The sequence below is a fragment of the Synechococcus sp. genome (assembly GCF_982614295.1).
Genome location: NZ_CEXBMR010000001.1, coordinates 1 through 57,671, shown reverse-complemented (window position 1 = coordinate 57,671; position 57,671 = coordinate 1). Strand labels below are relative to the sequence as shown.

The following is a 57,671-nucleotide window of genomic DNA, read 5'->3' as shown; positions in this document are numbered from 1 at the left end:
ATGGTCTGCGCCGCACTGCCTCTGTAAGTTGTCCGCCATCCTCAAATCCCACATAACCTGGAGGGGCACCAATCAGTCTAGATACGGAATGTTTCTCCATATATTCACTCATATCTATACGAACCATCGCATCTTCACTATCAAATAATTCAGATGCCAATGCTTTACCTAATTCTGTTTTACCCACCCCGGTTGGTCCAAGAAATAGGAAGCTAGCAATGGGCCGATTCGGATCCGATAGCCCAGCCCTTGAGCGTTGTATCGCATCAGCTACAGCGGTAACCGCTTGGCCTTGTCCAATTATGCGTTTATGTAATTCAGATTCTAATTCTAATAATTTTGTCATTTCTGATTTTGCTAATTTACTAACGGGAATACCAGTCCACTTTGCAATTACTTCAGCTATATCATCTTCTGTAACCTCCTCCCGCAGCAATTGTTGGCCAGGTTTTGCGCTGCTGCTATCCGCACTACCTAATTCGTTTTCCCTTAGCACTAGTTTTTTATTTAACTCCGCCAAAGTTCCATATTCCAGCGCTGCCGCTTTATTGAGGTCGTAGCTGCGTTTGGCTTGCTCTACTTGGAGTGTTATTTGCTCAATTTCTTCTTTCAATGCTTGGAGGTCGTCGATTGCGCTTTTTTCTTTTTGCCATTGGGCATTTAGGCTGCTTTGTTCCTCATTAAATTCAGCTAATTCTCTTTGAATGCGTTCTAATCTATCCTTGCTAGCAGTGTCTGATTCACGTCCAAGTGAGAGTTTCTCCATTTCTAATTGTAATATTTTTCGGTCTATCTCATCAATTGCCTCTGGCTTAGAGGTGATTTCCATCTTTAATCGAGCAGCTGATTCATCAACTAAATCGATTGCTTTATCCGGTAGGAAGCGATCAGCAATATAACGACTACTAAGTACTGCTGCTGCAACAAGGGCCGTATCAGCAATTCTTACGCCATGGTGCACTTCATAGCGTTCTTTTAAGCCACGTAGTATTGAGATTGTATCTTCAACAGTTGGTTGGTCAACAAAAACTTGTTGAAAACGTCTCTCTAGAGCTGGATCTTTTTCAATATGTTTGCGATGTTCATCAAGAGTAGTAGCTCCGATGCATCTAAGTTCTCCACGGGCTAACATTGGTTTTAATAAATTGCTTGCATCCATAGCGCCACCGGAAGCTCCAGCACCCACTACGGTATGAATTTCATCAATAAATAGTATTATTTGCCCCTCGCTAGTTGTTACTTCCTTTAGAACTGCTTTTAATCGTTCTTCAAATTCTCCTCGATATTTAGCACCAGCGATTAAGGCTCCCATATCTAGTGATATCAATTGTCTGTTTTGTAGTGCTGCTGGCACATCACCATTAACAATTCGCTGTGCTAGGCCCTCAACTATTGCTGTTTTACCAACTCCTGGCTCACCAATTAATACTGGATTATTTTTTGTACGCCTTGATAATATTTGAATAGTGCGTCTAATTTCTTCGTCTCTACCAATTACAGGATCTAATTTTCCTTGCCGAGCAGCAGCTGTTAAATCGCGTCCGTATTTCTCAAGCGATTCATAGGTTCCTTCTGGATTTTGGTGTGTTACCCGTTGGCTGCCTCTTATCGCTTTGATGGCATCGCGCAGTTTATTTTCATTTAGATTTGCTGCTTGAAGCAGCTGCTTACCACAACGTTCATCTATGCCAAGCGCAAGTAGCAGATGTTCAATTGATATAAAACTATCTTCCAATTCTTTCTTAACTCCTTCAGATCGATCTAGTAGTGTTTGCATTCCTTTGCCTATAAATACACTCTCTGGGGCTGCGCCTAAACTTGGTTGACGTTGAATAAATTGTTCCACCTCTATTGTTAGCTTTGATGTGTCCACACTTGCTTTTTCAAGGATCCTCACTGTTAGGCCTTGGTTTTGCTGTAGCAGGGCAAGAAATAGATGCTCAGTTTCAAGCTGTTGTTGCTTTTTTGCTTGTGCTATCGCCTGGGCAGACACAATGGCGGCCCAGGCCTGTTCTGTGAATTGTTCAGCGGTTGGTTGGATCACGATCAAGCTTTTAATTTCTAATCAAACTATGCGATGTTGCTTTTTTCTTTGTACGGTGTACCCACCTAGGGTGTGGTTATCCGATCAAATTGCTGGTTTGATCTCTTTGTAATTACAAAACTTTAATGGGCATCCGTTTTCCCCATAGTCCGCATCGTATTGAGATAGACACCCCCGCGCATTTTTTCCAGCCACCTCTTCGGGTTTCAAATACTTAGGTTGGGCGTATTCCATTCCCCACGGCACCAGCCATTTGCAGCCCCTTTCCGTTAGCCCCTTGCGCGGAGCACCCATTGTTTGCTGAGCTTGTATTGGTGCTGAAATTAATAGGGGTAATCCCAGCAGCAGCAAAACTATTTTGAGGCTTTCTGATTTAAAGCGCATTACTGATTCCAAAACACTTGTGTTCTAGCGCTAAAATTTCCACATGGAAACCTTTGAATCGTTGCTGCCAACTCTTGCTACTGAAGCTAAAAGCTATGGCAGTGATGACTTAGAGAGAAGCTGCTGGCTCGCTGTGCACCGTCATACACACGGAGTTCTTCCCAGTGAATATGATATCCGTGAGATTCCCGAGGATTTATACCTTAAGTTATTAGCTTATTGCAGAGAGATCAATATTCAATAAAAAACCAGCTACATAAGTAGCTGGTTTTTTGATGCAATTTAATTTGCCTTTTGTTTATGCCCAGCCTTTAGAAGACATGTCTTCTACATAGGAGGCAACATCAGCAATGTCTGTTTCTGATAATTTGCCACCAAAAGCTGGCATTGCATTTTTGCCATTTGTAACTTGATAAGCGATAGCTGTTTCATGGCCAGCGCTGTAGTCGGCGAGGTAGGCATCCAATGCCTCAGCCTTAAGTGTGCGTTCGCCGTTAACCACATTGCCGCCCCCCATGTGGCAAGCCACACAGTTAGCGGAAAAGACCTGGGCGCCATGGGCTACATCCGCTGCATAGGCGGGTGCTGTGCCAACGGCGAGGCTGCCGAAGAGGAATGCAAAACAGAGGGCCACTAGGCCAATCAGGCGACGCATAAGCGCAAAAAATTTTCTCAATCAACCTAGTAAGCAAACGCCCACCTTTAGCTGCTCTGAAATGGTTTGACATGTAAGTGGCCGAGCACTTCAGTGCACTGGGCCCCTTCGCGGTAGTTCGGCAGCTTCAAAAGCAGCCTCCAGGCTTGCGCTTTCGGATTGAAGCCCAAATCTTTCTGGTGGACTGATCGGTTGGTGTACAAAATGTCTTTGCTTGATGCTGAAGCGATCCCAGGCGGTTATTTCCAGCGGTAACACCTTGATCAGGGCTTCAATTAACCAGCCCCAAAGCGGAATGCCGGGAGGGCGCCACATACCTCGCCAGCGGCATAGTTGCGCCACAGCAGCATCAATTGTTGTAGCTGGTTGACCAAGTACCAAGCGACGCACAGCTCCCTGGCCTGGTTCTTGATTTTTTTGATGCGGTGTGAGGCTGAGGTGGCAACAAACTTTGGCGATATCTGCTGCATGGATGAAGTGAAAGCTTGAATCAGCCCTTAGCCAACGGGCTAGCCACAGCCAGTTGATTGCTTCTCCAAGGCCTGAGCTGAGATAACTGCTAGGGAAATTTCCCTTTCCATCCACTTGGCCGCCAAAGACAAGGGTTGGAAATACAGCAATTATTTTGTTTGCCAGCGGGTGGTTTTCGAGTTGAAGCAAGCATTGCGCTTTTGTTTGGATATATTCGGTGCCAAATTTCTCCGCTTCCGGCAGCAATTGCAATTCGCGATTCAAAATGCTGGCTGTGGAAAAGTAAATTATTTGCTCGAGTTGAGTTGGATCAAAACGCTGCAGTAGTTCTTTTACGGCAACCACATTCACCTGATGAGCTCTGAGGGGATCCCCCCAAGCAGTGGCGGTGTGAATTACGCGATTTACTGTTTTTAGGATCTGATCATGGCCTGATTGATCGCGTAAATCGCTTACCAGAAGCGTTATGCGTGGATGCTGCTGAGGAACAGCCTTTAATTTGCTCGGATCCCTTAACCACAGGATAAGTTCAGCATCAGAGTGATGAAATAGTTGGGCACTGATGTATTGCCCAACGCAGCCGCTGGCACCGGTGATAAGAATTCTTGCAGGGCTCACTTCAGCCCACCGTGCCCATAAGTTCATTCACCCGCTTGCCTGTTTCAAAGAAAACCCTCGCATTCTCCTCTGGGGTGCCGGGCAGAATTCCATGGCCAAGATTAAGGATGTGCCGGCGTCCCCTAGCTTTTCGCACCGTGTCGATAATCCGATGGCGTATTGCTTCAGGGGTGCCAAACAGGAGGCCAGGATCAACATTGCCCTGAATTCCCACATGGTGGGGTAAGCGTTTGCAGCCATCTGCCATATCAACACTCCAATCGAGGGAGATGAAATCAACTCCGGTTGCTGCCATACGCTCCAAAACTCCAGCCCCTCCAGAGATGTAGAGGATTAACGGAGTTTCTGGATGTTTCGCGCGTACCTGATCAATAACCCGTTTTTGGTAAGGAGCTGCGAAGGTGTCGTAATCCATGGGGCTTAACTGACCAGCCCAGGAATCAAATAACTGAACAACCTGAGCGCCAGAATCAATTTGATAATTCACATAGGTGGCAATGCTGTCTGCGAAATGGGCTAACAGCCGATGCATTAATTGCGGTTCGCGAAAGGCCATCGCCTTGATCACCGCATAATCTTTGCTGCTCTTACCCTCAACGGCGTAGGCAGCCAAGGTCCATGGAGCGCCAACAAAACCCAGCACTGCAGCGGCTGAGCCAACGTTTTCTCTCAATCGTGTTAGCACCTCCCCTACAAAACCAAGGCTGCTGGCGGGATCTAAAGCACGTAGTGCCTCCACTTGAGCAAGGCTGCGAATCGGTGGATCAATAATTGGCCCCTTGCTTTCGATGATGTCAAAGTTGATGCCCATCCCGGGCAGCGGGGTGAGAATATCTGAAAAAAGGATCACCCCATCAGGCTGAAAAGCCTGGAAAGGTTGCATCGAAATCTCATAAGAGAGATCTGGATTCTCTGAGCGTTCGCGGAAGGAAGGATGGCGATCACGTAAATCGCGGTACACCTTCATATATCGGCCTGCTTGACGCATCATCCATACAGGCGGACGTTCCACCTGCTCGCCTCGGGCAGCGCGGAGCAGCAGGGGAAGGGTGTCGCTCATAGAAAAGAAGAATGCTTAGCCGCCGACGCTACCCGACCAATCAGCTCTGCTTCATGTTTTCTTCATGGATTGCCGCAGGTGGCAGGCGGCTGGGGTCGAGTTTGAATACCAAGGAACTCAGTGGGGGTAAGCAAAGCTCCAAGGATTGTTCATAGCCATGCATGGCGTTGCCAGCGCTGAATTTACCGCCCAAATTGCCCTGATTTGAACCGCCGTAGCGAGAGCTATCGCTGTTGAAAGCTTCTTGATAGAAACCAGCAACTGGAACGCCGATGCGGTAATTGCCATGGCATTCAGGGGTGAAATTACACACCACCACAACCCAATTCCCTTCTTTTTCGTCACGACGCATATAGCTCACAACGCTGTGGTTGTTGTCGTCGCAATCGATCCACTGAAACCCATAGTTTGCGAAATCACTACGCCAAAGGGCCGGCTCTGATTTGTAATAACTATTCAGATCATCCACCAAATTTAGGAGGCCTTGATGGGCTGGGAATTGCAATTTGTCCCATTCCAAATCGCCCCATACATTCCATTCTCCTCGCTGGCCAAATTCCATCCCCATAAAGATAGTTTTCTTGCCTGGATGGGTCCACATAAATGTTAATAGAGCTCGCACATTTGCAAATTTTAAATCATCGCTTCCCGGCATTTTGTGAAGCAAGTGGCTCTTGCCATGCACCACTTCATCGTGACTCAAGGCCAACATGAAATTTTCAGTGTATTGGTAGCAGATTGAAAAAGTAATGTTGTTTTGATGAAATTGACGGAACCAATGATCAAGTTCGAAATAATCGAGCATGTCGTGCATCCAGCCCATATTCCATTTGAGGTTGAAACCCAATCCCCCTACGTGGGTTGGTTGGGTAACCATGGGCCATGTTGTGGATTCCTCGGCGATTGCTAAAGCACCAGGAAAGTAGTGAAATAATAATGAGTTTGCCTGTTGCATAAAACGCACTGCTTCAAGATTTTCTCTCCCACCGTGCTCATTGGGAAGCCATTCGCCATCGGGCCTCAGGTAATCTCGATATAACATAGATGCAACTGCATCTACTCGGATGCCATCGATATGAAATTCTTCAAACCAGAAGAGAAGATTTGAAACTAAGAAATTCCGTACTTCATTACGACTGTAATTAAATATTAATGTACCCCATTCTTTGTGCTCGCCAATTCTTGAATCACCATGTTCGTAAAGATGGCTTCCATCAAAGAAAGCAAGACCATGGGCATCTTTTGGAAAATGACCCGGCACCCAATCAAGAATTATGCCAATTCCTTCACTATGGCAGCGATCAACAAATTCTTTGAATTCATTTAGGGGGCCAAAACGACTAGTAGGTGCATAAAAGCCAGTTACTTGGTAACCCCATGAACCATCAAAGGGATGTTCTGCAATAGGCATTAATTCAATATGGGTAAAGCCTCTAGCCTTCACATAAGGGATTACACGATCAGCTAATTCGGGATAGGTGAGTAAGCGAGCGCCCGGTTTAAGGTCTGCCGCTGGCACGGGTGTTCGTGCTGCACCATCGGTATCGATGTAAGGCTGATCAAAACTGCCGTGCATCCAGCTGCCCAGATGCATTTCATAAACTGAAACCGGTTGATCCAATGGATTGCGGCTATCCCGTTGTTGCAACCAAGCGGTATCAGCCCATTCGTAACTGTTTAGATCAGCCACCAGCGAGGCTTGCAGTGGCCTCACCTCATGCTGAAAACCATAGGGGTCTGCTTTTTCGTAGCAGTGGCCGTCTTGGGTGCGTACTTCGTATTTGTAACGCTGGCCCACACCAATTCCTGGCACAAACAGTTCCCAACTGCCGCCTAAACGTTGCTGCATCGGCAGATTTCTGCCATCCCAGCCTGAGCAATCACCAATGAGCGCAACGCTACGGGCGCTTGGCGCCCATACGCAGAACTGCACCCCAGCCACCCCTTGCTGCACCACGGGATGAGCACCCATGCGGCGCCAAATGTGGTGGTGATTGCCTTCCGAAAACAGATGGCGATCCATTTCTCCCATCCATTCCTCACGGAAGGCGTAGGGATCGTGTTGTTCGTGCGTAATACCGGCGCGATCAATCTTGAGCCTGTAACTGCTGCCGGGGTTTTGCTCGAGGACTTGTTCAAAAAGCCAGGGATGATGGGGGCTCTCCATAGCCAATTCCTGGCCCTGATTCAACAGCCACACTCTGTTTGCATCGGGCAGCCACGCTCTTACCACCCAGCTCCCATTGGCTAAGGGTTGGGGGCCGAGTACCGCATAGGGGTGATCGTGGCAGCAGGTAGCTAAGCGTTCGCCATCGCCGTGCATCCAATCCAGGGTTTCCACAACCATCGCGGCCCAATACATCGCTGAGCGGGAGCCTAAACGCACCTGAGGCCATGGCTACCCCATGGCTAGCAGCTCCAAACCACTTCCAGCTAGTTGCAGCTGAATTCGAATGCTGGAGTGAGATGGTCCAACGGGCCCAGGAGCCCAGTGCCCATCACCACGATTCACACTGATGTGGGGCCAGGCGGCACCTGCAATGCTCAATCGCAACCTATCCCCGACTTGCAGGCTGGCCAGCAAGGGTTGAAATTGCAGCTTGCGAGGTAAAAGTTGCTTGCAGTGTTCCCCCAGTTGCCTCAAAACGCCAGTGCTGAGAACAAGAACTTCAGAACCCTGTTGGCGCACTACCGCTAAATTTGCACAAAGATCAAAGCCGGGCTGATCAGCAGCTACAAGGGCTATTAATTGTGGTTTACCCCAAATTTCAAGTGCTTCTAATAGGGGGGGGCTGGTAAAACAAACAACATCGGCCCTTGCATCCAGAGCACTTCTTTCCTGCATACCAGCATCTGCTCCGAGATGACCTCCACAGCCAGGTACTGGCCGCCAAGGATCATGAACCCAATAAACCTGCCCATAACCCTGTTCTTGCGCCAACAACAAGCCTTCATTGCTGCGGCTGGCAGCAAGGCCGCCACTGCTTAAACCCCATTGCAGCTTGCCTGGATTTTGAGGATCCCTTTGACGCCATTCCTTAGCCAAAAGATCAAAGGCAAGGCACGGTTCCGGTTCTGCCTCAGGAGCTCGATCGCGTAGATGTTGATCAAAAAATGAAAGTTGCCATTCGTCTACACCGCCACAGGCGCTGGCCCCTTGATTAGTACTGCCTACCTTGCGATCCCAGGCCAAATGACTCCATGGGCCGATGCGAATTAGCGGATTTGCCCCGGCTTGTTTGCTTTTTGTCCATAAGGAAAGACCGCCCTCCAAGTAAGGGTCATGCCACCCTTGGCACAGCAACAATGGCCGCTCCAAAACAGCAGCTGTGAGCTTTTGGTTGGGCCATTGCTCCTGAGCTTGCGGATTTAGCTCCAGCCAAGCCAGCACAGGATTGTTTGGGTTTGTATGGCGCAGTATTTCGAGTCCGTCAAATAAGAAAGTGCCGCTTTGTAGGCTTTTATAAATAAGTTGCCAGTCTTCATTCCTGCCACTGCGGCGGCAGTGTTCTGCCGCCAATTGCAGCCCCCAGCCCACATTGTTTGCCCATAGATGGGCGCCACCTTCAGTGGCCATATGAAGCCGTTCATCCCAGCCCGTCATGGCAGGAGCCATGGCATCAGCTGGATCACCGAGTAGTTGCGTTAGGCCTTGATAACTGAAGCCATAGCTACCTACCCGGCCATTGCACAGGCGGTGTGCCCTCAAGGCCGAGATGCTGTCGGCGCCATCATTTACTTCTTGACTAAAGCCTTGAAAAACGCCTTCGGATTCAGCGCATCCCCTCACATCCTGAATAAGCACCAAATATCCCTGCTGGGCATACCAACTGGGATGGGCATAAACAACTGTTGAAGCAAGGCGATGGCCATAGGGTTGCCGCATTATTAGGGCCGGCCAGGGACCACCCCCCCCCGGTTGCCAAAGTTCACCTTTCAGTAAGCATCCATCCCGCATTGGAATGGATAGAGGTGTCACGTCAACGGACATCTGGGCAATACATACCCACTACATAGGTGGTGAGAATTTCGGCGTCAAGGGTGCTCAACCCCTGGCTGCTCGCAGTAGTGCGCACGGCAGCGGGTCCATGGGCTTTTTGCCCACCGGCATTGAGTCTGCGGAAATCACCGCAAAGCTGTTGAGCTAATTGTTTATTTTGTTTTACAGATTCCAGCAGCGGGCTAGCACCGGCAAAAGCGGCATTTAAGCCATGGGCTAGAACCAACCCAGCCAAAGCTGTCAAAAGTCGATTTGGCAATAGATGTTTTGGCAATAGATGTTTTGGTAATAGGCGTTGCGAAAACATTGCAGCCTATGGGGAAGATTTTTTATTTCAGTTCCAGAAGCGTTCCCCATGGGCTCAGCAAGTGTCAGTTCCCTGTCTGGGTAACTAGACCGCTTTTTAAATCGCGGATTGCTTCTCCAAGGATCACGGGTTTACTGCTGCCATCTGCTTGTTCCTCCAATTGTCGCAATTTCACGCGTACAAAGCCATCAGGGCTGCTGCGACCACTGCCGCGGAGGTTGCCTGCCAGTTGCTCCAAGGTTGGCTGCACTGCTGAAATTGGGAAGTTTGCGCCTGCTGCGGCAACAATTAAATCCGTGCCGTTGTCAAATACAACTGGCACATACAGGGCACCTTCCACCTTCAAGCGCGGGTTGTAGCTGATGGCAAATGCTGCGCAGCCCGCCGCCAATAACAAAGTGAAACTGGTGAACCCCACCAATCGGAATCGAAATTCCCAGCCCTTCCAAAACCCGAGCACAGTTATCAAGGCGAGTAAGGCGGCGGAGATGCCTATCCACGCCCCTGCTTTAAGAAGCAGTGGATCAGCGGCCATCGATTGGTATGAAGCAAACCTTGTTAAACCCTATATTGCGCCAAACCTGGACGAAATCGCCGCCGCTATGGGGGGATTGATCCAGCAGCGATTTTTGTTACCCCTCAGCTTGTTGGGGTTACTCAGCATCAGTGGCTGCGGAACTTGGCATTTGCCAATCGACTCACAATCGACTGCTTGGCATCGTCAGTTAGAGAATTGGTTGGAACGGGGCCTCGCTCACCCCGTGGAGTTGGGCGGATTTCAAGGTTTCAGCCACCACGGCTTGGCATTTGCAGCCACAAAAGTAAATCCCACCCCATCGGATCCCTCATCGTTGAGGGCTAAACAGCTTTTCCTATTGCCGGATCTTGTTAGCAGCCTGCAGCAACGCCAGTTGGTTTTGCGCATTGGTTTAAAGGGATTTGAGGCTCGCATTATTAAAAACAGCACAGGACAGTTTTGGAAATTTCCTCGAGGAAAAGGCAAAGCACCTCGCTTGTTTCTGCAACTCAATCTGCTGGATTCAGCAACTTTGCGGGTTAATAATGGAGAGGTTTGGCGTTTCAACCAAGGCCAATTAGATCTCGATTTGCCTAATCGCAAACTTGATTTTCAAGCACTTTTAAAACCTGAATTAGCAGTAAGTTCGTCTCGATTGGTGCTCAGAAACCACTGGGGCGAGGGCGGTAATTTGCGAATTCAACTCGCTCTTCAAAAACTGCCACTTAGAAGCGTTGCTCGATTCCTTCCTCGGCCTATAAATGGAAAATTAGAAGGTGTTGCTTCCGGACTGCTGCAATTAAATCGTCGAGAGGGTAGGTGGCAATCTTGGGGCCCCCTACGAATTGAAAATTTTGCTTTTAATAGCCCTAAGCCTTTGCATTTTAAGGGCCTAAAAGTAATTTTTTCAGGCGAGCAACTTATGCTTGCTCCAAGCCGCTGGCGTTGGGCTGAACAAAGTGGCGACCTAGCTGCTTTTGCAAGCTGGAAGGGCTTTAAAAAATTTAAACTTTCTCTTGTAGGTAATCTTGTAGCCCGTGGCGCAGTCCCCAGGCTTAAGGCCACAGCTGAGCTGGAAGGGGCAGGAACTGATTGGCGCATGCGTAGCTTTTCTGTAAACGGCAAGAGCATTAAGGGGCAGGGGGCTATGAACTCAACGAATTGGTGGGTTTCTGCGCCCACAATTTCTTGGCGTAATTCTCAAACAAACCTCCGGGCCAATCTTTTAGCTAGTGGCAGTAATCGAGGCGAATGGCGTTTGGAGCGGCTGGCGGGAAATTTTATAATCGATTCAGTGCAATTAGCTAAACCTCTTGACGGCAACTACCGCTGGTTGAATAAAAGTTTAATTGTGCAAGCAGACGGACCACTGCAGCTAAATGCTTCCTGGCAGCCAAAACCAGGGCTCCCCCTCGGAGAGGGAGAAATAACTGGCTTAATAACTAGCAAGCGCTTGAATTTAAAACAATTGAAGCTCGACCAACCTCTGCGTGGTTGGTTAGTTGCAAATGCAGAGATCAGAGGAACTCTGCAAAAACCCTTGTTTCAAGGTGATATTTATCTGGAGGATCTTGGTTATGGCCCTTTGGGTATGCCCGGGATCTGGCAAGGCAAATGGCAGAGCAATAATTTCAGGCTTCAATCCAATTTTTGGCTTAAATCCAATGGGGGGATGATCTCAGCTCAATTGCAAGGCAATAAGTTGAGCAGTTTGAACTGGCGCCAAGCAGCTGGCAATTTAACGCTGGCAGCTAATGCAAACGGTTATCACTGGAACGCCCAAAAATTGAATTTAGCTCCCTTGCAATTACAACTAGAAGGCCGCAAGAAACTGCCATTAAATGGATACATATCCGGAAATGGCAGCGCTGCTCTTAAACCCTTTGGCATTTCAGGAACAGCTACCTTGCAGCAGCCAGGCCTCGGGCCCTGGCGCGGCAAAAGCATGGAAATAAGCGGTCAATTTCGCAGTCCTGGATACGCCTTGAAAGCGAAGTTGGCTCCTGGTGATGGGAGCGAGGTGAGGCTAAGTGCCAAGGGCGCAATTGCTGGCCAGTTGGATCTGCAGGCAAGTGGTTGGCGTTTACAGCCAAGAAATATCTGGCAGTTGCTGCAAAGCATGGGTGGGCCAATTCCCGAACCCAGCAGTGGCAAAGCCGCTGACCTATTTGGCTTAGTAATTAGCGATTTAGGCAAAGGCTTGGATGCCCAACTGCAACAACTGCGAACAGCTGAAATCGAACTTGAGGCAACGCGGCTAAGTTCATCAAATAAGAACAGAAGTAGCCCAGAAAACCTTCGAGGTCTTTTTGATGCGGAGCTCAATTTGCGCGGGCCAAGGCTTGATCAACTAACAATTGCGGCGGCTGCCCGGGGGCAGATTTGGCTAGAAGGCCAATTCGCAGATAAAGCGCTGAACCTGAGGCCCTTTGTGGCCACTCTGCAAGGTCCCCTCAGGCAAATCTCAGATGTTGAAGGTAAGGGCAAATTTAGCTTCAGCGGATTGCCACTTGGCTTGCTTGCGCTTCTTACTCCAGTGCCCCCAGGTTTGCGGGGGGCGTTGGGGGGCACTGGGAAATGGCGTTCAGGGAAAAAGGATCCCCAGATTCAAGTTGAGCTCGCTTTAGAGGAGGGGTTTATCCGAGATCAACCTCTAAAACTGGAGCGCGGGGCGATTCAATTAAACAAAGATGCGCTTGATTTGGATATTGCCCTAATAGGCGGTGCGGCTAGTAGCAGCATTGATCTGAGCGGGCGCCTGCCCCTAGATAAAGCAAAAGAAGGCCTGGAATTGCGTTTATCCAGCCGCAACGACGGCTTGATTTTCCTTGCGGCGCTAGTGCGTAGCAGCGTGGAATGGCGACAAGGATCCGCAGATCTTCAATTGTTGGTGCGTGGTAGCCGCGAAAAACCGATTGCCAACGGCTTTGTGCGCCTGCGGGAAGCGGAGGTTCGTTTTGCAGGTCAAACCCTAAGTAATTTACAGGCAGCCTTATTTTTTGATTTTAAACGCTTGGTTTTTGAGGAATTCAGCGCCTCAATTGGTAACGGCAGCATCGAGGCAAAGGGAAGCTTGCCTTTTGTTTCTCAACCTGATCCAAATAATAATCAAGAGGTGAGATTTAAGCTTAATAATGTGCCCATCCAGCAAGCAAACCTGCGGCTTCGCAGTGACGGTGAGCTTTTACTGAGCGGCAGCTTGCTGAAGCCTTTAGTGGGTGGTGAAATCAGCATCAGCAATGGAAGATTGCAATTGGGGGCCACTCAATTAAGGCAAAAAGGAACAAATAAAATCCCACTTGATTTGCGCTTACCAGAAACCAACTGGCAATTCCAGCAGCCTCTTGTGCTGTTGGGCCCCACGGTGGAATCCAGCTCTGGCCTAGCTCTTCGACAGTCAATCCCCGCAATTAAAATTGTGAGGCTCAAGGATTTGCGCCTTAATCTGGGGCCTGATTTACGTATCACAGCACAGCCAGTAGCTGATTTCAGCCTGGCTGGATTAGTTACGCTAAATGGATCTTTGGGGCCTGATATTCAACTTTCCGGTGTGGTGCGATTGCTGCAGGGGAGAGTGAATGTTTTTACCAGCAGCTTGCGGCTTGATAACAACAGCCCAAACGTAGCTGTCTTTACCCCATCGCTTGGCTTGATTCCGTATTTGGATTTAGCTCTTACCTCCCGGGTGTCTGATCAAGTACGCAGTGGCGAAAGAGCTGGGCTGCAAAGTGGTGATCAATTGCAAGGCAACTTTTCCAATCTCGATCGCTTGAATCTCGTAAAAGTAGTTGTGCGAGTTTCAGGGCCTGCCGATCGCATTGGAGATAACCTCGAATTGCGCAGTGTTCCACCCATACCGCGGGAGCGCTTGATTGCACTACTTGGAGGTAACTCCTTAGCTGGATTATCCGGTGGCGATGCTGGCACTGCGCTGGTTACGGTGCTGGGGCAAACCCTACTAACACCAGTTGTTGGTGGATTTTCTGAATTGCTTGGCCAAAGGCTAAATGTGGCCCTATATCCCGCTTACTTAGACCCTTATGTAACAAATTCCAGTAGTTCCAGCAGTAGTAATCGGCGTGTGCCTTCGAAGCTTGTGCTGGGATCTGAGGTGGGGCTTGATATCACCGAAAAGCTAAGTCTTTCAATACTTGCAGCCCCTAATCGCAGTGATATTCCCCCAGAAGCCACCTTGCGATTTCAAGCTACAGACAACTTGGGCCTACAGGGTTCATTTGATCAGCAGGGCCGTTGGCAAAGCCAAATTCAACTATTTTTCCGGTTTTAGGATTTGAATCAAGATATAAGTTGCATACTATAAGTTGCAGAAACGATGCTTTTTGTGGATTTTGGATCAGCCTGGTGAGCTAATCGGCATCGATGTGGGGGGAACCGGTTTGAAAGCAGGGAGGTTTAACTACGCAGGCGAACTATTAGCTGAGCTAAATCAACCAACCCCAACGCCAGCTTCTCCTCAAAGCGTATGTGAAAGTCTGATCAAAATAGTTGAGCGGATAGATCCTGAAAATAAGGCGAGCGCTATAGGGGTGGGTATCCCTGGACCTATTGATCGCTCTGGCCGAATAGCGCGGCTATGTATCAATTTGCCTGGATGGGAAAATGTACCTCTAGCAGATTGGCTCGAGCAAAAATTAAAAAGACCAGTAGTGCTTGGTAACGACGGAAATTGCGCTGTTTATGGTGAGCATTGGAAGGGGGCAGGTGAAGGCCTTCAAGACCTTGTGTTGCTCACCTTGGGCACAGGTGTTGGGGGTGGAGTGATCATTGCTGGGGAATTATTTTTGGGTTGCAATGGAGCGGCGGTTGAGCCTGGTTTAATTGGAATTGATCCCTATGGACCGGCCTGTAACAGCGGTAATAACGGTTCTTTAGAGAGCTTTTGCAGTATTTCCGCTCTTACCACTGCTGCAGGCTGCAGTCCGTTGGAGCTATCGCAAAGGGCTGCAGCAGGAGATCAAGTTGCGTTAGCCGCTTGGGAAAGCTATGGGCTTTTGTTGGGTTGTGGCGTTAGTTCATTGATCTATTGCTTTACCCCGCAGCGCTTTCTTTTGGGCGGTGGCATCAGTGCTGCCTTTCCCTATTTCGCACCAGCTTTGCGGGCGGAGGTTGAAAGGCGCGTGCTAGCTCCAAGCCGGCAGGATCTTGAAATAATGGCCGCAGCGCTTGGCAACGGGGCGGGCCGTCTTGGGGCGGCGCGGCTTGCACTTGAGAAACTTGGTGGCTCTTTACAGGGATGATATTTGCATAAACGAGCTCCTTCTAAAAAGTTATGTCTGCTGCGGTAAAAAACCCTGTGCCAAATCCAAGCCCCGAACTAACTGCTAGGGCAACAGGCCTGAGGCGCCATGCCTTAAATCTTGCTCAATGCAGCAATGCTGAAAGAAGGCAAGCCTTGCTCGCCATGGCTGATTCATTAAACAAGCAGCGCGAATTAATCCTTGCTGCAAATCAAGCAGATCTGGAATTAGCAGTAAAAAATCAGTTGGCATCAGCCCTTGAAGCAAGGTTAAAGCTTGATGCAGCGAAGCTTGACGGGGCAATTGCTGGGGTGAGGCAACTGGCGCAACTGGCAGACCCTCTCGGCTGCCGCCAAATGCATCGTGAACTTGATTCTGGCCTGATTTTGGAGCGAGTAAGCGTCCCTTTAGGGGTTGTGGGGGTAATTTTTGAAGCCAGACCTGATGCTGTAATACAAATTGCGGCTCTAGCGATTCGTTCAGGAAATGGGGCAATCCTTAAAGGCGGTAGAGAAGCTAGCGGCAGTTGCATTGCAATCATGCAGGCGCTTCAAGCGGGTTTGGGAAATTCCATGGTTCATCCCGATGTGCTGACACTTCTCACTAGTAGGGAAGAAAGCCTTTCATTATTAAAATTAGATGGCTTAGTTGATCTAATTATTCCGCGTGGATCCAATGAATTAGTGCGTTTCATTCAAGACAACACACGCATACCGGTGCTGGGTCATGCAGATGGGATTTGTCATTTATACATCGATAAAAATATTGATCTTGATGAAGCCGTTGCGATCACCTTAGATAGCAAGATTCAATATCCAGCAGCCTGCAATGCCCTTGAAACATTGCTGATTCATAAGGATGTGGCAGCAGCATTTCTTGCCGCAGCTGTACCGGCACTAACAGCTGCTGGTGTGGAGTTGCGAGGGGATTCAGAAGCGCAATTACATGGAGTTTTAATAGCTGCTAAGGAGGAGGATTGGTGTACTGAATATTTAGATCTAATCCTTGCAATCAAGGTGGTAATTGATCTTGAATCGGCAATTGACCACATACAGCGTTATGGCTCTCGCCACACAGATGCCATTTGTAGCAGTGATTTAGATGCTGCTGAACAATTTCTCGCCAAGGTTGATAGTGCTGGGGTGTATCACAATTGCTCCACCCGTTTTGCCGATGGCTTCCGCTATGGCTTTGGCGCTGAGGTGGGAATAAGTACCCAAACAATGCCTCCCCGCGGGCCTGTGGGCTTAGAAGGTTTGGTTACCTATCGATACCGGTTAAGGGGCACTGGCCAGGTGGTAAAAACTTATTCCAGTGGCGCAGCAAGCTTTAGCCACAAAGATCTGCCACTTTAATGCTATGCAATCTGCAATTATAATTAGACAATTAAAGCTTTGGGCTCATGTGGGTGTTTTGAATTGGGAGCGAGAATTTGGTCAATGGTTTGAATTGGATATATGGCTTTACTATGATCTTAGTAGTGCTGCATCAACAGATCAAATTGAACATACAATTAATTATGCTGATGTTATTATTACAATCCGTAATTTGAGTGAATTGATCAACTGTAGTACTATTGAATATTTTTCAGAACAAATTTTTGAGGTTTTAGAAGCAAAATTTGGCATATTTCCAATGGAACTTGAATTAAAAAAATGTGATGCACCAATTCCTGCATTTAGTGGTGTGGTTTCTGTAAAGCGATCCCGCAATCAATTCAAAAGCCCAGAATGACGCAACAGCGCTTGAGCTGAGGGGGCCCGCCCGCGAAATGCTTCAAATATTTGCTGGGGGGATTCACTGCCTCCAAGGCTTAATACTGTTGCCCTAAAACGTTGCCCCATTTCTTGCACAGCCAATTCATCATCCAAACCAGCTTCTTCAAAGGCCGCAAATGCATCTGCGCTTAATACTTCAGCCCATTTATAGCTGTAATAACCGGCTGAATATCCGCCCGCAAATATATGACTAAAACTGCAAAGCAAAGAATCTTCCTCCAGTAGCGGAAGAACGCTGGTTGTTTTGGCAATTTCCCGTCTCATTTGTTCTGGGCTTATTCCAGATTCAAGATGCCAATTGGCATGAAGTTGAAGATCTGTAAGGGCAAGATGCACTTGCCTAAGGGTATTTGCCCCAGCCATAAAATTTCGGGCCAATAAAAGCTTTGTATGCTCCTCTTCAGGTAAGGGCTCGCCGCTTTTCCAATGCCGAGCTATGGAAGTAAGAGTTTTTTTGTCGTAACACCAATTTTCCATGAATTGGCTTGGCAATTCAACAGCATCCCACTCAACTCCATTAATTCCAGCGGCCTCAGGTTGTTCAATTCTTGTTAGCATGTGTTGCAAACCATGGCCAAATTCGTGAAATAGTGTTTCCACTTCACTAAAAGTCATCAGGCTTGGTGTATCACCTAGCGGCGGACTTTGGTTGCAAATTAGGTATGCCACGGGCAGCACTAGCTGCCCGTTATTCATGCGATGGCGACCTAAGCACTCATCCATCCAAGCTCCCCCGCGCTTTGATCCAGGTCTGCTGTAGGGGTCGAGATAAAAAGATGCTAAAAGTTCGTTTGATATTTTTTCGTAAATCTTGAAGTAACGCACGTCAGAGTGCCAAATTGGAGCACCGCCATCGGCTGCTTCGATACGTATCGAAAAGAGTCGTTCGCAGAGAGAAAATAAACCATCTAACACCTGAGGCAATGGAAACCAGGGTCTTAATGATTCACTGTCTAGATTGAATCTCTGCAAACGTAATTTTTCGGCCCAAAAACTCACATCCCAGGGTTGCAAATCGGTTGCTTCCGGTGCCATATCGCGCAGATCATCCAATTCCTTGATACAAGATGTAAAACTAGGGGAGCGCAAATCTTCTAAAAGAGTTTCCACTGCAAGTACAGAGGGTGCCATTTTGCTGGCAAGGCTAATTTCCGCCCAATTTTTGTAACCGAGCAGAGCTGCTTTCTTTTGACGTAATTGCAGAATTTTAGTTACTAATATCTGATTATTGTTTGGTTCAATAGACGCTCTTGTGATGAAGGCTTTATATAATTGTTCCCTCAGCTGTCTCGATTCACTGAATTGCATGAAGGGGCCGTAGCGAGGTTGATCCAGGCCCAGCAACCAAGGCCCAGTTTCAGCACATGCTTTTGGATGATCTTTCTGCTGTGCGGCATGGGCCAGAAGCTCGCGCAAACTCTGCGGACATCCCGCCATTTGAACCTCTTCTGTGATCAAAAGATTCCAATCTGCGGTGGCATCAAGCACGTTGTTGCTAAAGCTGGTGGCAAGGGCGCTCAACTCTTCATTGAGTTGGTTGAAAATTGATTGATCTTCAACAGATAAACCAACACCTCTTAAGCGCATGGCGAGAAGCTCAGCTTGCAGGATGCGGTTTTGGCATTTACCCAAGCCAGCAGCTTGAGATTCAAGGGCCTCTAAAGCTTCGTAAATCGCTTTGGATTGAGAGATTCTGCTAGTAAATTTAACAACCGCCGCTTGTTGCTTTTGGTGCGCCTCTCTTAGCTCAGGGTTATTGCAAACTCCTAGCAAATGATTAACAACGCCCCAGCTCCACCTGAGCCGTTCACCTATCTGTTGCAATGGTTGCAGCACTTCATCCCATTGGGGCGGAATGCCAAGTTTTGCTTGGCTGCGAAGGCTACATTCAATTATCGCCAGCTCTTTTTCAAGCTGATTCAGCAGATCGGGTATCGCCTGATTAACTGCCTCGCCATCGATGGCATTGAATTGAGGTATACCAACACCATTGAGTAGTTCTTTGTAGGGGGATAAGGCTTCAGGCATCGATTAACCAATTGCAGGAAGCATTTCTAATACAGCTATTAAGGTGCTGTGGATCTGAGCAGCAACTGTATCGGTGGTTGCGTCATAGATGCCACTGGCAAGACGGGGCCAAAATCCAATCATTAAAGTTGGCACCACAAGCACAAGTGCGATTGTTAATTCCCTGGGATTCATATCTCCTAATGTTGCAAGGGCTGGTATCCGCGGGCCAAAGAATACTCTCCTGCACATACTAAGTAAGTACATAGGTGTTAAAATTAAACCTACGGCAGCTAATATTATGGTTATAACTCTAAAGCCAATCGTAAAACTTTCATTGCTGGTAATTCCAAGAAATACGGTGATTTCACTTACGAAACCACTCATTCCAGGAAGTGCCAATGAGGCAAGACAAGTTATAACGAACATTGCAAATGTAACTGGTAAAACCTTTGCTAATCCTCCCATGTTCGGAATGGATAACGTTTTGGTTCGCTCGTAAAATACGCCAGTCACAAAGAATAAGCCAGCAGCTATTAAACCATGGCTAATCATCTGAAGCATTGCACCATTAAGGCCTAGATCATTAACGGCCGCCAGTCCTAGCAGCACGAAACCCATGTGACTTACTGAGCTGCAGGCAATACGTCTTTTTACGTTATCTTGACCAAATGCATTTAAGGCGCCATAAACAATATTTACGATCCCAAGCACCATTAATGCAGGAGCAAGTTTTAAGTGTGCTTCTGGAAGCATTTGCACATTAAATCTCAAAAGTGCATAACCACCCATTTTTAATAATACGCCCGCTAGTAGCATCGAAACAGGTGCACTTGCCTCGCCATGGGCATCGGGTAGCCAGGTATGAAGTGGAAACATAGGCAATTTTACGCCAAAACCTATCAAGAAACCTAAATAACATAATAAACCAAATGTTCCGCTATAGCTGCGTTCAGATAATTCCTGAAGGTTTAACGTAAAGCCTTCACCGTGAAAGGCGAGTGCAAGGCCGCTTATCAGAATTAATAGGGAGGCAGTTGCGGTGTATAAAATGAATTTTGTTGCAGCATATTGGCGTTTTTGTCCGCCCCAAATTGCAATCAGTAAATATACAGGAACCAGTTCAAGCTCCCAAGCTAGAAAAAATAGAAGAAGATCTTGCGAAAGGAATACAACCCCCTGAGCTGAAGCCTGAGCTAATAAAAGCGCGAAATAAAGCCTTGGCTTTAATTCAATCTTCCAACTCGCAGCCACGGTAAGCATTGTTACGAGGCCGCTAAGCAGCACGAGTGGGGCTGAAATTCCATCGGCGGCCAAGGACCATTGCAACCCCATTGCTGGTAGCCAGTTGATGCGTTCAACCAGCTGCAGGCTGCCCAGGCTTGGATCGAAGTGACGCCAAAACGTCCAGATCATCAATCCGAGATCAATAAGCAGGGTGCCGAGTGCTACCCAACGACAGCTTTTCTGCCAGCCAGCTGGCAATACAGCCAAAAAAAGCACCCCTACAAGAGGCAGCAATACAATGAGGCTCAATTCCAATTTTTGCCACCAGCTCCGGGCAGCAGCCAACCTATCAGTTTACTGCCACCACCTGAGTAGTTTTACCTAGCTACTTGGTGCTGCTTTGCTCCAATTGCTGCCTCCTTTTTGCAGCTGCAAGATTTCACTCCTCACGCCAACTCCTTTTCCCTCCCAACTCATTGCCATAGCCGCCGCTACAAGTTGTGCTTTATCAACGGGGCACAGCGCTAACAAGCTTGGCCCTGCCCCGCTGATTACGCAGCCCCAGGCTCCCGCTTGCATTGCCGCCCGCCTCACTTCAGTACCTCCTTGAATTAATGGCCAGCGATACGGTTCATGCAGGCGATCATGCATCCCATCTGCAATTAGATCTCCATTGCCGCTGCGTAACCCCTGAAGCAACAAAGTTAGGGAACCTAAATTTGATACCGCATCAGCGATACCGATTTGTTTAGGCATCGCCCTACGGGCATCAGCTGTTGATAGGCGAATTGTTGGAATTGCGATAACCGCCTGAACTGTTGGATGCCATTCGCATCTCACTACTCGCCAACGATGGGAGGCGGCTCTTGCTGTTAGACACAAGCCCCCCAGTAACGAAGGCACCACGTTGTCTGGATGGCCTTCAATATCAATTGCTAGTTCAAGCAGTTTTTCCTTGCCTAGGGGTTCACCCATCAGCGCATTTGCCCCCATCAAGCCCGCCACAATTGCGGTGGCACTGCTGCCTAGCCCCCTGGCCGGGGGGACTGCTAAGTGAACTCTTGCTTCAAGAGCCATAGGTTCCATGCCTACCTCTCGCCATACCCGCTGGGCAGAGCGGTATACAAGATTGTCTGGCCCCCCCCTGAGGTGGGACCCATCGCTACTTTCAATAATTAGTTCAAAATGGGTGCCGCCCCCATCCAGCACAGTGAGCTGAAATCGGTTGCCCAGTTCCACGGCTGCACCAAGGCAGTCGAAACCAGGGCCAAGATTGGCCGTGGTAGCTGGAACATTAACCATCACTGCTTCCCCAACTTTGGGTTGGGTTGGCGCTGCCTTATGGCCGCCCGCCTCCATGGCGATTCCTCTGCTAACGGCACTCTGCCAGCACTCGAGCCCGGCATGCAGCACTAAATAAACCAGCGTCGCTATCAACTAGTGCCTTTACAGGCAGATTGCCAACAAATTCACTGAACCTGCCCTTCTTGGCCATCGAGCCAAGGAACGCTTCAGATTGCAGCCCCTGCAGTTGTTTATTCGCTGTACCACCCCCCACCCACAAGCCACCGCTAGCCATTTCGTGTACTGCCAGATCGCCAGCGGCAGAGCCATAGGCACCAAGCCATATTTCTTGAGCTTTGCTTGCTAGTGGTGCCCCATTGGCGGCATGTGTTGCCACTAATGCAGGCAGATCAGGCCTTCCAGGGTCGCTTGGGGAAAGCTCCTTCCAGGCTTTGGCGGCTTCTGATAAGAAATATTGTTCCTCTGCTCCCCCGCAATGCTCAAGCCATAAATAGATAAGCCCAAGGCCTGTGCCGCTCACAATGCGTTCGACAGAAAGGCGTTCGAGCTTTAATTCTTTGCGTAACCAACCCACCAAGAGCAATTCATCCGCGTTGCGAGGCGCAAATTCCCTGTGGCCCCCCTCGCTGGGGAGAGATAACAATCTTCCTTGAAATTTGATACCTCGTGCCATGCCAAGGCCCGTACCCGCTCCGATTATTGCGATTGGTCCCGCGGGGTCTGGTGTACCAGCCTGGATTAAAACTTCTTGTTCACTACTGAGATGGGGTAACCCATAAACCAAAACAGCAAAGTCATTTACTAATTCAAGCTTTTGGCCGCAACTGCTAACCAATTCTTTTTCATCGATAATCCAGTCGAGATTTGTTATCACCGCTTTACCGTTGCGAACAGGTCCGGCAACTGCAATACAACCTGCCTCCACACTCATTCCGCTTTGAAGTTGATCACTAAGAAATTTTTTCAACATCGGCCCTAAATTGGGCCATTCAGCTGAAATAAAGCGCTCCCGCGCAACACATGTGAGTGAACTTCCACTCGCTTCGTAAATGGCAAGAAGGGTTTTTGTACCGCCAAGATCTCCGGCCAGTAAAAGGGTCATTAAATCTGGGGGGAAAGCATCTGCAGGCTGGCAATAATTAGGCCATTTGCCAACCTAGGAAAAGCTTAAGGAGTTAGATCAGGCCGCCGCAATTGATTTGCTTCTATCGCTGCTTTTAAGAGATCTTGTTTTGGAATACTGCCCATGTCCCCCTGCCTACGGCTTCGCAAACTAAGGCTATTTTGCTCTGCTTCTTTACTGCCTATTACTGCAAGTATAGGAATCTTTTGTTGCTCACCATTGCGTATCAGTTTGGCTAGTCTTTCACCACTGCGATCAATAGTGCAGCGAATTCCGTTACTATGCAATTCCGACTGAAGCGATTCTGCATAAACCATTACCTCATCAGTAACAGGTAACAAGCGAAGCTGCTCAGGGGCAAGCCAAAAAGGAAAGTCACCCGCATAGTTCTCCGTCATAATGCCAAAAAATCTTTCTAAGGATCCAAATATTGCTCTATGGATCATGATTGGCTGTTTGCGGCTGCCATCTGCTGCTACATATTCTAAGTTAAATCTCTCTGGCAAATTAAAATCAAGTTGAATCGTGGAACACTGCCACATTCTACCGATAGCATCTTCTATTTTTAGATCAATTTTAGGGCCATAAAATGCACCGCCCCCCTCGTCTATTTTATAGCTCCAGCCCTTGCGATTAAGAGCTTCGATAAGGCCGTTCGTAGCAAGTTCCCAAGCAGCATCCTCACCTATTGATTTCAGCGGCCTTGTGGACAGGTTGATTTCATATTTAGTGAAATCAAACGTAGATAGAATCAGCTCCGTAAGATCTAGTATTTTCAAAATTTCGTCTCCAATCTGCTCCGGTAAGCAAAAAATATGAGCATCATCTTGAGTGAAGCCACGCACTCTCATAAGCCCATGCATTACCCCGGGGCGTTCATAGCGATATACCGTGCCAAGCTCGGCCCAGCGGATAGGCAATTCTCTGTAGCTTCTTAATTTGTTTGCATATGTAAGAACATGAAAAGGGCAATTCATTGGCTTTAATTGATATTCACGTTCATCTACTTGCATGGGGCCAAACATGCTTTCAGCGTAGAAATCAAGATGGCCGGATGTTTTCCAGAGGTTTATATCAGCAACATGGGGGGTGTAGAGCAATTCATAGCCAGCATCAAAGTGTGCGGCTCGCCAATAATCTTCAATAAGTAATCGCATCCTCGCCCCTCGGGGATGCCAAAAAACAAGGCCAGCACCTGCTTCATCTTCAATAGAAAAAAGTTCTAAATCTTTGCCAATGCGTCGATGGTCGCGGCGTAGAGCTTCCTGTTTACGTCTTTGGTATTCAGCTAATTGTTCTGCAGATGCCCAGGCTGTGCCGTAGATACGCTGCAACTGAGCCCTTTTCTCATCGCCACGCCAGTAGGAACCAGCAACACTTTCCAGTTCAAAAGCTTTTGCGTTTAATTGGCCCGTATTTTCTACATGGGGACCGGCGCAAAGATCCCACCATGTTTCGCCAAGGGTGTAGATGGTGATGGGTTCCTGCAGCCCGGCAAGAATTTCTAATTTGTATGGTTCATTGTTAGCAATGATTTTCGCCTGTGCTTCAGCCCTTGTTACCTCGATGCGTTGGAGCGGTAAACGTCTGCCAATTATTTTTGCCATCTCTTTTTTGATCGCCTTTAAATCGGCCTCAGTGAACGGAGCTGGGTTATCAAAATCGTAATAAAATCCAGTTTCAGTCCACGGTCCAATCGTTACTTTTGCGGCTGGAAACAGATGCTGAACAGCCATCGCCATCACATGGCTCATGGAATGACGGATCCTCAGCAACTCTGGATCTTCACTAGTTTTTGGCAGGTTGAGGGGAACTTGAATCTCCGTGGTTAATTCCTGCACCAATTAAGCTCCGGCAACTTTGATCCTACGCATTCAAATCCATAGCCTGTCAACAGGATCGGTTCTAATGGAACCAGCTCAAGATCTTTAAGGCAAAACCGTGAGCAGGCCTTCTTATAAGTCGATTTCCCAGCATGCCCTTACGCAGCAGCTGCGAAGGGTCGATATTTCTTATGCATTTTGGTGTCTTTCCCTCGTGGGAATATGCGGTATGCAGCGCTTCTACAACCGGCGTCCAGTGAGCGGCATTGCGTATCTACTTACATTTGGGATTTGCGGCCTTGGCCAATTGATTGATTTGTTTTTGATTCCAAGCTTTGTGGAATCTTCTAATTACCCACTACTACTGGAAGAAGCGATTGCTGCAAAGCAGCTGCAAGATCCGCTAGATCGGCAACTGCTTTTGCTTGCACGCCGCAGTGGATCGGGCGGCTTCAGCCTCAACGATGCTGTGTTGGCATTAGAGCCCAGCGGTGTATTTGATATAGCTGATGTACGGGCAGAAATCGAACGACTTTTACATGCGGATCTACTCGACATAACAAATAATCAGCAGGGCCGTGTGGTGTATCGGGAACCATGAAGATAACTGAAAAATATCTTTGGTTTGGCTCTGGAATTCTAATTGGAGGTATCGTAATTGGAGGTGTTATAATTAATTTAATTTTAATTAGAACCGCTGCAACAGGCTGGTTTTCTTTTGGGAAATCCACTAAACCGATATTTGCACAGGCTGCAGATTTGCAGCAATTGTTACCCGCCTCACCTGAATTAGCAAAAAAATGTAAGCAAATTCTAGGCCTAGAAGAAATTTCGCAGCCCGCTGATAAAACAAACTATGGCTTCCGCAGGCCTAAAGATTTAGCTGGTGGCAGGATTCCAAGCCTACCTTCTTTAATAGTTTTGCATGAAACAGTTCTGCCATTAGATCCAACATTAAAGCTTTTTTCAACCCCACATCCTAACGATAGTCAACAGGTAAGTTATCATTTAGTTCTTGCAAGAGATGGTGGCTTGTATCGGATAGTTGCTGATGAATTTCGAGCTTATGGCGCTGGTTGGAGTGCTTGGGGTGATAGTACGATTCGTCACCGTGGTTCTAAAATTCCAGCTGCTGCTGGCTCGATTAATAACGTGGCATTACATATAAGTTTGGTAAGCCCTGCAGACGGTGCTGGCAACAGCGATGGTCATAGTGGTTACAGTAATCAACAATATTCACAATTAGCCCAGCAGGTGTTGCTTTGGCAATTGCGATGGGGCATTCCAATGCGAAGAGTTACCAACCATGCTTCCGTTGATCGCAGCCACAGCCGCAGCGACCCCCGTAGTTTTCGTTGGCATCTATTTGATCGTGCTTGGCAGGTTGCCGCTAAACAATGCAATGTGAATGACAGATATTCAATAGATGCGCGCTCGCGTTAATAAGTTTAATCATGCTTCAAGAAAACCCATTGCATCCCGAACTCGCTTAATTGTTTTTGATGCCACCTCTTCAGCTTTTTCTCTACCTTGCTTTAGAACATCAATTAATTCAGATTTATTTGAAATAATTTCTGCATAATTAGTTTGCACTGGTCGCAGAGTTTCTACTAAGGCATCTGCTAGGAGGGGTTTGAATTTACCCCAACCCATCGATGCGCATTCGTTTACTACCAGCTGCCGCTCAAGTCCGCTAACAATTGCATAAATATTGAGTAAATTTGAAGCTTCAGGTCGCTCAGGATTATCAAACTCTAGGCCAATCATAGGATCTGTTTTAGCCCGCTTTATTTTTTTAACTATAAGTTCAGGTGGATCTAATAGGTTTATACGGGAGCCCTCATTGGGATCGCTTTTACTCATTTTTGCCGTTCCATCAGTGAGGCTCATTACCCGAGCACCTTCTTTAATAATCAATGGCTCTGGCACCTTGAGAATGGGCTTTTCTTCACTGCCAAAGCGACTATTTATCCTTTGCTGAGCTATGTTTCTGGCTAATTCTAAATGTTGTTTCTGATCTTCTCCCACAGGTACTAAGTCGGCGTCGTAGAGAAGAATATCAGCGGCCATTAAAACAGGATAATTTAACAGCCCAACTGAAACATTGTCGCCTTGTTTTACTGCTTTTTCTTTAAATTGAATCATCCTTTCGAGCCAATTTAATGGTGTAAGGCAATCTAGTAGCCAGCACAATTCCGAATGGGAGGAAACATGGCTTTGTACAAATACTGTAGACTTGCTGGAATTAATACCACAAGCATAATAAAGTGCTGCAGTGCTGATTGTATTTTTAGTTAATTCGTGCGGATCATGAGGAACAGTAATTGCGTGCAGGTCTACAACGCAGAAAAAAGTATCATGGCTATCTTGTAATTCAACCCAATTTTTTATTGCACCCAGCCAGTTTCCTAGGTGCAAAGAGCCAGTAGGTTGAACACCAGAGAGAACCCTGGGTTTAGTCATCAGGCCTCTGCGGGGATTTCTAAATCTGCAATTGTTTCTAAAGGTTCTGCGTTTTCGGTAGAACTATTTTCATCAGAATCTGAGATTTGTTCCGCTTCAGTAACTACATTTTCTCCCTCAACTGCTTCAACAACTTCATTGGCTGGTTTGCTGGGACGAGCGAAGGGATCCGGCTTTGGCGCTCTTTCAACTCTTTCAGCGCGGTCAGTTCGTTCAGATCTTCCAGCGCGATCGCCTCGATTAACTACTTCTCTGGCTGGCCGAGCATTTTCCTGTTGTTGCTGGGCTACCAGTTCAGCAAGGGAGCCTTGTTCTAAAAGTTGGGCCACAGTGCGCAAGGCAAAGCCCAGCACCGCAACTGTTGATCTCAACTGGAAGGTGTCTTGAATTGTGCGGGCTGCCCGTAATTCATTGTCGCTTAGACGAATGCGAAAGCCTCCAGCCGCCTCGCGGCGGTTGCCATCTGTCCGTTCACCGTCTCTTTGGCCCCTGTCCTGCTCGGGCATTTCGCCTTCACCGATCTCAATAATTTATTTTGACTTATCGCCGGCCCTACCTCAACCTTCTATCCAGTGGCATACGAGTTTCATTTGGTCGTTGCTACGGGGCAAAATTAATAAGGGCAGACTGCAATTGCCTTGCTCAAGATTTTTGCGGTAGCGCCCAAGCAGATCCAAATAATTGCTGAGATTCCATAAATATTGAGGGTTTTGCTGAGCCTCCCAGTAGCGGCGCAGGGCTAGGTGACATGCCTCAGCTGTGTATTCCTCCCAACAAAGCCGTTCTGCCTGTTCAGAATTGAGCCCTTGGCGCAACACTTGCTGAAATCGAACCAGCTCTGGCGCATGGGCACTTGCATCCACCGGCAATCGTTTTAATAAATTTGCAACTTCCAACACTTCTAGCTTTAGCCAGCAACGATTCAGCAGTGGCACAGGCAGATTTGCGTTCCAGCTCTTGGCTTGGCTGAGTTGCCTCCAGCAGCTGGAGAGCTGCTGCTGCAATTCAGGAAGCTCAACGAAACCAGGATTTTTCACTTGCGCGAGTAGCTAGATAAATTTGATTAGAAGCGATTTCATTTTGGCTGCTGTGGCTTAGAACTATATGAACCAGTGGCAATCAATGGCCAGCTCGGCTCTTTTAAATTCTTGGCGTAATCGCCTCGTCGCCTCTGTGCTTGTTGGCGGCGGATTCAGCCTTGCAGGGGGATTGTTCATCAGTGATGTGCTGCATGGGCTAGGGACTCCCTTGAGCTTGGCCGCAATCGCTGGAGCTGCTGCTTGGCTGCTGCAACGCCGCAAACCCAAATTGGCTGGAAGGCTGCCAGCCAATTTCGAGGGTTTGCTTAATCACTGCCAAGAATTGCTCGAACAATTTGATTTATTGGGATTACCAATGGTTTCCCATCAATTTGAGCTCAAGCAAATTAAAGAGCTTGGAAATCGCCAAGAACGGCATGTGGTTCTTGCAGGTGCCGAGCCAAAAGAGGAGCTAACAAATATTTTGCTAGCTGCTTTTTCAGGGCCTGCCCCTTTGCAATTGCATCTAGCCCAACCTCTGCAGGCAGCTCCAGAGGATTGGCAATGGCCCAGCTTAATTCTGCAGGCAGATCACCTGGTTTATGCCCTCGCCGGGGCTCCAACTCTCGCTGATTTGCGCTGGTTAGAAGCGCTGCCAAAGGCTATGCCGGTTCTAGTATTGGCCCCTCCTTTGGCTCCATCTGAATCGGATTGTTTAAGGCAATGGCGTTGCCAACTTGGCCAGGGTTGGCAATTGTTAAGTCGCGAGGAACCATTAAAACTTGAATATGAGCCACTTGCTCAACAGAGAGCTCTTACCCAATGCCGTTGTCTCAAGGAGTTGATCGGTTCATGGCAATTACTTCTTGAATCTGAAAGGCGCAAACAATTACAACCATTGGTGCAGCGCAGCCAATGGCTTGTGGCGGCAGCGGTGTTTGCATCCCCCTTGCCATCGGCAGATCTGCTGTTGTTGGCTGTGGTGAACGGATTGTTGCTCAAGGAGATGGCTGCTCTTTGGCGCTGCAAATGGAGCCCAGATCAACTTCAGGCTGCAGCTACGGAGCTAGCTCGCACAGCTCTGGGCCTTGGGGCTTTGGAATGGGGCAGCCAGGCGTTAGCGGGATTATTAAAATTGAACGGTGCTAGTTGGTTGCTGGGGGGTGCTTTGCAAGCTCTGACAGCTGCTTATTTCACCAGGGTGGTAGCCCGTTCGATGGCTGATTACCTAGCGCTTGCAGTTGGTGTATCGGAATCAGATCTTCCAAGTTTAAAAGCTGAATTGCCATTGTTAGTTGCTAATGCAGCTGCACACGAACGGCTTAATTGGAACGGCTTTGGCCAGCAGGCAAGCCAATGGTTAAAACAACAAACAATCACCAATACCGTTGCCTGCCCAACTCATTAGTCGAGAAGCTCATTGATTCGTATTCACCAACTAGCACTACCTCTAAATCATTGCCAAGCGGATTTAGTAGAGGCGGTTGCAAGGCGTTTGAAGCTGCCGCTTGAATCAATAGGGCCGGTAAAATTGCATCGTCGCAGTATTGATGCACGGGATAAAAGTGCAATCGAACTGGTTTACAGCGTTGATGTGGAGGTGCCAGAACAAATAAAACTACTGGAGCGTTTAAAGCGAGATCAGCAATTAAGCGCCATCCCAAAACCAGCCATACGGCCATCTGTGCCAGCGTCATCGGAATTCAACTCTGAAAACAGCACACGACCTGTGGTAATTGGTGCAGGCCCCTGCGGTTATTTCGCGGCTTTATTTCTTGCCCAGCAGGGCTTTAAACCTTTGCTTTTGGAGCGTGGTTGCGCGGTAAATCAACGCACCGCCGATACTTTTGGATTTTGGAAAGGTAACAGCTCTTTTAAACCCCACTCAAACGCACAATTTGGAGAAGGAGGTGCTGGTACGTTTTCCGATGGCAAGCTTTATTCAGGGGTAAAAGAAAGTAAACGCCATGGCCGCTGGGTGTTAGAAGAATTAGTTGCTTGCGGCGCAAACCCTGAAATCTTGGTATTGCATAAACCCCATATTGGCACCTTCAAACTGGTGGGAGTAGTGCGTCAATTGCGGGCCCGGATTGAAGCGCTCGGCGGTGAAGTGCGTTTCGCAGAGCATGTGGTGGGCTTCGATTTAGACGCAAGAAGCCGTCAATTAAGGGGATTAGTTATGGCTGACAACAGCATTATTCCCACCTCTGCAGCGGTTTTAGCAATTGGCCACAGCGCCCGGGACACATTTAGCCAGCTCCATAATCAAGGAATTTATCTAGAAGCAAAACCGTTTTCCGTTGGTTTTCGCATTGAACATCCACAGGAACTAATTGATCGAGCGAGATGGGGTGATTTTGCGGGTCATCCAAGGCTCGGTGCTGCTGATTACAAACTGGTACATCACGCCAGTAATGGCCGCAGTGTTTATAGCTTTTGTATGTGCCCTGGTGGTTTGGTGGTTGGAGCTACTTCAGAAGAAGGCCATGTAGTTACTAATGGTATGAGTCAATACAGCCGCAATGAACGCAACGCCAACAGCGGCATCGTTGTGGGCATTAGCCCTGAAATTGATTATCCCACTGGCCCTTTGGCTGGTGTTGCATACCAACGTCGATTGGAAGCCCACGCTTATAAATTGGGGGGGGAGAATTACAATGCTCCGGCCCAAAGGCTTGATGATTTCTTAGTTGGTTGCGCCAGTATTGATTTAGGCCCTCTGAAAGCGTCCTATGCCCCTGGTGTAACCCCCGCTGATCTCACAACAGCTCTGCCAGAAGAATTGATTTATGCCGTAAAAGAGGCTTTGCCGGCATTTGCTAAACAAATTCCGGGATTTGACTCGCCAGATGCTTTACTCACCGGCGTTGAAACCCGCACAAGTTCACCCGTAAGAATTAGCCGAGGGAGTGATTTTCAAAGTGTTAATACCCCCGGCCTATTCCCTGCTGGAGAAGGGGCTGGCTATGCCGGTGGGATACTCTCAGCCGCTATTGATGGCATGAGGGTGGGAGAAGCAATGGCGAGATTCCTGATTTCCACCCCCAAAATTAGTTAGTAAATTAGTAGTAGCCTAATTTACTAACTGTGCTTCAATAGTATCTAAATAGCGCAGTTCGCATTCTTTGATGATGCGTATTGCATTGTCACAATTTAAGAAATCATTTACTTTGCATGTGCCAGGCTTTTTAAGATCTTTGTAGTGTTCCCAGTAGTAGGTAGTTTCTTTTAACCAATGGGCTCCCAACTGTTCATAGCTGGTAATGTGATCCATGCGTTTATCGTCTGCTAATACACAAATAACTTTGTCGTCTACTTCACCACCGTCATCAAATGTCATTATTCCAATGATTCGAGCTTCCACCAATGAGCCGGGCACCAATGGTTCGGTTACTCCAACAATTTCCACATCCAAAGGATCGCCGTCTTCATCCCAGGTACGGGGAATACAGCCATAGGCAAATGGATAGGAGAGGGATGAATATCCCACTCGATCTAATTTTAGATGACCGGTTTCATTGATCAATTCGTATTTATTTATGGTCATGGAGTTGAGCTCCACGATCACATTTAAACGTAGAGCATCAATATCTGCAAATGCCGGCAGCACATGCAGAAGGTTCAGCATCGTGCGGCTGGGGGGGTGGTTGATGTTTGCCATCCAAGGGAGCTGCGGGCGCCGGGATCCTACCGATCTGCTGGTCTTTGTCTGGCAATTCCTATTGTTGCTAATGGAATTGTGCTGGTATGGCTAACGAAAAAGCCCACCATTGGCCCTGGTGGCCCCTACTGCCCCTTTATCCCTACGGCAATCGCCACACCATCAGGCGCGAATTGCTCCCAGGCCAGCTTTGGGCCCTTGAACAGCTGCAAGGGGTTTTTTATGTGGCTGTTCCGATTCGGATGTTGGTTTTAAAGTTGCAGGAAGGGCTTCTGCTTTATGCGCCAGTGGCTGCCACAGCCGCCTGTATTGCGTTGATTAAGCAGTTGGAGCAGGAGCATGGGTTGGTTCGCACGATCGTGCATCCGAGCAGCTCTGGCCTTGAGCACAAGGTGGGCGTTCCAGCAATGGCTAGGGCTTTCCCAGAGGCGCAGCTTTGGGTTACCCCCGGCCAATGGAGCTTTCCCCTATCACTACCGCTGCCTTGGTTGGGATTTCCGGAAAGTCGCACAAGGGTGCTTTTTAAAGATGGAACACCCCATCAAGATCAGCTGACTTGGCTTTCCCTGGGGCCCGTGCCGTTAGGTCCAGGGCCTTTTCATGAAGCTTGTTGTTTACATAAAACCACGGGGGCTTTGCTTGTTACCGATGGTTTGATTTCAGTGTCTGATCAATGGCCATCATTACTTGATCAAGATCCAAAGCCTTTGCTTTTTCATGGCCGTGAATCAGGGGCGGAAGCGATGCTGGATTCCCCTCAGCTGCGCTTGAAGGGTTGGCGCCGTCTTGTGCTGTTTGCCTGTTATTTAAGGCCCGCAGCTGTTAGCCAGGTATTGCGTATGTTTCCATTTCGTTGGCAGGAATCCTGGGAAGAGGATTTTGAAATTCTTAGCAAGGCGGGTGCTTTGCAGGTGGCACCAATCCTTGAAGAACTTGTGTTTCCGCGCCATAGAAAACTTATGGCTGATTGGTTATTGAGTTGCAGTTTATTGCCGGTGCAATGGGTTATACCGGCTCATTTCAATGCGCCTGTTCCTGTTGATAATGAAACTTTCAAATTGTTATATAATAATTGGATTACCGGAAGTACTGATTCAGAAAAAGCAAACCGTAGTTTAATGCATAGCTTCAATAAGCGGTTAGAAAAATTAAAAATTGTGCCACTAAAATAAGCCCAAAAATATTTAATTAGTTGATACTGGCTATGAAATCAGGCTGCCAAATTAGAAATCAATATTATCTTCGTCGTTTTCTCCTCCAGCACCAAACACGGTTCGCTCGAGTTCCATGCGCTGCTCCATCTGCCTTAAGAAATAGCCGGTCATCATGGCAGAAGCTAGCAATCCAGCCAAATTGTCTCGGTTGGTTTGAATCTTTACTTCAAACTGTTCACCAGGCAGCATGCCAAGTAAACCTTGAACGTTGTGACGGATGATTTCTTGTATGTCTGGGCTTGCAGATCGGGCAACTCGTTGCAATACATCAGGGCTTTGATCTTGAAGGTAACGAATCAACCCGTTCCCGCTACTTGGATCTGATTCGGATGTTAAAAACTCAGGATTGAACACTCCACCACCGGTTGTAGCCCTCATAACAATCTACAACAAATAGGCCCGTTCAGCTCGCTTTTGCTTTGATTGCTCCAAAACGAGCCAGGGGCCAATAGCGCCAAATGGCTGTGCCAATCAAATTTTGCTGTGGCATTCCACCCCAAATGTGCGAATCAAGGCTGGCATTGCGATTGTCCCCCAATACCCACAACTGCCCTGGCAGCACTTCAATTGAGTTCATGTTGTAGTTCATCGGTTCAGCCAGCCATGGTTCGTTCGCGTACTCGCCATTTCGTTTCAATCGACCATTAACCACCTCTAGTTGGTCGCCAGGTATGCCCACCACCCTTTTTATTAAGGCAGCTTTGGGGTCGTAGCCAGATTTCAGAAGTGGTTCAGGCACTCTGAACACCACAATTTCTCCACGTGTTGGCAATCGCTTAGAGCGCTGGCTCAGCTTTTCAACCAAGATTCGATCTTGTAATTCAAGGCTTGGCAGCATTGAACCGGAAGGAATCCAGCGGGGTTCCAATACCGCCCAACGCAGTAAGAGGGCGAGTGCGGCAACTAAAAAAAAGCTAAATAGTTGAGACCAAGCACTTTTTTGGGGTTTTGATTCAGCCATGGCGGGCAGAGTAGGCAGCACAATCGTTGCTTCTTAACGCATCAATGCAGTGGGCCCTGATGCCACCGACAATCTCAACGCAGCCGAGGCCCTGTTGGGGGCCTTTATGGACCTTGGTTTGCGCCGCTTGGTTTTATGCCCTGGCAGCAGATCAGCGCCCCTTGCCTTAGCGGCCTGCAGAAGAGAAAGCCAAGGCTTGAAACTTTTTACCGCTATCGATGAGCGCTCAGCTGCATTTTTTGGCGTGGGGTTGGCCCGGGCTAATGGCCAGCCAGTGGCCGTGGTTACAACTTCAGGCACCGCTGTTGCCGAATTATTGCCGGCAGCAGTGGAGGCTGATCGCAGTGCCTTGCCCCTGCTTTTTCTCACCGCCGATAGGCCGGAACGTTTAAAAAATTGCGGCGCAAATCAAAGTGTCAACCAGGAGGCTTTTCTGCAACCGGCCTGTAGAGCACTGTTGCAAGGCCCCCTTAACGGTTTGCATTTAGCGACAGGCGAACGGCTACAAGATCTTGCTGATCTGGCCTGGCGTCAGTGCCTTGGAGTGCCTGCAGGGCCGGTACACCTCAACCTTGCTTTTGAGGAACCGCTCCATGCAAATGCAACTTCTCCAGCTCCCAAAAAACTGATTAATCGAGTTGCAAATCTCGATGTGGAGCTGCCAAGGCTCTCTTCCCCCCTGGGTTTAGACCCAAATCAGGCCGGCCTGATTGTGGTGGGCCCTTGGCGCCGCGGTTCTGGCGCAGGTTTTGTTGGTGCTTTACGCAAATTGGTGGATCGCACCGCCTGGCCTGTGTTGGCAGATTCAGCCTCAGGCCTCAGGGGGCTGCCGTTACCACTTATCAGTGGCTACGACCTGCTGTTGGAGAAACCGGAGCAGGTGCCTTTGCCAACTCAGCTTTTGCGATTGGGGCCGCTTCCTGCCAGCAGGCGTTTACAGCAATGGCTCCAGGGCTTTAAAGAAATACCTCAATTGGTTATTACGGAGCAGGAACCCCGCCGCCAAGATCCCCTTGCCAGTGATGCCCCTCAGGATTGGGGTGGTTTAGCTCGATGGGTTGAGGCCCTGCCTGCCGGCTCCGCCTCTGAGGCGGCACTTTTGCTGCAAAGGCAATGGCTGGAGGCCGAAGAAAGGCTGCAGCGCCACCTAGACCAACGCTTGCAACTCAAGGGACCTTGCACCGAACCAGCACTTGCTCGCTGGTGCAACCGATTGCTGCCACCTGAATGGCCGGTGATGCTCGCTAACAGCAGTGCTGTGAGGGATTGGGAAAGTTATGGTGCAAGGTTGGAATCACAACGCACGGTGGTCAGTTTTCGGGGCGCCTCCGGCATCGATGGCACTCTTTCACTTGCAGCCGGCATTGCAGAGCAATGGGGCCAATTGGTGCTCGTTTGTGGAGATCTAGCTCTGCTGCACGACAGCAACGGTTGGCTTTGGCGGCAGCAGCTAAGCGGGAGGCTCCTAGTGATCCTTATTGATAATCGCGGCGGCGGAATTTTTGAGCAACTATTGATGCCCCGCGAGAACCTTGATTTCGATCGCTTGTTTGCAATGCCCCAGGCGATAGATCCGATTGCACTTGCGGCTGCCCATGGGGTGCCGGGTCGCAACTGCAACAGCCTTGAAGAACTTCCTGCCGCATTGGTCTGGATGTTGGCGGAGGAACAAGCCAACCAACCGATGCTGCTGTTGCGAATGGCCACAGAAAGAGCCGCTGATGCACAGCTGCGGAAGCAACTGCGGCGGTCAGGATGGGAGGTAGGTCTAGGAGATTCTTAATGGCAGCAGCAGAACCAGCAGAACAAAAACGCTTGGTGTTGCCAGGCAGTTGCCCAATTAATTGGAAGCCCCAAGGCAACTATCAAGATGTGTTGCTCGATCTCAGCGAGGAAGGAATTGCCCGCATTGCGATCAACCGCCCTGAAAAACGCAACGCTTTTCGGCCTCGCACCGTGGTGGAGCTCTATGACGCCTTCTCTCGGGTGCGTGCAAATCCCCGCATCGGAGTAATTCTTTTTACAGGTGTTGGTCCGTCTGCAGACGGCGTTTACTCATTTTGTGCAGGCGGTGATCAATCGGTGCGAGGTGATGGCGGCTACCTAGATGAAGAGGGGGTGCCCCGTTTAAACGTGCTGGATTTGCAGCGCCTAATTCGCAGTATTCCCAAAGTAGTTATTGCATTAGTGGCTGGCTATGCAATCGGTGGTGGCCAGGTGCTGCACTTGCTTTGCGATTTAAGCCTTGCTGCAGAAAATGCTCAATTTGGACAAACAGGACCCCGTGTGGGCAGTTTTGATGCCGGCTTTGGCTGTAGCCATTTAGCCCGTCTAGTGGGTCAACGCAAAGCGAGGGAAATCTGGTTTCTATGCCGCCGCTACAACGCCCATCAAGCCTTGGCAATGGGTTTGGTAAATGAGGTGGTCCCCCTGTTTCATCTGCAAAATGAAGGGGTGCAATGGGCCTTGGAAATTCTCCAGCACAGTCCCACTGCAATCAGATGTCTTAAAGCAGCCTTTAATGCTGAAACAGATGGGATGGCTGGGCTGCAGGAATTAGCCGGACAGGCAACCCATCTTTTTTATAAAACAGAGGAAGGAAAGGAGGGGCAGCAGGCGTTTATCGAGAAAAGATCCCCAGATTTCACAGGTGTTCCCTGGCTTTAAATCACAACAATTAAGTTAAGACCAGAAAGACTTGTGGGTCTTTGTTGCTAGGAATACACATACACGCTGCAATCCAGGGCTCAAGTCAAAAGAGCTTCTTTTTGAGCTGGTGAGGAATTTATTTCTACCTTTTACGGCTTCTACTGCGTTGCCGTTGTTTTTTATCGACCCAGCATGGTCGCCCTGAATCCACAACGGTCTGGAACTAAGTCGTTCCCAAAGACGTGTCAGGGTTTTCAGCGACAACCAGGAAATTGCCGCTTTCCCGGTCGCAGTGGGCAGAGCCTCAAGCCCCACGCCCCTTTGTGAACACACGATTTTTTGGACGCAAAAATATCCTGTATCGAGGGCTGTAGCAGCTCTGGATTTCATGGCATCCCCATCACAGTGCTGTCTTAAGCGCCCTTGCTTTGGCCTTATCTGCGGCTCTCCGTAGAGTTATGAGGTATTTAAAACCCGTATCAGATGCGCGTACTTTTCGCAGCTGCCGAATGTGCCCCAATGGTGAAGGTGGGGGGCATGGGAGATGTGCTGGGTTCCCTGCCACCAGCCCTGGCGGTCCTTGGCCACGACGTACGCATAATCATGCCCGGCTACGGCAAGCTGTGGTCGCGTTTGCAGGTGAGCAAGGAGCCCATCTGGCGGGGCCAAACTATGGGCACAGATTTCGCCGTATATGAAACAAAACATCCCAGCAACGGACTAACCATCTACTTAGTTGGTCATCCCGTCTTTGATGGTGAACGCATCTACGGCGGTGAAGATGAGGATTGGCGCTTTACATTTTTTGCTAGTGCAACTGCTGAATTTGCATGGAATTGCTGGAAACCTCAGGTGCTTCATTGCCACGATTGGCATACAGGCATGATTCCGGTGTGGATGCATCAAGATCCTGAAATTGCAACTATTTTCACAATCCACAACCTCAAATATCAGGGACCTTGGCGTTGGAAGTTGGAGCGGATGACCTGGTGTCCTTGGTATATGCAAGGTGATCACACGATGGCCGCTGCTCTTCTTTACGCAGATCGTGTAAATGCAGTATCTCCCACCTATGCCGAGGAAATACGAACACCTCAATACGGAGAAAAGTTAGATGGATTATTGAATTTTATTAGCGGTAAGTTGCGAGGAATTCTGAATGGAATAGACCTTAAAGATTGGAATCCCAGTACAGATAGCCGAATACCTGCCACCTACAGCGTTGCTGATTTATCAGGGAAGGCAATTAATAAGCAGGCTCTGCAACAGCGCATGGGCTTGGGAGTTAACCCCAATACTTTTGTAATCGGCATGGTGAGCCGGCTAGTGGATCAAAAGGGAGTAGATCTTTTGTTACAGGTGGCAGAACGGCTACTTGCCTACACCGATACCCAATTGGTGGTGCTGGGTACTGGGGATCGCCACTACGAATCCGGTTTATGGCAGATGGCCAGTTCCCACCCAGGACGTTTTGCCGCTTTTCTCACCTACGACGATGATTTATCAAGACTGATATATGCAGGGAGTGATGCATTTTTAATGCCCTCCCGTTTTGAACCTTGCGGCATTAGTCAGCTGCTTGCTATGCGCTACGGCACTATCCCTGTAGTGCGGCGTGTAGGGGGATTGGTTGATACGGTTCCCCCTTACGATCCAACTTTGCAATCCGGTAACGGCTTCTGTTTTGATCGTTATGAGGCAATTGATTTGTATACGGCATTGGTGCGGGCCTGGGAGGCTTATCGCCACCGCGATAGCTGGCAAAAGTTGATGCGTCGGGTGATGACTTTGGATTTCAGCTGGGAGCGTTCAGCGCTTGACTACGACGCGATGTACAAAGACGTATGTGGCTTAAAAGAACCAACGCCTGAGGCCAGCGCTGTAGCTCAATTTTCAATCCAGCAACCGCCGGAACAATTGGCTGCTAGAGCTGCGGCAGAAGCACTGGATCCCACTCCCTCTCCTCAACTTGCCCCTCAACGTCGTTTTAATCCGCTTTCGCTGCTGCGTCGTAACGGTGGTTGATGGCGGAAGTCAATCCCCGCCAATCTGGGCCCCCTTCCCTGCTGCCAATCCCCTGGCGTAGCCCCTTACGGATATTGGGGGAAAACTTAAAAAAAGACCTACCAGCTGTACTTGCACAATTGAGGTTAAGTATTCAAGAACTTTGGAGACGCAATGCTGCAGGTGATCTCTTTTCACCCACTTTTTGGCCAACAAATTTAAAGCCATTTTTCTGGCCCTTGCTTTCTTTAGTATTTGTACTACTAATCAGCTTGCTATTAACCAATATTTTACAACCTACTAAACAAAGTAAATCGGATTCCACATTAAATATAGATGCGTTGCTTAATCCTGAGCAAATCAAAGTAAGTTCTAATCCATCTATAGAAGATGAAGAATTATCTATCCAATATTCAACTCCAAGCCTTGATTTAAGCACTGATCCAGTAATCGATAGATTACTAGATTTATTACAGCCAAACGCTGATTTGCCACTAATTGCTTCCCTGCAGCCCTATCCAGAGGAAGGGCGACTGCTCATAATCCCAACCGTAAGCTTTCAAAAATTAACTGTAACTAAAATGCAAGAACAGGCAGATATCTGGTTAGAAAAAACTAATTCAATTGGATTTAGTAAATTGGAATTGCAAACCCAGGATGGCGTTATTTTGGGTCGCTCTGCCCAGGTGGGGCAAGGCATGATTATGTTCATTCCCATAATTCCATGAGTAATTTTCTTTGCCTGCAAGATTTGGCTGATTTATTTGGGAAGCCAATTGAACGTCGCGGATCAGCTTTAGATCCCGGCACTCTCGGCTGGAGTTTTGAAAATGTTTGCACCGATAGCCGCGCCTTGCAGCCCGGTGATTTATTTGTTCCGCTAAGGGGAGAGCACTTTGATGGTCATAATTTTCTTGATGCAGCTGTTGCAGTTGGGGCAGCAGGAGCCCTTGTGGCAAGTAATTGGCCAGGGGAAATTCCAGAACAACTTGCATATCTTCGGGTCGAAGACACCACTGATGCGTTTCAAAAGGTTGCCTTGCTCTGGCGTCAATTTATGCAACTTCCTGTTGTAGCAGTAACTGGATCAGCAGGAAAAACAACCACCCGTGAATTAATTAAGGCCTGCCTGAACCCCCTTGGCAAGGTGGAAGCCAGTAGCGGCAATGAAAATAATGATATTGGTGTACCCCGAACCCTGCTGAGGGCGCGGCCGCCATTGGCTGCTGTAGTGCTGGAAATGGGTATGCGCGGCTTAGGTGAGATCGATCGCCTTAGCCGCTGCGCAGAACCATCTATTGCTGTAATTACAAATATTGGCACTGCTCACATAGGTCGCCTTGGTAGCCGTGAAGCGATTGCAAAAGCCAAGTGTGAAATTACCGCTTCACTTGATCCCCATGGTCTTTTGGTAATTCCAGCTGGTGATCCATTGCTAGAAGCAGCAATAGCGCGGGTTTATAGCGGCAGGGTGATGCGGGTTGCCTTAAATGATGATGAGTTAGGAGTTGGCACACCTGCTGCTGAGCTCATTGGCCAGATAAGTTCTAATGGAAAACAAATGCTTCTTAATGAGCAATCACTTACGGTAGATTTGCCTTTAGCTGGTGCTCATAATGCCCGAAATTTGTTACTTGCAATTGCAGTTGCTAAAGAATTATCTGTTGAACTAAATAGCCTTTGTAAGCTTGAAGTGCAGCTGCCAGGCGGTAGGGCTCGCACAATTGCTTTGCAAGGAAAACTATCAGGAGTTACTGTGCTTGATGAAACTTATAATGCTTCTCCTGAGGCAGTTTTAGCAAGCTTATCTTTGTTGGCTCAGCAACCCGGCCGTTGTTTTGCCGTAATTGGCACAATGTTGGAATTGGGTGATAAAAGCGAGGCCTTGCACCGATTGGTTGGAGAACGCGCATTGGCATTAGCTCTTGATGGATTGTTCGTGCTTGCTGCAGACAATGAAGCAGAGGCATTGATGGCAGGTGCATCCGGGCTGGATTTAGTAAGGCGAGTGAATTCTCCAGAGGCCGCAGCAGAGCAATTGCAAAAGATTCTTAAACCTGGTGATTATTTGCTCCTTAAAGCAAGTAGAGCAATAGCTTTAGAGAAGATGATTCCACTTTTAGATTGCTAATAATTAATGATCGCTACTTTTCATTTTCTTTAGAAAAGCTTCCTCTTGCTGTTCATTTGCTAAACGACCTTCTTCAACAATAATTATTCGATCGGCTACATCAAGAATCTTATTGTCATGGGTAACCATGATTATTGTGGTTTGTTGTTCTTTTGCTAACTCTTGCATTAATTTTACAACCGCTCTACCAGATTCTTTGTCAAGTGCTGCTGTTGGCTCATCGCCCAAGAGAATTTTTGGTTTGCTTACAAGGGCACGGGCGATTGCTACCCGTTGCCTTTGGCCGCCGGATAACTTTGCCGGAAAATAATCGGCCCTATCACCTAAGCCAACTTTGTTTAACATATCATCAGCGATTTGATCCATATTCTCTGAATAGTATTGCTCATGCAGTTCAAGAGAAAGACGTACATTTTTTCTTGCATTAAGAAACATCATTAAATTATGGGCTTGAAATATAAAACCAACATTTAGCCTCAATAGTGCGAGCTGTTTTTTACTGGCACCATTTAACTCTTCACCTAGTATTTTTAGGCTACCTTCTTGGCATGATCGCAATCCCCCTAACATTGTGAGAAGTGTAGTTTTACCTGAACCGGAGGGCCCTGTGCAGATAATTATTTGGCCAGGATAAATATCCAGGCTTAAATCTTTTAGGGCATGCTTTCGGTTCTCGTCACTACCAAACCAATGATTTACATCTCTAAGGGAAATAATTGGCGTTTGTTGTATATCAGATGGAGTAGTATTGTTCATTTAAAATACATCCGCAGGGTCTAATTTAACCAATTTCCGTGTTGCGAGAGCGCCTGAGCCAACACACATAATAAAGGTAAGGCCCAGCACCTGAACAGCCCGTAGGGTTGTCATGTATATAGTTAATTTTGTAACATTAGCAAGCAGAGCGTACAGGCCAGCTGAAAGTAGAACCCCAGGTATAAAACCTGCAACAGCAAGAATGGCTGATTGTTGAATAACAATACTAATTACAAACAAATCCCGATATCCCATTGCCTTCAATGTTGCATACTGAGGCAATGAGTTCATCACGTCACCAAATAAAATTTGATAAACAATGATAGAACCAACAACAAAACCCACTAAAACACCAAGCGTGAATATAAAACCCACCGAAGAGTTCTTTTTCCAGTAGGAAAGCTCAAGATCTGCTAATTCAGCTCGCGTTAGAACTCTTACATTTTTTGGCATCAATGGCTGTAACGCTTTTTGAATCGAAATTGCTGATGCACCAGGTTTAAGGTGAATCAGTCCAAGTTGAATTTTTCTTGCTTGCTGATTAGGAAATAGATATAAAAATGTTGAATCACTAGTAATTAAATTTGCATCAGCTGAGAATGTTGCGCCTAGGCTAAAAGTATCAACAATTTTAATTGATTTATCATTTACTTCAACTGGAATTGATCTGTTGCTCTTTAATTTTGTAAATATATCACCATATTGTTTTTTTGCATTACGATCAAAAAATGCTGTGCCTAGAGGTTGTATCTTATATAAATTATTTTCAATTTCAGGAAAATTAAGCGTTGTTCTGTCCAGGCCTACGCCATAAATAAAAATATCAAACTTTTGCTTGGTTTCAGGAGTTATCCAGCTACCCCTAGCAATTCGGAGCGGTGACACTGCTGCTACACCACTAACGCCTAGAGCCTGATAAAGCCTGCTGCGATCGAATTCTTGTAAAGATCCTAGATTGCTGTAGCCAGAACTTACCATTGTTAAGTCTGCTGAAAGCTTTTCAATAGGTTTACGTTGGCTATTATAAATACTATCCATTAAGCCCAGTTGGAAGAATATTAATAAATTTGAAAATCCAATACCAGCCAATGCGATAGACATTTTGGCTGGGTTATTGCTCACCTGCAGCCACGCCACGGGGGTTTGTTTGAAAAGATTGCGAATTGAAAATTTCATAATTTATCTACCTTCGCTTTATCAAATACAACATTTACTTGAAGATTTGATGCAAGTCGAATTTTTTCTGCCTGTTTTGCATTAGTTAATAGTTTTAATTTTACTTCAAACACCCGTTGGTCCATGTTTTCCCCAGGTTCACCTGCGAAAACAGATTGGCGTTTTACCTGAGGAATAAGTTGATATACTTTAGCTCTGATCGTGCCGTTAAATCCGTCAACAGTTATGGTGGCTAATTGCCCTTTACTTATTTTAGGTAAATCTGTTTGATATACCTCTGCAACAACAACCATATTGGCGGTATCTGCCATTTCAAGTAACCCCTCATCTCCAACTTTGTCACCAGGTCTTGCATTGATTTTCAATATTTGACCATCCTCGGGCGCTCTTATTATTGTATCGTTGTATTCTTGATTTACTCTGTTAAGCGTGGCAAGTGCTTTCTCTAGTTGATTCTGAGCCTTGCTTACTTCTTCCGGCCTAATATCTTTTATTTGTGCGAGTGTATTGCGAGCACTATTGATATCTGCTTGCATAGTGCTAAGGCTTTGGTTACGGTTACTTATGGCTTTGGCAAGATCTGAATCGGTAACATCTGCCCTTGTGCGATATCGATCCCTTTGTATTTCAGACACACCACCAACTTTAAATAGCGCTTCGTAGCGCTCGGCTTCCAGTTTTGCTTCCTTTTGTTTTGAGCGAGCTGAGCTGATTTCTGCGTTTAAGGAAAGTGTTTCACCTGCTAATTGACGCTCTAAACTTTGAACTTTATATTCCTGGGCACCAATTTCACCTTTTTTTGCACCTGATTTAACCAGGTTTAATTCACTTTGAGCTACTTTTACTTCCTGCCTCGCTTCCTGAAGGCTCGCTTGCCTTGCCGCCTGGCTATTAAGTATGGCAAGAGCTGTACCAGCTTTAACTATTTGATTTTCTTCTACAAATAATTTTTCGATTCGATCTCCAGAAAGAGAGCTTGGCAGTGAAATTTTGCGCACTTTATTCTCTGGCTCAAGCCTGCCAAGGGCGGATACTTGCCTGGGGGCAGGGGCAATTTTCTCAGGGGGCTTATTTAACTGACAGCCAACCACAAAAACGCCTGTGCAACCTGTTAAAACAAGGGAAAATAATGAATTTTTAATAAAAGCATTATTATTAAGTGAGTTTTTAATTTCCATAATAAAATTTTAATCGTGATAATCTTCTTTAGTGTACTGACGTGATCGCGCTATGGCAAGTGACCCATCCGGCACATTTTTAGTAATAGTAGAGCCCGCTCCAACCACCACATTATTGCCGATTTCTATCGGAGCAACTAATACACTATTTGCCCCTATTTTGCATTGATTTCCGATCAGGCTAATGTGCTTAGATTTGCCGTCATAGTTTGCAGTGATTGTGCCGGCGCCAATATTTACATTTGAACCAAGAATTGCATCACCTATATAACTTAGATGATTTATTTTACAGCCTGTTGCGATTTTACTTTTTTTGATTTCAACAAAGTTACCAATACGCACCTCAGCTGCAATTATCGCTTCTGGCCTTAGGTGTGCAAATGGTCCAATATTGCAGTTATCTCCTATTGTGGCGCCATTAATAACAGACATTAATACGCTGACATTTTCACCTATTGCAGAATTTGTGATTACTGAGCCTGGCCCAATCTTTGAAAAATTGCCGATTGAGCATTCGCCGCGAAAGTGACATTGAGGTTCAACTACTACGTCTTTACCAAATCTTGTTTCCTCTGAAATTGTGCAGCTTGTTGGATCGATAAAGCTTACACCTTCTTTAAGCCAATGCTCCCTAAGGCGTTTCTGTAGATATGATTCACATTCAGCCAATTGGCATCTGTCGTTGATACCTGTAATTTCTGATATATCATTTACTTCTAAATGTATGGCATTACCTAGAAGTTTTACGGTATCTGTGAGGTAGAGCTCCCCTTGATCGTTATCGCTTTTTAATTTTGGCAATACCTTTTGCAATTCTGTCCATTTAAAGCAATAAATTCCTGCATTAATCAATGTATTTAAACGCTGTAATTCATCGCAATCCCTGTCTTCAATGATCTGATCAACTCTGCCATTCTCATTACTAAAAACTCTTCCATATCCTTTGGGATTTTCAAGATGAGCGGCTAACAAGCTCACTGATGAACCACTATTCCGGTGTAATTGCAATAATTTCTCAAGGGTTTCAGCACGCAGAAGAGGCACATCACCATTGAGCACTAACAGATCGCCTTTGAAATCATTTAGGGGCTCGAGTAACTGCTGAATGGCATGGCCAGTGCCATTTTGAGGTTGTTGAATAACAAACTCTGGTTTTCCTGGGTGAGCTTGGAGCTGCTGTTGCACCCGTTCAGCCTGATGCCCAACTATCAACAAGAGCCGATTTGGCTCAAGGCTGTTTGTGCATTTGATTACCCTCTCAAGCAAGGTGGCGCCAGCCAGCGGCTGTAGCACCTTTGGCAAACTACTTTTCATGCGGGTACCCTTCCCTGCGGCAAGCACGGCTACGGCCAGCATGAGCAATCAACAACTGGGCGGGAATCTACCGGTAACTAGGCCTGGATTTTTGCTAAGTGTTCCCAAAAGCTTGGATAGGAAACCGCAGCTGCCTCAGCCCTAGCAATTTGGCTTGGCCCTTCAGCATTTAGTGCAGCGATAGCAAGGCTCATCGCCACGCGGTGATCTGTTTCGCTATCGAGCATTGCCCCCCTTAGTTTTTGCGAACCTGGAATCACAAGACCATCTGCTGTTTCTTCAATCTCAGCCCCCATCGCTCGCAACTGACGGGCCATCACCGCTAGGCGATCCGTTTCCTTCACCCTCAATTCAGCGGCATCTTTGATCACACTGGTGCCCTCCGCCGCAAGGGCTGCAACGGCAAGGATCGGGATTTCGTCTATGAGGGTTGGAATCAATTCACCACCGATTGTGAATGCATTTAGTGGGCTGGTTTTTACCAGTAGATCTCCCACTGGCTCCCCCGCCACCACTCTGTGGTCGAGGCATTCCACAGCTGCGCCCATCGCTTGAAGCACTGTGAGGATCCCTGTGCGGCTGGGATTCAAACCCACGTTTTCAAGGATTAACTCTGTTCCTGGAGTGAGTAATCCAGCCACCAACCAAAAAGCGGCTGAACTTATGTCTCCTGGCACAACAACCCGTTGACCATGAAGCTGATGGCCGGGTTGCAAATGCACTTCGGGTTCAAGGGGATTTGATACAAGTTGGGCTCCAAAAGCCCTCAGCATTCGTTCGCTGTGGTCTCTTGAGAGGCTGGGTTCAATCACCGTTGTGGGGCCCTCTGCCGTTAATGCAGCCAGCAGCAGCGCACTTTTTACCTGGGCGCTAGCCACAAGCGTGTGCAAGGTTTTTCCCTTCAGCGCTGATCCAGTGATTGCCAGAGGAGCCAGATTGCCCTGCTTCCTGCCGCTGATTTGGGCCCCCATTTGCCCTAGAGGTTTTGCTACTCGCCCCATCGGGCGATTGCGCAGGGATTGATCTCCATCAAGGATGAAGTGACGCCCATGGCATCCGGCTATCAGGCCCAACATCAAGCGCATAGTGGTGCCTGAATTGCCGCAATTGAGGATCGATTCGGGCTCTTGAAGCCCGTTTAATCCCACACCTTTAACAAGAACCTTTGCACCTACTGAAATTTCAGATACCTCTACCCCCATAGCCCTGAGACAGTTGGCGGTGCTGAGGGGATCCTCAGCTGGCAATAGCCCCTCAATTTCGGTGTTGCCTTCAGCGATTGCACCAAATAACAAAGCACGATGGGATATCGATTTATCACCGGGCACGCGGATGGTTCCCCTTAAATTTGCGACTGCACCGCAAATTTTTTTGCTACCGATTGCCATAAAGGTGGTGGGGCTGTAAGCCCAAATCCTATGGATCAGCCGAGCATCAGCCCCCCCTCGGGGTTTAAGGCGGCTTCCAAGCTGCGTTGGTCGTAGAGCAATTCCGCAAGACTTAAAGCTGCCAGCTCCTTTTGCATTGCCCGCAGCAGTCTTTGTTGCAGCTGCAGCTCCAGATGATCGCCGGCGATTGCTGCTGCAGAGGGCTGATTTGCAGGGATGTCGTTTATTACCGCCACTTGTCGCCAACCACCAACAGCGCTGAGTACCGCTTCTAGATAAAGCTCTTGAGGGCTAACTTTTAGTTGATACCCCCCGCTGCGCCCCCTGCTCGCATCTACGAGCCCCGCTCTTCTCATAATTAAAAGCAAGCGCTCCACCATTGCTGCAGGCAAGCCTTGGCGAGCCGCTAATTCAGGGCCCGATATCTTGCTGCCAGGATGGCGGGCCAGTTCCACAAGGGCCCTTAAAGCAATCGTTCCTGCCCTTGTAAGCATTGATGGTTAACTCTTTATCGCTTAGCCCCTTGGCTTGCTAAGCGTTCAAGCACATGTTCAAGTTGTAGGCCAAATAAACTGGGATCCGGCGTAACTACGTTTCCTGAATCAGCTTCAAGGCCTATATCCATTAAACCTAATTCCTCCCAGCGAGCGCTTATTTGCTTTTCCAGATCAGCACTTCTGCTTAATGGCTTTCCCCAGTCGTGGCGTTTTTCGGGGCCGATCTTCGTGGTGGCATCGATAGCCAACCTCCCGCCCAAACCGAGTCTTTCGCTGGCGAAATCAAGGGAGTCGAAGGGGGTATCTTGCAACACGAATAAATCCCTTTGGGGATCAACTTGAGCGGCGATAGCCCACACCACTTGGCGGGGATCTCTCACATTTATTTGTTGATCAACCACCACCACAAATTTGGTGTAGGTGAATTGCGGTAAAGCGCTCCAAAAAGCCATCGCCGCCCTTTTTGCTTGGCCCGGATATGCCTTGTTAATTGAAATAACCGCCAATTTGTAGCTGAGCGATTCCATAGGCAAGAAGAAATCAATGATCTCAGGAACTTGCTGGCGCAGGATCGGCGTGTAAATCCGATTCAGGGCGATAGCAAGCATCGCCTCCTCTTTAGGGGGCCTACCACTAAATGTTGTAAGCATCACAGGATTTTTTTGCTGCGTTATGCAGTGGAATCGCACAAGTGGTGATGCTTCTTCTAGGCCGTAGAACCCCATGTGGTCGCCAAAAGGGCCATCTGGGCCTGTTTCACCCGGGGTGATCGTGCCCTCCAGCACAATTTCACTGTGGGCTGGCACCTCGAGATCAACCGTTTTGCAACGAGCCAGATGCACACCCTGGCCTGCATATAACCCCGCAAATAACCATTCCGAAAGTTGCACTGGAATCGGTGTTGCTGCCGCCATTACCAATAGGGGATGCACACCAAGGGCAACGGCAATTTCCAGCTTTTCGCCCCTGGCAGCTGCTTTACGTAAATGTCCGGCCCCGCCGCGCACGCTGAGCCAATGCACTGTCATTGAGTGGGCATTTTGCTGTTGAAGGCGATAAACCCCCACATTTGGAACACGGGTTTCCGGATCGCGGGTGATCACAAGGCCAAGGGTGATCACCCTGCCTGCGTCGCCTGGCCAGGGGCGGATCAGGGGTAGCTGATCGAGATTTATTTGATCCCCCTTTTGAATAATTTGCTGGCAGGGAGGGAATAAATCCAAATCTGGACGAGCTTTTACCAAATCCCACAGCACGCGTCCGAAGGCAGCGGTTTCCTGCAGGCCTTTTGGCGGCCTTGGTTGTTGCAATAAAGCGAGTCTGCTGCCCAGTTCCTCCAGCTCCTCAACCCGCTCAAGGCCCATGCTCCACACAACTCTTTCAACGGTGCCTAGAAGGTTGAGTACAAGCGGCATGGGGCTGCCGATCACATTTTCAAATAAAAGAGCCGGCCCTCCAGCCGCCAAAACCCGGTCTGCGATGGCAGCCACTTCAAGGTCGGGATTCACAGGAGCGCTGATGCGGCGCAGCTGGCCCCGCTGTTCCAGAAGCTTCAGAAAATCACGCAGGGTGCGCTGCGCCATTTGTATCAAGAAAGGTGGCTCCTACTGTGGCGCACCTAGCCCGTGCCCTGTGCGATGCGTGTTTCCTATTTCCACACCCCCGAGCGGGTGCCTTCTGGCTCCATGGCAGCAGCAGCCGTGGTGATTGATGTGTTGCGGGCCACCAGCACCATGGCCTGGGCACTCCATAACGGCGCAGAAGCTGTGCAGGCTTTTGCCAATCTTGACGAACTCAACGCCGCTGCTGCTGCCTGGCCGCAACAGCTCTGCTTGCGGGCTGGAGAGAGGGGTGGGAGCCGCCTGGAGGGCTTTGATCTGGGTAACTCACCCTTGGCGGTAACCGCTGAGATTGTTGCCGGGAAAAGAATTTTCGTGAGCACTACAAACGGCACTAGGGCCCTCGATCGAGTGCAAACTGCACCTCTTCTTGTTACCGCCGCACTGGTGAATAGATCCGCTGTTGCAAAGCGCTTGCTTCAGCAAGCACCTGAAACCGTTTGGCTGGTGGGAAGCGGCTGGGAAGGCGACTACTCCTTGGAAGATAGCCTTGCCGCCGGAGCGCTTGCAGCCGCATTGCTGGGCCAGGGGGGAATGGATTTGAAAACGATTGCTGCTAACGATGAATTTTGTGCAGCCCATGCTTTGTGGAGCCAATGGCAGCACCAGCCGGAACAGGCGCTCCGCCTGGCCAGTCATGGCCAGCGATTGGAGCGATTAGGTGATCACGACGCTGATTTTGCTTGCTGCGCTGCTCTAGACAGCCTTGAAGTAGTACCAAAGCAAAGCGAGCCAGGTGTTTTGAAGCCATCCTGAAGCTGGGTAAAGTTTGAATAGAAGAACACTTGAGTTTTGAGCAGCTTCCTTGCAGCAGCCTTGCAAATGAATAGCACCCCTGATCCGGATGCCAACTTTGCCCAGGCCGAGGAATTGATTGAGTTAGCGGCCCGCCGCGGTGCTGATTTGGTGGGCCTACCCGAAAACTTTGCCTTTATGGGTGAAGAATTTCGCAAAATTGAATTAGCCCCAAGTCTTGCGGAGCGTTGCAGTCGCTTTTTGGTAACCATGGCGCGTCGATATCAAGTAACTCTCTTGGGCGGCGGTTTCCCGGTGCCGGCAGGGGAAAAGCTCACTTACAACCGTTCAGAATTAGTTGGCGTTGATGGGCTTTTGCTTGCTCGTTACGACAAGATTCACCTTTTTGATGTTGATCTTCCAGACGGAAACAAATTCACGGAATCGGCCACCGTTTGCTCTGGCGACGAATTGCCACCTGTTGTTGCAGTGCCTGGTTTATGCAAAATTGGGCTGTCTATTTGCTACGACGTGCGCTTCCCAGAGCTTTATCGGCATCTGGTGGGAGCCGGGGCTGAATTAATAATGGTGCCAGCTGCTTTCACCGCTTACACAGGCAAAGATCATTGGCAGGTATTGCTGCAATCGAGAGCTATTGAAAATACCGCCTACATACTTGCGCCAGCTCAAACGGGCCTGCACTATGGACGCCGTCAAAGCCATGGCCATGCCCTTGTTATCGATCCGTGGGGCACGGTGTTAGCCGATGCTGGGGTCAGCCCTGGAGCTGCTGTTGCACCGGTTGATCCAAGCCACCTACAGCGGGTTAGGGCTCAGATGCCGAGCCTGCGGCATAGGCGTTCAAGCTTGTTCTGAATTCAGGAATGATTAAGCACTGGCGGCGATGCAGTTTTGCGACTTTTGTAGCCCTGGCTGTTCTTTTTGCTTCGCCAGTTCGTGCGTTTAGTGCTTTAGGCGCATGGCGTATTAATGCTGATGGTGTGTTGGAGCTGCGTACAACACCAAATGTGAATCTCACCGCTTTTTTTGATGCAGGGGGAGATAATCGTGGCCCCAGACTATGGATTAATTTTCCCGGCACCCCTACGCGCCCGCGAAATATTGCAGGGGCAGGCCCGATCAAACAGGTGCGAATCGGAGCGCCGGAGCCTGGCATCACAAGGCTTGTAATTGAATTTTTGCCTGGAACGCAGTTAGATCCCACCCAATTGAAATTAGAGGGAGTTGATAGCAACAAATGGAAACTGCAACTTCCCAATCAGTTGGGAGGATTCATCGCATTCGGTGAAGGCAACGTTGATCGGGTTGACCCAGTTGTGCCAATGCCTGTGCCTGGTTACAAACCAGGTGAAACACAACTTTCGCCGCGTCCGCCCCTACGCACAATGCAAGCAAGCGACCTGCCCCAGGTGAACAGCGGGCGATTTCGAATTGTTATAGATCCAGGCCACGGCGGGCCAGATCCAGGGGCGGTGGGAATTGGCGGAAACCAGGAGAAAGATGTGGTTTTGGAGATCTCTTTGCAAGTTGCTGAACTGCTGCGCAGCAAAGGTGTAGAGGCTTTGCTCACCCGAAGTGGCGATATCGATGTGGATCTGCCACCGAGAGTGCAACTTGCAAACAACAGTGGCGCCGACGCCTTTGTCAGCATTCACGCCAACGCCTTAAGTATGAGCAGGCCAGATGTGAATGGACTTGAAACATTCTATTTTCAGAGCCTAAAAGGTAGAAATTTGGCCAGTGCAATTCATTCATCACTGCTCAAAACGGTGCGCCGCACTGATCGAGGCGTAAAAGAGGGTCGTTTTTATGTAATAAAGGCCACTCGAATGCCCTCCTCGCTGGTTGAGGTTGGATTTCTTACTGGCTCTGATGATGCTGCCGACATGATCGATCCTGCCCATCGCCGTCAGTTATCCCTGGCCATTGCTGCTGGAATCCTTGATTATTTGAGGCTTGAAGGTTGAACTTGCAGCAGGGATTGTCTGCAGATGCAGTACTTGGAATGTTTGACAGCGGCCTTGGCGGCCTCACAGTTTTAAGACGATTGCTCGCTTTGCGTCCTGGCCAGCCCTGTATTTATTTAGCCGATACAGCACGAGTTCCCTATGGCGGCCGCAGCGCTGCCGAAATTCGCGGTATTGCAGCTGAGTTAACCAGCTATTTGAAAAAGCAGGGCAGCCAGGCTTTATTGATGGCCTGCAACACATCCAACGCACTGGCACTGGATGTGGCTGAGGCCACCGCAGGTGGGCCTGTGGTGGGTTTAATTGAGGCAGTAGCCAAGGTTGTAAAAGCCTCTCGTGTTGGTGTTCTGGCAACCCCGGCTACTGCCGGCAGTGGCGCCTATGGCAAGGCCTTTAGGTCTGCAAACACTCAGATCATCGTTGTTGAAGTGGGCTGTCCCTTTTTTGTACCAGCTATCGAAAGACACGATCTAGGCAGCGGGGCCCTAATCGAAGCAGCCAAGAACTACCTTGAGCCACTTTTGGCCGCTGAGGTGGAAACCATCGTGCTGGGCTGCACCCATTACCCACTTTTGGAACCTCTATTGCAACAGCTTCTGCCATCACATATTGAATTGGTTGATCCTGCTATTGCCGCCGTTGATGTGCTTAGCGAAATGCTGCCAGCGCCTCTTCCCCATGGCGCCGATGCCTTTAGCGGTTGCCGCTTTCTCGTTACCGGTGATCCTGAACCCTTTGCAGCAGGGCTAGAGCATTGGCTTGGAGCTAGCCAAAAAGTGGAGTGGGTGAAACTTCAGCAAGCAGGTTGAGCCCCCTAAGATCTATTGATAAGGGTGATTACATGACAACAGTTGCAGAACTACTTCAGCCTGTTGAATCTGATTTGGAGGATCTACTGAGCGATTTACGTGAATTGATCGGCGCCGGCCATCCGATCTTGCAAGCTGCAGCTGAACATTTATTTAGCGCCGGTGGAAAGCGGCTCAGGCCAGGCATTGTGCTTTTGTTGTCGCGGGCACTGTCTCCCAACGGTGAACTGGGGCCCAGGCATCGACGCTTGGCAGAAATTACGGAAATGATCCATACAGCCTCGTTGGTTCACGACGATGTAGTGGATGAGGCAGACACTCGCCGGGGAGTCGCCACTGTTCACAGTAGATTTAGCCATCGAGTTGCAGTGTTGGCAGGCGACTTTCTGTTCGCCCAATCAAGTTGGCACCTGGCAAATTTAGATAATTTGGAAGTTGTTAAATTGTTATCCAGAGTAATTATGGATCTTGCTGAAGGAGAGATTCGACAGGGCCTCTACCGTTTTGATACTGGGCAAAGCTTAGGTTCATATTTGGATAAAAGTTATCGGAAAACTGCATCTTTAATAGCCAACAGTTCAAAAGCTGCAGGGGTGCTATCTGATTTACCAACTGCTGAATTGAAATTACTTTATGAATTCGGAAGGCTTTTAGGTTTAGCTTTTCAAGTTGTGGATGATATTCTCGATTTTACAGCTGATGATGCTCAACTTGGCAAACCGGCTGCCTCTGATCTTGCATCGGGCACTCTCACGGCACCTGTTATCTACGCGATGGAAGAATTTCCTGCGCTTTCCGGTTTGATTGAGCGGGAATTCAACGAAGCTGGTGATCTAGAACAAGCCCTTGCCCTTGTGCATCAAAGTAGAGGGATTGCTCGCTCCCGTGAGCTGGCTGAGAAATTTAGCCATGAAGCCGGAGCTTGCTTAGATTTCCTCGCCCCATCAGAAGCAAAGGCTGCACTGCTAGACCTACCAGAATTTGTGTTAAGCCGTCTTTACTAAAAAAGCCTTATTTGGTGTGGAAACCAAATTAAATGTAAGGGTTTTGGGTTTTGATCCTTTACCGGCTTAGGAATGCTGCATCGCTCGCGATCTGTTCCATGTCTTTTGCTGTCGCCCAACACATCACACTCACAGATCGCCATGGTCATGCCCTGATGGTTTGCGAATTACCCAAAGGCATTCGTCGCGACGAAGTGGCACGCTTACACCATCAAATTCTTGCCAATTTTCATGGTGAGTTAATCAAGCAAGCTCCAACAAAGCCCATTCACTTGAGTTGGCCAGAGGTAGTTAATCGCTTAGAGCAGCGCATGTCCTGCCTTGTCTAGCCAAAATATGAGAGAAGTTGTAAATAATACGAAAATTTCAGTTGTTGCTTATACGTTGCAGCGTTTAGCTGATCTGGGGATAGATAGGGTTTTTGGTGTTCCAGGCGACTACTCCTTTCCTATTAATGATGCTGTAGAAGAAGATCAGCGCTTAACCTGGGTTGCATCAGCCAATGAATTAAATGCTGCCTATGCAGCAGACGGATATGCCAGACGCAGGGGCGCCGCGATACTTTCAACTACTTACGGAGTTGGAGAACTAAGTGCCTTAAATGGTGTTATGGGCGCTATGGCCGAAAGAGTGCCGGTGTTTCACATTGTTGGAGCACCAAGCACAAGAATTGTTAAACAGGGCTTGGTTGCCCATCACACCCTTGGTGATGGAATATTTGGAAATTTTGAGCCCCTTTCAGGCGCTGCCTGCTGCGTAAGTGCACGCCTTAGCCCTGAGAATGTTGTACTGGAATTGGAGCGGGTGATTGATAAAGCATTGGAGGAAAGTCAGCCAGCATATTTAGTAATTCCGATGGATTTAGCTTTAATGCCAGTGCTTGGAATTCCATTAAAAGGTAGCGTAATTGGCACAATTAGGCAAAGGCAAAGCGACCCTGAAGAATTAAATGCAGCATTAACACATGTGTTAAATAAATTAGTTAAAGCGAAAAACCCAATAGTATTGGCTACGCGCACGATATCTCGATTTGGTTTAATTAATACCTTTGAAAAATTTCTCGAATCTAGTGGCCTCCCCTATGCAACTTCACCAATGGATCGTGGGATTTTATCTGAATCCCATCCAGGATATCTAGGTGTATATAGCGGCGATATGTCTCAACCAGCTATATTGAAGCAAATTATACAAGAATCTGATTTGGTATTAGATATTGGCGGTTTGATTCAAGAAGATTTAAATACAGGCATATGGACAGATGGTATTAACCCCAAATCATTGGTAAGCATACGTTATGACTGGGTCCAATCCTCTGGATCTGTTTTTACAAGTGTTGCATTGCAAGATATGCTCGATGGATTAATTGATGCAAAGATTGCTGCAACTTCTAATTGTTATTGGAATGAGAGTCGCCCCGTCCAACCGCCTGCATTTTTGAAGAACACTGGAACAGGCGCTGAGCAAATTACAGCTAAATATTTTTATCCACTTTTACAAAATTTTCTACGCAGTGAAGATGTCCTTGTGCTTGAGGCGGGAAGTTGCATGTTGCAAATTAGCAGCCTGCGTTTGCCCGATGGTGTTGATATGGAAAATCAAACGTTATGGAGTTCAATCGGATGGGCTACCCCCGCTGCAATGGGTGTAGCAATGGCGCAACCTGAAAAAAGAGTTGTATTACTTAGTGGAGATGGAGCTCATCAATTAACAGCTCAGGAGATAGGTGTAATGGGGCGTTATGGCGTAAAGCCAGTTGTAATTATCTTGAATAATAGTTGTTATGGTATAGAAGATATGCTCAGCGATCGCAATCATGAATACAACATATTGGCGCCATGGAGCTACAGTAAATTACCAATAATTATGGGCTGTGATAATTGGTGGTGTGCTCGGGTTGAAAGTGTTGCTGAGTTGGAAAATGCCTTCAAAGATATAAATATGCAACAAAATGCTGCATATTTAGAAGTTGTGGTTCCAGCTAGCGATAGTAAGCATATAGCTCAGGCGATCGTTGATCGCCTGCAAAAACAACATACTCCGCCTGATAGTATTGAGTAATAAAATAATATTTATCGTATAAATAACATCTCTTGATAGGTGGGTAATGGCCAACGATCATCGTCTACCAATAGTTCTAAAGAATCAGCAGCTTTACGCAATTTAAGCATTATTGGCAAAAGTACTTCAGCGCAGTGCTTCATATGGGCAGCGCTGCCATGGGGTGGGTTATTCAAGGCTTGTTCCAAAACAACAATCTGATCTTGAAGATCTTTATTAAGGGAAGAGATCTGTTCAGCCAAACTTGTGTCTATTGGTAAACCCAAGCTCTTTTGCTCCATTAATGATCCGCTGAGATCCCCAAGGCTGCCTTGAACGGCCGGCTGTATTTGGGTGCGGGCCATGCGCAGGGCTAATTTTGCTTCCACCTCAATTGCAAGAATGTATTGCTCTGCATAAACTTCATAGCGGCTTTGTAATTCCACTCTGCTTAAAACACCTTGGCGTTCAAATAGATCAGCAATTTCAGGCCTCTCCAATACAGGAAGTGCATCAGCGCAGGTGGGCAAATTTTCTAAGCCCCTCTCATGCACCGCTTTGTGATGCCATTCTTCCGAATATCCGTCGCCACCAAAAACTACCGAACCATTTTCCTGCATTATCTGTTTAAGCACTGCAAAGGAAGCGTCTTGTAAAGATGCTCCACCTTGAATGCAACGCTCAAGTTCATCGCAAAGCCATTGCAAGGAATCGGCAAGAATTGTGTTCATAGCCACCAGGGGACCTGCCACTGATTGACCCGAACCAACAGCTCTAAATTCAAAACGATTACCTGTGAATGCAAATGGTGAGGTGCGGTTGCGATCACCCGGGTCCTTTTGGAATTCGGGCAGAGTATCCACACCCATTTGCATCACTCCAGCCGTAGAGGAAGATTTAGGTTCTCCCTCACGGATTTGATTAAATACATCCTCCAATTGGCTGCCGAGATACACAGAAATAATTGCTGGAGGTGCTTCATTTGCACCAAGTCGATGGTCGTTTCCAGCGGTTGCAACAACAGAGCGCAGTAAAGGGCCAAAGCGATGAATGCCTCTGATTACAGCACCACAAAACAATAAAAACTGCATATTTTCGTGGGGCGTGTTGCCTGGATCTAGCAAATTGCCCTGAGTTGAATTCCCAACAGACCAATTGACATGTTTCCCAGATCCATTGATGCCAGCAAAGGGTTTCTCATGAAGTAGGCAGGCCATGCCATGTTTTTTAGCTGTGCTGCGCAGCAGCGTCATGATCAGCTGTTGGTGATCTGTTGCAACATTTGCTGCCTCATACACTGGGGCAATTTCAAATTGACCTGGTGCCACTTCGTTGTGGCGGGTTTTGCAAGGTACGCCAAGCCGATAGAGCTGTTGCTCAACGTCTTGCATGAATACCTGAACCCTTTCAGGTATTGCACCGAAATAATGATCATCAAATTGCTGCCCTTTTGCGGAAGGTGCACCAAATAATGAACGGCCAACTAGCAGTAAATCAGGTCGCAAATTTAGAAAGGCCTGATCTATGAGGAAGTATTCCTGCTCGGCTCCACAACTTGAATTAACCGGAGCAACTTCAGTGTTTCCAAGCAAAGTTAAAAGACGCTTTGCCTGGCGGTTCATCGCTGCGTTGGAGCGCAACAAAGGAGTCTTTTTATCAAGAGCTTCGCCGGTCCACGATACAAAAACTGTGGGAACGCAAAGTGTTACCCCATTTGGGGTTTCCATTAAATATGCAGGGCTTGTGATGTCCCAGGCGGTGTAGCCCCTTGCTTCGAAGGTGGAACGTAATCCACCATTGGGGAAAGATGAACCATCAGGTTCCCCCTGCACAAGCAATTTGCCGGTGAATTCTGAAATTACGGTTCCATCGCTTTGAGGCGCGATGAAGCCATCATGTTTTTCAGCAGTGGAATTTGTAAGGGGATAGAAAACATGGGCGTAATACAGAGCTCCATGGCTTGTTGCCCAGTCTTTCATTGCTTGGGCAACAGCATTTGCAACGGAGGGATCAAGCTTTCCCCCTTCACGGATGGTGCGCTGCACCAGCTTGAATTCTTCTTTAGGTAAAGCCTTTTTCATCTTCTCCAATGTGAAGACGTTTTTGCCCCAAAGTTCGTCTAGGGGCTTAGCTGTTTCAGCTGGATAAGAACCACGCAGCTGGATCTGCTCAATAGCACTAAGACGCTGGGGCGAAGGCATGGATTCAAATGATTTTCGGTTACTACTTAAAGCCCTTGACTACCCCACATATGCCATGGAAGGCACGTTTTTTAATTTTCGTGGGTGTGGAGGTAGCAACCGATACAAAACGCTTGCCTAAAAGTGGGGGTTTTGCAAAAAAAAGCCACCCATTGAGGGTGGCAAAATTTGATATTTGAATTTGGCCTTGTGAAAACGGCTTAGTAGCGGTTTCCGCCACCGCCACTGGGACGACCACCGCCGCCGCCACCGCCGCCGTAGCCGCCGCCACCGCCACCGTAGCCGCCGCC

50 protein-coding genes (1 of these 50 running past the window's edge) are annotated in these 57,671 nt (G+C 48.1%); 23 read left to right on the top strand and 27 right to left on the bottom strand.

The window, feature by feature from the left end; genetic code table 11:
* A protein-coding gene (gene clpB / locus AC2JC8_RS00250) for an ATP-dependent chaperone ClpB (RefSeq protein WP_484594021.1) crosses the window boundary here: on the bottom strand, positions 1-2,041 show its 5' portion. The gene continues 563 nt to the left of window position 1, outside the view; only the first 2,041 of its 2,604 coding nucleotides appear in the window; it begins with the start codon at positions 2,039-2,041; its stop codon lies beyond the left edge, outside the window.
* A gap of 430 nt (positions 2,042-2,471) precedes the next feature.
* On the opposite strand from clpB, the gene AC2JC8_RS00245 reads away from it, so the two are divergent.
* Positions 2,472-2,672 (top strand): hypothetical protein, encoded by a 201-nt coding sequence (locus tag AC2JC8_RS00245; protein ID WP_255130856.1) that lies wholly within the window; start codon positions 2,472-2,474, stop codon positions 2,670-2,672.
* Between the two features lie 54 nt (positions 2,673-2,726).
* On the opposite strand, the gene AC2JC8_RS00240 is transcribed toward AC2JC8_RS00245, so the two are convergent.
* The 7 genes from AC2JC8_RS00240 to AC2JC8_RS00210 all read right to left on the bottom strand — a co-directional run bounded on the left by AC2JC8_RS00240 (position 2,727) and on the right by AC2JC8_RS00210 (position 10,074).
* Positions 2,727-3,083: a c-type cytochrome gene (locus tag AC2JC8_RS00240; protein WP_255130854.1), complete on the bottom strand. Its 357-nt coding sequence runs from the start codon at positions 3,081-3,083 to the stop codon at positions 2,727-2,729.
* 90 nt (positions 3,084-3,173) lie between these two features.
* Positions 3,174-4,199: an NAD-dependent epimerase/dehydratase family protein gene (locus AC2JC8_RS00235; protein ID WP_484594014.1), complete on the bottom strand. Its 1,026-nt coding sequence runs from the start codon at positions 4,197-4,199 to the stop codon at positions 3,174-3,176.
* Positions 4,174-5,232, bottom strand: coding sequence for a uroporphyrinogen decarboxylase (hemE, locus tag AC2JC8_RS00230; RefSeq protein WP_255130852.1), 1,059 nt, complete (start codon positions 5,230-5,232; stop codon positions 4,174-4,176). The genes AC2JC8_RS00235 and hemE overlap by 26 nt, the downstream gene beginning before the upstream one ends.
* A 40-nt stretch (positions 5,233-5,272) precedes the next feature.
* Positions 5,273-7,579, bottom strand: coding sequence for a 1,4-alpha-glucan branching protein GlgB (gene glgB, locus AC2JC8_RS00225; RefSeq protein ID WP_484401664.1), 2,307 nt, complete (start codon positions 7,577-7,579; stop codon positions 5,273-5,275).
* Between the two features lie 51 nt (positions 7,580-7,630).
* Complete coding sequence (locus AC2JC8_RS00220) at positions 7,631-9,223, bottom strand: CocE/NonD family hydrolase (RefSeq protein WP_484401658.1); 1,593 nt, start codon at positions 9,221-9,223, stop codon at positions 7,631-7,633.
* Positions 9,213-9,539 (bottom strand): hypothetical protein, encoded by a 327-nt coding sequence (locus AC2JC8_RS00215; protein ID WP_484401660.1) that lies wholly within the window; start codon positions 9,537-9,539, stop codon positions 9,213-9,215. The genes AC2JC8_RS00220 and AC2JC8_RS00215 overlap by 11 nt, the downstream gene beginning before the upstream one ends.
* A 64-nt stretch (positions 9,540-9,603) precedes the next feature.
* Positions 9,604-10,074 carry a Ycf51 family protein gene (locus AC2JC8_RS00210; RefSeq protein ID WP_484401662.1) on the bottom strand — a complete coding sequence of 157 codons (471 nt, stop codon included), beginning with the start codon at positions 10,072-10,074 and terminating at the stop codon, positions 9,604-9,606.
* 67 nt (positions 10,075-10,141) lie between these two features.
* On the opposite strand from AC2JC8_RS00210, the gene AC2JC8_RS00205 reads away from it, so the two are divergent.
* The 4 genes from AC2JC8_RS00205 (at position 10,142) to folB (ending at position 17,048) form a co-directional block, all read left to right on the top strand.
* Positions 10,142-14,344 carry a translocation/assembly module TamB domain-containing protein gene (locus AC2JC8_RS00205; RefSeq protein ID WP_484594013.1) on the top strand — a complete coding sequence of 1,401 codons (4,203 nt, stop codon included), beginning with the start codon at positions 10,142-10,144 and terminating at the stop codon, positions 14,342-14,344.
* A 61-nt stretch (positions 14,345-14,405) separates the two neighbouring features.
* Positions 14,406-15,314: an ROK family protein gene (locus AC2JC8_RS00200; RefSeq protein WP_484400254.1), complete on the top strand. Its 909-nt coding sequence runs from the start codon at positions 14,406-14,408 to the stop codon at positions 15,312-15,314.
* A 32-nt stretch (positions 15,315-15,346) separates the two neighbouring features.
* Positions 15,347-16,669 carry a glutamate-5-semialdehyde dehydrogenase gene (locus tag AC2JC8_RS00195; RefSeq protein WP_484400256.1) on the top strand — a complete coding sequence of 441 codons (1,323 nt, stop codon included), beginning with the start codon at positions 15,347-15,349 and terminating at the stop codon, positions 16,667-16,669.
* Entirely contained in the window at positions 16,629-17,048 is a 420-nt protein-coding gene (gene folB, locus AC2JC8_RS00190; RefSeq protein ID WP_484419754.1) for a dihydroneopterin aldolase, read from the top strand. The genes AC2JC8_RS00195 and folB overlap by 41 nt, the downstream gene beginning before the upstream one ends.
* On the opposite strand, the gene AC2JC8_RS00185 is transcribed toward folB, so the two are convergent.
* The 5 genes from AC2JC8_RS00185 to thrS form a co-directional block, all read right to left on the bottom strand.
* Entirely contained in the window at positions 17,027-19,120 is a 2,094-nt protein-coding gene (locus AC2JC8_RS00185) for a M3 family metallopeptidase (RefSeq protein ID WP_484400258.1), read from the bottom strand. The genes folB and AC2JC8_RS00185 overlap by 22 nt on opposite strands.
* Before the next feature lie 3 nt (positions 19,121-19,123).
* On the bottom strand, positions 19,124-20,641 hold the full coding sequence (locus tag AC2JC8_RS00180) for an NAD(P)H-quinone oxidoreductase subunit 4 (protein WP_484400259.1): 1,518 nt from the start codon (positions 20,639-20,641) through the stop codon (positions 19,124-19,126).
* Between the two features lie 66 nt (positions 20,642-20,707).
* Complete coding sequence (gene thrB / locus AC2JC8_RS00175) at positions 20,708-21,685, bottom strand: homoserine kinase (protein WP_484400260.1); 978 nt, start codon at positions 21,683-21,685, stop codon at positions 20,708-20,710.
* Between the two features lie 13 nt (positions 21,686-21,698).
* A complete protein-coding gene (gene glk, locus AC2JC8_RS00170; RefSeq protein WP_484594012.1) occupies positions 21,699-22,733 on the bottom strand; it encodes a glucokinase in 1,035 nt (344 codons plus the stop codon).
* Positions 22,734-22,798: 65 nt separating this feature from the next.
* Entirely contained in the window at positions 22,799-24,598 is a 1,800-nt protein-coding gene (thrS, locus tag AC2JC8_RS00165; RefSeq protein ID WP_484400263.1) for a threonine--tRNA ligase, read from the bottom strand.
* A gap of 97 nt (positions 24,599-24,695) precedes the next feature.
* On the opposite strand from thrS, the gene AC2JC8_RS00160 reads away from it, so the two are divergent.
* Both AC2JC8_RS00160 and AC2JC8_RS00155 read left to right on the top strand, forming a co-directional pair.
* Positions 24,696-25,178: a TM2 domain-containing protein gene (locus AC2JC8_RS00160; RefSeq protein ID WP_484400264.1), complete on the top strand. Its 483-nt coding sequence runs from the start codon at positions 24,696-24,698 to the stop codon at positions 25,176-25,178.
* Entirely contained in the window at positions 25,175-26,020 is an 846-nt protein-coding gene (locus AC2JC8_RS00155) for an N-acetylmuramoyl-L-alanine amidase (RefSeq protein WP_484400265.1), read from the top strand. The genes AC2JC8_RS00160 and AC2JC8_RS00155 overlap by 4 nt, the downstream gene beginning before the upstream one ends.
* A 9-nt stretch (positions 26,021-26,029) precedes the next feature.
* Here the strand turns inward: AC2JC8_RS00155 and trpS are convergent, their stop codons facing one another.
* Genes trpS through AC2JC8_RS00140 form a run of 3 tightly spaced genes read right to left on the bottom strand, consistent with a single transcriptional unit; the run spans position 26,030 to position 28,077 of the window.
* Positions 26,030-27,040 carry a tryptophan--tRNA ligase gene (gene trpS / locus AC2JC8_RS00150; RefSeq protein WP_484594011.1) on the bottom strand — a complete coding sequence of 337 codons (1,011 nt, stop codon included), beginning with the start codon at positions 27,038-27,040 and terminating at the stop codon, positions 26,030-26,032.
* A complete protein-coding gene (locus AC2JC8_RS00145; protein WP_484400268.1) occupies positions 27,040-27,546 on the bottom strand; it encodes a hypothetical protein in 507 nt (168 codons plus the stop codon). The genes trpS and AC2JC8_RS00145 overlap by 1 nt, the downstream gene beginning before the upstream one ends.
* Positions 27,547-27,597: 51 nt before the next feature.
* Entirely contained in the window at positions 27,598-28,077 is a 480-nt protein-coding gene (locus tag AC2JC8_RS00140; protein WP_484419752.1) for a hypothetical protein, read from the bottom strand.
* A gap of 85 nt (positions 28,078-28,162) precedes the next feature.
* On the opposite strand from AC2JC8_RS00140, the gene AC2JC8_RS00135 reads away from it, so the two are divergent.
* Together AC2JC8_RS00135 and AC2JC8_RS00130 are read left to right on the top strand one after the other, a co-directional pair.
* Complete coding sequence (locus AC2JC8_RS00135; protein ID WP_484594010.1) at positions 28,163-29,467, top strand: YcjF family protein; 1,305 nt, start codon at positions 28,163-28,165, stop codon at positions 29,465-29,467.
* A 12-nt stretch (positions 29,468-29,479) separates the two neighbouring features.
* Positions 29,480-31,117: an NAD(P)/FAD-dependent oxidoreductase gene (locus AC2JC8_RS00130; protein ID WP_484400271.1), complete on the top strand. Its 1,638-nt coding sequence runs from the start codon at positions 29,480-29,482 to the stop codon at positions 31,115-31,117.
* A gap of 15 nt (positions 31,118-31,132) precedes the next feature.
* Here AC2JC8_RS00130 and AC2JC8_RS00125 read toward each other — a convergent pair whose 3' ends face one another.
* Complete coding sequence (locus AC2JC8_RS00125) at positions 31,133-31,720, bottom strand: inorganic diphosphatase (protein WP_461555350.1); 588 nt, start codon at positions 31,718-31,720, stop codon at positions 31,133-31,135.
* An 86-nt stretch (positions 31,721-31,806) separates the two neighbouring features.
* On the opposite strand from AC2JC8_RS00125, the gene AC2JC8_RS00120 reads away from it, so the two are divergent.
* Positions 31,807-32,892 carry a DUF4336 domain-containing protein gene (locus tag AC2JC8_RS00120; RefSeq protein WP_484594009.1) on the top strand — a complete coding sequence of 362 codons (1,086 nt, stop codon included), beginning with the start codon at positions 31,807-31,809 and terminating at the stop codon, positions 32,890-32,892.
* A gap of 51 nt (positions 32,893-32,943) precedes the next feature.
* Here the strand turns inward: AC2JC8_RS00120 and AC2JC8_RS00115 are convergent, their stop codons facing one another.
* A complete protein-coding gene (locus AC2JC8_RS00115; protein ID WP_484400300.1) occupies positions 32,944-33,288 on the bottom strand; it encodes a DUF760 domain-containing protein in 345 nt (114 codons plus the stop codon).
* Positions 33,289-33,337: 49 nt separating this feature from the next.
* Positions 33,338-33,895, bottom strand: coding sequence for a signal peptidase I (lepB, locus tag AC2JC8_RS00110; RefSeq protein ID WP_484400274.1), 558 nt, complete (start codon positions 33,893-33,895; stop codon positions 33,338-33,340).
* A 49-nt stretch (positions 33,896-33,944) separates the two neighbouring features.
* Between lepB and menD the strand changes: the two genes are divergently transcribed.
* The 6 genes from menD (at position 33,945) to AC2JC8_RS00080 (ending at position 40,679) form a co-directional block, all read left to right on the top strand.
* A complete protein-coding gene (gene menD / locus AC2JC8_RS00105; RefSeq protein ID WP_484400275.1) occupies positions 33,945-35,678 on the top strand; it encodes a 2-succinyl-5-enolpyruvyl-6-hydroxy-3-cyclohexene-1-carboxylic-acid synthase in 1,734 nt (577 codons plus the stop codon).
* Positions 35,678-36,562 carry a 1,4-dihydroxy-2-naphthoyl-CoA synthase gene (gene menB / locus AC2JC8_RS00100; RefSeq protein ID WP_484400276.1) on the top strand — a complete coding sequence of 295 codons (885 nt, stop codon included), beginning with the start codon at positions 35,678-35,680 and terminating at the stop codon, positions 36,560-36,562. Before menD ends, menB begins: the two co-directional genes overlap by 1 nt.
* 187 nt (positions 36,563-36,749) lie before the next feature.
* A complete protein-coding gene (locus AC2JC8_RS00095) occupies positions 36,750-36,998 on the top strand; it encodes a L,D-transpeptidase (RefSeq protein ID WP_484419772.1) in 249 nt (82 codons plus the stop codon).
* A 29-nt stretch (positions 36,999-37,027) separates the two neighbouring features.
* Positions 37,028-38,569, top strand: a complete 1,542-nt coding sequence (gene glgA, locus AC2JC8_RS00090; RefSeq protein WP_484419751.1) for a glycogen synthase GlgA — start codon at positions 37,028-37,030, stop codon at positions 38,567-38,569.
* Positions 38,569-39,276, top strand: a complete 708-nt coding sequence (locus AC2JC8_RS00085; RefSeq protein ID WP_484594008.1) for a hypothetical protein — start codon at positions 38,569-38,571, stop codon at positions 39,274-39,276. Before glgA ends, AC2JC8_RS00085 begins: the two co-directional genes overlap by 1 nt.
* Positions 39,273-40,679 carry a UDP-N-acetylmuramoyl-tripeptide--D-alanyl-D-alanine ligase gene (locus tag AC2JC8_RS00080; RefSeq protein WP_484594007.1) on the top strand — a complete coding sequence of 469 codons (1,407 nt, stop codon included), beginning with the start codon at positions 39,273-39,275 and terminating at the stop codon, positions 40,677-40,679. Before AC2JC8_RS00085 ends, AC2JC8_RS00080 begins: the two co-directional genes overlap by 4 nt.
* 3 nt (positions 40,680-40,682) lie before the next feature.
* On the opposite strand, the gene AC2JC8_RS00075 is transcribed toward AC2JC8_RS00080, so the two are convergent.
* Genes AC2JC8_RS00075 through AC2JC8_RS00045 form a run of 7 tightly spaced genes read right to left on the bottom strand, consistent with a single transcriptional unit; the run spans position 40,683 to position 48,571 of the window.
* The gene (locus AC2JC8_RS00075) at positions 40,683-41,435 is read right to left on the bottom strand and encodes an ATP-binding cassette domain-containing protein (protein WP_484400281.1); all 753 of its coding nucleotides are present in this window, start codon (positions 41,433-41,435) and stop codon (positions 40,683-40,685) included.
* Positions 41,436-42,611 carry an ABC transporter permease DevC gene (gene devC, locus AC2JC8_RS00070; RefSeq protein WP_484594006.1) on the bottom strand — a complete coding sequence of 392 codons (1,176 nt, stop codon included), beginning with the start codon at positions 42,609-42,611 and terminating at the stop codon, positions 41,436-41,438.
* Positions 42,608-43,789: a hypothetical protein gene (locus AC2JC8_RS00065; RefSeq protein ID WP_484400284.1), complete on the bottom strand. Its 1,182-nt coding sequence runs from the start codon at positions 43,787-43,789 to the stop codon at positions 42,608-42,610. Before AC2JC8_RS00065 ends, devC begins: the two co-directional genes overlap by 4 nt.
* Before the next feature lie 9 nt (positions 43,790-43,798).
* Positions 43,799-45,145 (bottom strand): bifunctional UDP-N-acetylglucosamine diphosphorylase/glucosamine-1-phosphate N-acetyltransferase GlmU, encoded by a 1,347-nt coding sequence (glmU, locus tag AC2JC8_RS00060; protein WP_484400285.1) that lies wholly within the window; start codon positions 45,143-45,145, stop codon positions 43,799-43,801.
* 35 nt (positions 45,146-45,180) lie between these two features.
* Entirely contained in the window at positions 45,181-46,491 is a 1,311-nt protein-coding gene (gene aroA / locus AC2JC8_RS00055) for a 3-phosphoshikimate 1-carboxyvinyltransferase (RefSeq protein ID WP_484400286.1), read from the bottom strand.
* A 35-nt stretch (positions 46,492-46,526) separates the two neighbouring features.
* Positions 46,527-46,985, bottom strand: a complete 459-nt coding sequence (locus tag AC2JC8_RS00050) for an RrF2 family transcriptional regulator (RefSeq protein ID WP_484400288.1) — start codon at positions 46,983-46,985, stop codon at positions 46,527-46,529.
* A 14-nt stretch (positions 46,986-46,999) separates the two neighbouring features.
* Complete coding sequence (locus tag AC2JC8_RS00045; protein WP_484400289.1) at positions 47,000-48,571, bottom strand: UbiD family decarboxylase; 1,572 nt, start codon at positions 48,569-48,571, stop codon at positions 47,000-47,002.
* A 54-nt stretch (positions 48,572-48,625) separates the two neighbouring features.
* On the opposite strand from AC2JC8_RS00045, the gene AC2JC8_RS00040 reads away from it, so the two are divergent.
* From AC2JC8_RS00040 to AC2JC8_RS00010, 7 genes are all read left to right on the top strand, one after another.
* The gene (locus tag AC2JC8_RS00040; protein ID WP_484400290.1) at positions 48,626-49,363 is read left to right on the top strand and encodes a 2-phosphosulfolactate phosphatase family protein; all 738 of its coding nucleotides are present in this window, start codon (positions 48,626-48,628) and stop codon (positions 49,361-49,363) included.
* Positions 49,364-49,399: 36 nt separating this feature from the next.
* Positions 49,400-50,218, top strand: a complete 819-nt coding sequence (locus AC2JC8_RS00035) for a carbon-nitrogen hydrolase family protein (RefSeq protein ID WP_484400291.1) — start codon at positions 49,400-49,402, stop codon at positions 50,216-50,218.
* Between the two features lie 8 nt (positions 50,219-50,226).
* Positions 50,227-51,330 (top strand): N-acetylmuramoyl-L-alanine amidase, encoded by a 1,104-nt coding sequence (locus AC2JC8_RS00030; RefSeq protein WP_484594005.1) that lies wholly within the window; start codon positions 50,227-50,229, stop codon positions 51,328-51,330.
* A 38-nt stretch (positions 51,331-51,368) separates the two neighbouring features.
* Entirely contained in the window at positions 51,369-52,139 is a 771-nt protein-coding gene (gene murI, locus AC2JC8_RS00025; protein ID WP_484419747.1) for a glutamate racemase, read from the top strand.
* 32 nt (positions 52,140-52,171) lie between these two features.
* A complete protein-coding gene (gene sds / locus AC2JC8_RS00020) occupies positions 52,172-53,143 on the top strand; it encodes a solanesyl diphosphate synthase (RefSeq protein ID WP_484594020.1) in 972 nt (323 codons plus the stop codon).
* A 98-nt stretch (positions 53,144-53,241) separates the two neighbouring features.
* Positions 53,242-53,472: a hypothetical protein gene (locus AC2JC8_RS00015; protein WP_484594004.1), complete on the top strand. Its 231-nt coding sequence runs from the start codon at positions 53,242-53,244 to the stop codon at positions 53,470-53,472.
* A complete protein-coding gene (locus AC2JC8_RS00010) occupies positions 53,465-55,201 on the top strand; it encodes an alpha-keto acid decarboxylase family protein (RefSeq protein ID WP_484594003.1) in 1,737 nt (578 codons plus the stop codon). Before AC2JC8_RS00015 ends, AC2JC8_RS00010 begins: the two co-directional genes overlap by 8 nt.
* 11 nt (positions 55,202-55,212) lie before the next feature.
* Here AC2JC8_RS00010 and AC2JC8_RS00005 read toward each other — a convergent pair whose 3' ends face one another.
* Positions 55,213-57,381 carry a glutamine synthetase III family protein gene (locus AC2JC8_RS00005; RefSeq protein WP_484400298.1) on the bottom strand — a complete coding sequence of 723 codons (2,169 nt, stop codon included), beginning with the start codon at positions 57,379-57,381 and terminating at the stop codon, positions 55,213-55,215.
* Positions 57,382-57,671: the final 290 nt, after the last annotated feature.

Coding starts and splice junctions, on each gene's coding strand:
- devC (WP_484594006.1), bottom strand. CDS start 42,611: ATGAAATTTTCAATTCGCAATCTTTTCAAACAAACCCCCGTGGCGTGG.
- AC2JC8_RS00245 (WP_255130856.1), top strand. CDS start 2,472: ATGGAAACCTTTGAATCGTTGCTGCCAACTCTTGCTACTGAAGCTAAA.
- AC2JC8_RS00050 (WP_484400288.1), bottom strand. CDS start 46,985: ATGCTTACAAGGGCAGGAACGATTGCTTTAAGGGCCCTTGTGGAACTG.
- AC2JC8_RS00145 (WP_484400268.1), bottom strand. CDS start 27,546: ATGCCCGAGCAGGACAGGGGCCAAAGAGACGGTGAACGGACAGATGGC.
- AC2JC8_RS00185 (WP_484400258.1), bottom strand. CDS start 19,120: ATGCCTGAAGCCTTATCCCCCTACAAAGAACTACTCAATGGTGTTGGT.
- AC2JC8_RS00235 (WP_484594014.1), bottom strand. CDS start 4,199: ATGAACTTATGGGCACGGTGGGCTGAAGTGAGCCCTGCAAGAATTCTT.
- AC2JC8_RS00125 (WP_461555350.1), bottom strand. CDS start 31,720: ATGGCAAACATCAACCACCCCCCCAGCCGCACGATGCTGAACCTTCTG.
- AC2JC8_RS00195 (WP_484400256.1), top strand. CDS start 15,347: ATGTCTGCTGCGGTAAAAAACCCTGTGCCAAATCCAAGCCCCGAACTA.
- AC2JC8_RS00085 (WP_484594008.1), top strand. CDS start 38,569: ATGGCGGAAGTCAATCCCCGCCAATCTGGGCCCCCTTCCCTGCTGCCA.
- AC2JC8_RS00210 (WP_484401662.1), bottom strand. CDS start 10,074: ATGGCCGCTGATCCACTGCTTCTTAAAGCAGGGGCGTGGATAGGCATC.
- AC2JC8_RS00015 (WP_484594004.1), top strand. CDS start 53,242: ATGTCTTTTGCTGTCGCCCAACACATCACACTCACAGATCGCCATGGT.
- AC2JC8_RS00135 (WP_484594010.1), top strand. CDS start 28,163: ATGGCCAGCTCGGCTCTTTTAAATTCTTGGCGTAATCGCCTCGTCGCC.
- trpS (WP_484594011.1), bottom strand. CDS start 27,040: ATGACTAAACCCAGGGTTCTCTCTGGTGTTCAACCTACTGGCTCTTTG.
- AC2JC8_RS00215 (WP_484401660.1), bottom strand. CDS start 9,539: ATGTTTTCGCAACGCCTATTACCAAAACATCTATTGCCAAAACATCTA.
- AC2JC8_RS00080 (WP_484594007.1), top strand. CDS start 39,273: ATGAGTAATTTTCTTTGCCTGCAAGATTTGGCTGATTTATTTGGGAAG.
- glmU (WP_484400285.1), bottom strand. CDS start 45,145: ATGCTGGCCGTAGCCGTGCTTGCCGCAGGGAAGGGTACCCGCATGAAA.
- glgA (WP_484419751.1), top strand. CDS start 37,028: ATGCGCGTACTTTTCGCAGCTGCCGAATGTGCCCCAATGGTGAAGGTG.
- AC2JC8_RS00155 (WP_484400265.1), top strand. CDS start 25,175: ATGAAGATAACTGAAAAATATCTTTGGTTTGGCTCTGGAATTCTAATT.
- AC2JC8_RS00005 (WP_484400298.1), bottom strand. CDS start 57,381: ATGCCTTCGCCCCAGCGTCTTAGTGCTATTGAGCAGATCCAGCTGCGT.
- glk (WP_484594012.1), bottom strand. CDS start 22,733: ATGACCCTTTTACTGGCCGGAGATCTTGGCGGTACAAAAACCCTTCTT.
- lepB (WP_484400274.1), bottom strand. CDS start 33,895: ATGGCTGAATCAAAACCCCAAAAAAGTGCTTGGTCTCAACTATTTAGC.
- murI (WP_484419747.1), top strand. CDS start 51,369: ATGTTTGACAGCGGCCTTGGCGGCCTCACAGTTTTAAGACGATTGCTC.
- AC2JC8_RS00040 (WP_484400290.1), top strand. CDS start 48,626: ATGCGTGTTTCCTATTTCCACACCCCCGAGCGGGTGCCTTCTGGCTCC.
- menB (WP_484400276.1), top strand. CDS start 35,678: ATGGCAGCAGCAGAACCAGCAGAACAAAAACGCTTGGTGTTGCCAGGC.
- aroA (WP_484400286.1), bottom strand. CDS start 46,491: ATGGCAATCGGTAGCAAAAAAATTTGCGGTGCAGTCGCAAATTTAAGG.
- AC2JC8_RS00205 (WP_484594013.1), top strand. CDS start 10,142: ATGGGGGGATTGATCCAGCAGCGATTTTTGTTACCCCTCAGCTTGTTG.
- AC2JC8_RS00220 (WP_484401658.1), bottom strand. CDS start 9,223: ATGTCCGTTGACGTGACACCTCTATCCATTCCAATGCGGGATGGATGC.
- sds (WP_484594020.1), top strand. CDS start 52,172: ATGACAACAGTTGCAGAACTACTTCAGCCTGTTGAATCTGATTTGGAG.
- AC2JC8_RS00120 (WP_484594009.1), top strand. CDS start 31,807: ATGGCTAACGAAAAAGCCCACCATTGGCCCTGGTGGCCCCTACTGCCC.
- AC2JC8_RS00240 (WP_255130854.1), bottom strand. CDS start 3,083: ATGCGTCGCCTGATTGGCCTAGTGGCCCTCTGTTTTGCATTCCTCTTC.
- thrB (WP_484400260.1), bottom strand. CDS start 21,685: ATGGAGGCGGGCGGCCATAAGGCAGCGCCAACCCAACCCAAAGTTGGG.
- hemE (WP_255130852.1), bottom strand. CDS start 5,232: ATGAGCGACACCCTTCCCCTGCTGCTCCGCGCTGCCCGAGGCGAGCAG.
- AC2JC8_RS00045 (WP_484400289.1), bottom strand. CDS start 48,571: ATGGCGCAGCGCACCCTGCGTGATTTTCTGAAGCTTCTGGAACAGCGG.
- AC2JC8_RS00065 (WP_484400284.1), bottom strand. CDS start 43,789: ATGGAAATTAAAAACTCACTTAATAATAATGCTTTTATTAAAAATTCA.
- AC2JC8_RS00075 (WP_484400281.1), bottom strand. CDS start 41,435: ATGAACAATACTACTCCATCTGATATACAACAAACGCCAATTATTTCC.
- glgB (WP_484401664.1), bottom strand. CDS start 7,579: ATGGTTGTGGAAACCCTGGATTGGATGCACGGCGATGGCGAACGCTTA.
- AC2JC8_RS00030 (WP_484594005.1), top strand. CDS start 50,227: ATGATTAAGCACTGGCGGCGATGCAGTTTTGCGACTTTTGTAGCCCTG.